The 53625-nt window shown below is 70.9% G+C and carries 55 protein-coding genes and 6 pseudogenes (1 of these 61 only partly in view); 26 read left to right on the forward strand and 35 right to left on the reverse strand.

Annotated elements, in window-relative coordinates:
- Positions 1 to 91: 91 nt before the first annotated feature.
- The gene (locus tag ABZ656_RS08010; RefSeq protein WP_360265663.1) at positions 92 to 1687 is read right to left on the reverse strand and encodes an alpha-amylase family glycosyl hydrolase; all 1596 of its coding nucleotides are present in this window, start codon (positions 1685 to 1687) and stop codon (positions 92 to 94) included.
- A 54-nt stretch (positions 1688 to 1741) separates the two neighbouring features.
- Here ABZ656_RS08010 and ABZ656_RS08015 point away from each other — a divergent pair, with 54 nt between their 5' ends.
- Positions 1742 to 2584 (forward strand): class I SAM-dependent methyltransferase, encoded by an 843-nt coding sequence (locus ABZ656_RS08015; RefSeq protein WP_101407440.1) that lies wholly within the window; start codon positions 1742 to 1744, stop codon positions 2582 to 2584.
- A gap of 349 nt (positions 2585 to 2933) precedes the next feature.
- Here the strand turns inward: ABZ656_RS08015 and ABZ656_RS08020 are convergent, their stop codons facing one another.
- The 3 genes from ABZ656_RS08020 to ABZ656_RS08030 form a co-directional block, all read right to left on the reverse strand.
- Positions 2934 to 3131, reverse strand: coding sequence for a hypothetical protein (locus ABZ656_RS08020; protein ID WP_360265667.1), 198 nt, complete (start codon positions 3129 to 3131; stop codon positions 2934 to 2936).
- A 23-nt stretch (positions 3132 to 3154) separates the two neighbouring features.
- Positions 3155 to 3895 (reverse strand): GntR family transcriptional regulator, encoded by a 741-nt coding sequence (locus ABZ656_RS08025; RefSeq protein WP_101407439.1) that lies wholly within the window; start codon positions 3893 to 3895, stop codon positions 3155 to 3157.
- Between the two features lie 180 nt (positions 3896 to 4075).
- A complete protein-coding gene (locus ABZ656_RS08030; protein ID WP_101407438.1) occupies positions 4076 to 5242 on the reverse strand; it encodes a serine hydrolase domain-containing protein in 1167 nt (388 codons plus the stop codon).
- A 197-nt stretch (positions 5243 to 5439) separates the two neighbouring features.
- Between ABZ656_RS08030 and ABZ656_RS08035 the strand changes: the two genes are divergently transcribed.
- A complete protein-coding gene (locus tag ABZ656_RS08035; protein WP_180362701.1) occupies positions 5440 to 6489 on the forward strand; it encodes a phosphatidylinositol-specific phospholipase C domain-containing protein in 1050 nt (349 codons plus the stop codon).
- Between the two features lie 28 nt (positions 6490 to 6517).
- Here ABZ656_RS08035 and ABZ656_RS08040 read toward each other — a convergent pair whose 3' ends face one another.
- From ABZ656_RS08040 to ABZ656_RS08050, 3 genes are all read right to left on the reverse strand, one after another.
- Entirely contained in the window at positions 6518 to 7483 is a 966-nt protein-coding gene (locus ABZ656_RS08040; RefSeq protein ID WP_101408429.1) for an acetylxylan esterase, read from the reverse strand.
- A 382-nt stretch (positions 7484 to 7865) separates the two neighbouring features.
- Complete coding sequence (locus ABZ656_RS08045; protein WP_101407436.1) at positions 7866 to 9767, reverse strand: helix-turn-helix domain-containing protein; 1902 nt, start codon at positions 9765 to 9767, stop codon at positions 7866 to 7868.
- A 142-nt stretch (positions 9768 to 9909) separates the two neighbouring features.
- Positions 9910 to 10494, reverse strand: coding sequence for a hypothetical protein (locus tag ABZ656_RS08050; RefSeq protein ID WP_360265673.1), 585 nt, complete (start codon positions 10492 to 10494; stop codon positions 9910 to 9912).
- Between the two features lie 245 nt (positions 10495 to 10739).
- On the opposite strand from ABZ656_RS08050, the gene ABZ656_RS08055 reads away from it, so the two are divergent.
- A complete protein-coding gene (locus ABZ656_RS08055) occupies positions 10740 to 11555 on the forward strand; it encodes a universal stress protein (RefSeq protein ID WP_360265676.1) in 816 nt (271 codons plus the stop codon).
- Between the two features lie 88 nt (positions 11556 to 11643).
- Here the strand turns inward: ABZ656_RS08055 and ABZ656_RS08060 are convergent, their stop codons facing one another.
- Both ABZ656_RS08060 and ABZ656_RS08065 read right to left on the reverse strand, forming a co-directional pair.
- On the reverse strand, positions 11644 to 12399 hold the full coding sequence (locus ABZ656_RS08060) for a ferredoxin reductase (protein ID WP_360265679.1): 756 nt from the start codon (positions 12397 to 12399) through the stop codon (positions 11644 to 11646).
- A gap of 4 nt (positions 12400 to 12403) precedes the next feature.
- Complete coding sequence (locus ABZ656_RS08065) at positions 12404 to 13009, reverse strand: sulfite oxidase-like oxidoreductase (RefSeq protein ID WP_101407433.1); 606 nt, start codon at positions 13007 to 13009, stop codon at positions 12404 to 12406.
- A 243-nt stretch (positions 13010 to 13252) separates the two neighbouring features.
- Between ABZ656_RS08065 and ABZ656_RS08070 the strand changes: the two genes are divergently transcribed.
- Positions 13253 to 14173, forward strand: coding sequence for an NADP-dependent oxidoreductase (locus tag ABZ656_RS08070; protein WP_360265682.1), 921 nt, complete (start codon positions 13253 to 13255; stop codon positions 14171 to 14173).
- A complete protein-coding gene (locus ABZ656_RS08075) occupies positions 14170 to 14922 on the forward strand; it encodes a GNAT family N-acetyltransferase (RefSeq protein WP_101407431.1) in 753 nt (250 codons plus the stop codon). Before ABZ656_RS08070 ends, ABZ656_RS08075 begins: the two co-directional genes overlap by 4 nt.
- 31 nt (positions 14923 to 14953) lie before the next feature.
- On the opposite strand, the gene ABZ656_RS08080 is transcribed toward ABZ656_RS08075, so the two are convergent.
- The gene (locus tag ABZ656_RS08080) at positions 14954 to 15412 is read right to left on the reverse strand and encodes a MarR family winged helix-turn-helix transcriptional regulator (protein WP_101407430.1); all 459 of its coding nucleotides are present in this window, start codon (positions 15410 to 15412) and stop codon (positions 14954 to 14956) included.
- 287 nt (positions 15413 to 15699) lie between these two features.
- Between ABZ656_RS08080 and ABZ656_RS08085 the strand changes: the two genes are divergently transcribed.
- Positions 15700 to 16482, forward strand: coding sequence for a putative protein N(5)-glutamine methyltransferase (locus ABZ656_RS08085; protein WP_360265686.1), 783 nt, complete (start codon positions 15700 to 15702; stop codon positions 16480 to 16482).
- An 86-nt stretch (positions 16483 to 16568) separates the two neighbouring features.
- Complete coding sequence (locus ABZ656_RS08090) at positions 16569 to 16895, forward strand: hypothetical protein (protein WP_101407429.1); 327 nt, start codon at positions 16569 to 16571, stop codon at positions 16893 to 16895.
- 1 nt (position 16896) lies between these two features.
- Here the strand turns inward: ABZ656_RS08090 and ABZ656_RS08095 are convergent, their stop codons facing one another.
- The 3 genes from ABZ656_RS08095 to ABZ656_RS08105 form a co-directional block, all read right to left on the reverse strand.
- Complete coding sequence (locus ABZ656_RS08095) at positions 16897 to 17094, reverse strand: hypothetical protein (protein ID WP_101407428.1); 198 nt, start codon at positions 17092 to 17094, stop codon at positions 16897 to 16899.
- 158 nt (positions 17095 to 17252) lie between these two features.
- Positions 17253 to 18152, reverse strand: coding sequence for a LysR substrate-binding domain-containing protein (locus ABZ656_RS08100; protein WP_360265690.1), 900 nt, complete (start codon positions 18150 to 18152; stop codon positions 17253 to 17255).
- A 47-nt stretch (positions 18153 to 18199) separates the two neighbouring features.
- A complete protein-coding gene (locus ABZ656_RS08105) occupies positions 18200 to 18634 on the reverse strand; it encodes an Rrf2 family transcriptional regulator (protein ID WP_075032814.1) in 435 nt (144 codons plus the stop codon).
- A gap of 128 nt (positions 18635 to 18762) precedes the next feature.
- On the opposite strand from ABZ656_RS08105, the gene ABZ656_RS08110 reads away from it, so the two are divergent.
- The 4 genes and pseudogenes from ABZ656_RS08110 to ABZ656_RS08125 all read left to right on the forward strand — a co-directional run bounded on the left by ABZ656_RS08110 (position 18763) and on the right by ABZ656_RS08125 (position 23675).
- Positions 18763 to 19518 carry an SDR family oxidoreductase gene (locus tag ABZ656_RS08110; RefSeq protein ID WP_101407425.1) on the forward strand — a complete coding sequence of 252 codons (756 nt, stop codon included), beginning with the start codon at positions 18763 to 18765 and terminating at the stop codon, positions 19516 to 19518.
- Positions 19519 to 19965: 447 nt separating this feature from the next.
- Positions 19966 to 20376: pseudogene (locus ABZ656_RS08115) on the forward strand (IS110 family transposase); the annotation flags it as partial.
- Positions 20377 to 20976: 600 nt separating this feature from the next.
- Entirely contained in the window at positions 20977 to 22992 is a 2016-nt protein-coding gene (locus ABZ656_RS08120; protein WP_360265694.1) for an NADPH-dependent 2,4-dienoyl-CoA reductase, read from the forward strand.
- Positions 22993 to 23057: 65 nt separating this feature from the next.
- Positions 23058 to 23675: a PadR family transcriptional regulator gene (locus ABZ656_RS08125; protein ID WP_360265697.1), complete on the forward strand. Its 618-nt coding sequence runs from the start codon at positions 23058 to 23060 to the stop codon at positions 23673 to 23675.
- A gap of 108 nt (positions 23676 to 23783) precedes the next feature.
- Here the strand turns inward: ABZ656_RS08125 and ABZ656_RS08130 are convergent, their stop codons facing one another.
- The 3 genes from ABZ656_RS08130 to ABZ656_RS08140 form a co-directional block, all read right to left on the reverse strand.
- The gene (locus ABZ656_RS08130) at positions 23784 to 24350 is read right to left on the reverse strand and encodes a hypothetical protein (protein ID WP_101407422.1); all 567 of its coding nucleotides are present in this window, start codon (positions 24348 to 24350) and stop codon (positions 23784 to 23786) included.
- A gap of 277 nt (positions 24351 to 24627) precedes the next feature.
- A complete protein-coding gene (locus ABZ656_RS08135; RefSeq protein ID WP_101407421.1) occupies positions 24628 to 25560 on the reverse strand; it encodes a LysR family transcriptional regulator in 933 nt (310 codons plus the stop codon).
- A 21-nt stretch (positions 25561 to 25581) separates the two neighbouring features.
- The gene (locus tag ABZ656_RS08140) at positions 25582 to 26559 is read right to left on the reverse strand and encodes a fibronectin type III domain-containing protein (RefSeq protein ID WP_101408427.1); all 978 of its coding nucleotides are present in this window, start codon (positions 26557 to 26559) and stop codon (positions 25582 to 25584) included.
- 445 nt (positions 26560 to 27004) lie between these two features.
- Here ABZ656_RS08140 and ABZ656_RS08145 point away from each other — a divergent pair, with 445 nt between their 5' ends.
- The gene (locus ABZ656_RS08145) at positions 27005 to 27691 is read left to right on the forward strand and encodes a glycoside hydrolase family 75 protein (RefSeq protein WP_101407420.1); all 687 of its coding nucleotides are present in this window, start codon (positions 27005 to 27007) and stop codon (positions 27689 to 27691) included.
- A gap of 37 nt (positions 27692 to 27728) precedes the next feature.
- Here the strand turns inward: ABZ656_RS08145 and ABZ656_RS08150 are convergent, their stop codons facing one another.
- Positions 27729 to 28493 (reverse strand): SDR family NAD(P)-dependent oxidoreductase, encoded by a 765-nt coding sequence (locus ABZ656_RS08150; RefSeq protein ID WP_101408426.1) that lies wholly within the window; start codon positions 28491 to 28493, stop codon positions 27729 to 27731.
- 161 nt (positions 28494 to 28654) lie between these two features.
- Between ABZ656_RS08150 and ABZ656_RS08155 the strand changes: the two genes are divergently transcribed.
- On the forward strand, positions 28655 to 29320 hold the full coding sequence (locus tag ABZ656_RS08155; protein WP_360265703.1) for a TetR family transcriptional regulator: 666 nt from the start codon (positions 28655 to 28657) through the stop codon (positions 29318 to 29320).
- A 157-nt stretch (positions 29321 to 29477) separates the two neighbouring features.
- Here ABZ656_RS08155 and ABZ656_RS08160 read toward each other — a convergent pair whose 3' ends face one another.
- From ABZ656_RS08160 to dhaK, 3 genes are all read right to left on the reverse strand, one after another.
- Entirely contained in the window at positions 29478 to 29903 is a 426-nt protein-coding gene (locus ABZ656_RS08160; RefSeq protein ID WP_101407418.1) for a PTS fructose transporter subunit IIA, read from the reverse strand.
- Positions 29896 to 30495 carry a dihydroxyacetone kinase subunit DhaL gene (gene dhaL / locus ABZ656_RS08165; RefSeq protein WP_101407417.1) on the reverse strand — a complete coding sequence of 200 codons (600 nt, stop codon included), beginning with the start codon at positions 30493 to 30495 and terminating at the stop codon, positions 29896 to 29898. Before dhaL ends, ABZ656_RS08160 begins: the two co-directional genes overlap by 8 nt.
- A 94-nt stretch (positions 30496 to 30589) precedes the next feature.
- A complete protein-coding gene (gene dhaK, locus ABZ656_RS08170) occupies positions 30590 to 31582 on the reverse strand; it encodes a dihydroxyacetone kinase subunit DhaK (protein WP_101407416.1) in 993 nt (330 codons plus the stop codon).
- A gap of 549 nt (positions 31583 to 32131) precedes the next feature.
- Here dhaK and ABZ656_RS08175 point away from each other — a divergent pair.
- A pseudogene (locus ABZ656_RS08175) lies at positions 32132 to 32299 on the forward strand (pirin family protein); the annotation flags it as partial.
- Positions 32300 to 33071: 772 nt separating this feature from the next.
- Here the strand turns inward: ABZ656_RS08175 and ABZ656_RS08180 are convergent.
- From ABZ656_RS08180 to ABZ656_RS08190, 3 genes are all read right to left on the reverse strand, one after another.
- On the reverse strand, positions 33072 to 33788 hold the full coding sequence (locus ABZ656_RS08180; RefSeq protein WP_101407415.1) for a cation transporter: 717 nt from the start codon (positions 33786 to 33788) through the stop codon (positions 33072 to 33074).
- The gene (locus ABZ656_RS08185) at positions 33788 to 34123 is read right to left on the reverse strand and encodes a metalloregulator ArsR/SmtB family transcription factor (protein ID WP_101407414.1); all 336 of its coding nucleotides are present in this window, start codon (positions 34121 to 34123) and stop codon (positions 33788 to 33790) included. The genes ABZ656_RS08180 and ABZ656_RS08185 overlap by 1 nt, the downstream gene beginning before the upstream one ends.
- Before the next feature lie 105 nt (positions 34124 to 34228).
- Positions 34229 to 35257, reverse strand: coding sequence for a cation diffusion facilitator family transporter (locus ABZ656_RS08190; RefSeq protein WP_360265709.1), 1029 nt, complete (start codon positions 35255 to 35257; stop codon positions 34229 to 34231).
- Between the two features lie 491 nt (positions 35258 to 35748).
- Here ABZ656_RS08190 and ABZ656_RS08195 point away from each other — a divergent pair.
- The 4 genes and pseudogenes from ABZ656_RS08195 to ABZ656_RS08210 form a co-directional block, all read left to right on the forward strand.
- Positions 35749 to 36068 (forward strand): annotated as a pseudogene (locus ABZ656_RS08195) (DUF3093 domain-containing protein); the annotation flags it as partial.
- 33 nt (positions 36069 to 36101) lie between these two features.
- On the forward strand, positions 36102 to 36782 hold the full coding sequence (locus ABZ656_RS08200; protein WP_360265712.1) for a hypothetical protein: 681 nt from the start codon (positions 36102 to 36104) through the stop codon (positions 36780 to 36782).
- A gap of 70 nt (positions 36783 to 36852) precedes the next feature.
- The gene (locus ABZ656_RS08205; RefSeq protein WP_360265715.1) at positions 36853 to 37590 is read left to right on the forward strand and encodes a DUF1775 domain-containing protein; all 738 of its coding nucleotides are present in this window, start codon (positions 36853 to 36855) and stop codon (positions 37588 to 37590) included.
- Positions 37591 to 37704: 114 nt separating this feature from the next.
- Positions 37705 to 38103 (forward strand): annotated as a pseudogene (locus ABZ656_RS08210) (DUF6174 domain-containing protein); the annotation flags it as partial.
- A gap of 51 nt (positions 38104 to 38154) precedes the next feature.
- Here the strand turns inward: ABZ656_RS08210 and ABZ656_RS08215 are convergent.
- From ABZ656_RS08215 to ABZ656_RS08235, 5 genes are all read right to left on the reverse strand, one after another.
- Entirely contained in the window at positions 38155 to 38442 is a 288-nt protein-coding gene (locus ABZ656_RS08215) for a copper resistance protein CopC (RefSeq protein ID WP_360265718.1), read from the reverse strand.
- Between the two features lie 54 nt (positions 38443 to 38496).
- On the reverse strand, positions 38497 to 38967 hold the full coding sequence (locus tag ABZ656_RS08220; protein WP_101407410.1) for a hypothetical protein: 471 nt from the start codon (positions 38965 to 38967) through the stop codon (positions 38497 to 38499).
- A 190-nt stretch (positions 38968 to 39157) separates the two neighbouring features.
- Positions 39158 to 40630, reverse strand: coding sequence for a SulP family inorganic anion transporter (locus ABZ656_RS08225; RefSeq protein ID WP_360265722.1), 1473 nt, complete (start codon positions 40628 to 40630; stop codon positions 39158 to 39160).
- A 77-nt stretch (positions 40631 to 40707) separates the two neighbouring features.
- A complete protein-coding gene (locus tag ABZ656_RS08230; protein ID WP_101407408.1) occupies positions 40708 to 41316 on the reverse strand; it encodes a carbonic anhydrase in 609 nt (202 codons plus the stop codon).
- A gap of 153 nt (positions 41317 to 41469) precedes the next feature.
- Positions 41470 to 41865 (reverse strand): hypothetical protein, encoded by a 396-nt coding sequence (locus ABZ656_RS08235; protein WP_129592394.1) that lies wholly within the window; start codon positions 41863 to 41865, stop codon positions 41470 to 41472.
- 764 nt (positions 41866 to 42629) lie between these two features.
- On the opposite strand from ABZ656_RS08235, the gene ABZ656_RS08240 reads away from it, so the two are divergent.
- The 3 genes from ABZ656_RS08240 to ABZ656_RS08250 all read left to right on the forward strand — a co-directional run bounded on the left by ABZ656_RS08240 (position 42630) and on the right by ABZ656_RS08250 (position 45301).
- Positions 42630 to 42908 carry a hypothetical protein gene (locus tag ABZ656_RS08240; RefSeq protein WP_101408425.1) on the forward strand — a complete coding sequence of 93 codons (279 nt, stop codon included), beginning with the start codon at positions 42630 to 42632 and terminating at the stop codon, positions 42906 to 42908.
- Positions 42905 to 43516, forward strand: coding sequence for a sulfocyanin-like copper-binding protein (locus tag ABZ656_RS08245; protein WP_360265727.1), 612 nt, complete (start codon positions 42905 to 42907; stop codon positions 43514 to 43516). Before ABZ656_RS08240 ends, ABZ656_RS08245 begins: the two co-directional genes overlap by 4 nt.
- 261 nt (positions 43517 to 43777) lie before the next feature.
- Positions 43778 to 45301, forward strand: a complete 1524-nt coding sequence (locus tag ABZ656_RS08250) for an FAD-dependent monooxygenase (RefSeq protein WP_360265730.1) — start codon at positions 43778 to 43780, stop codon at positions 45299 to 45301.
- Positions 45302 to 45308: 7 nt separating this feature from the next.
- Here ABZ656_RS08250 and ABZ656_RS08255 read toward each other — a convergent pair whose 3' ends face one another.
- The 5 genes and pseudogenes from ABZ656_RS08255 to ABZ656_RS08275 all read right to left on the reverse strand — a co-directional run bounded on the left by ABZ656_RS08255 (position 45309) and on the right by ABZ656_RS08275 (position 47980).
- Positions 45309 to 45593 carry an NAD-binding protein gene (locus tag ABZ656_RS08255; protein ID WP_218978398.1) on the reverse strand — a complete coding sequence of 95 codons (285 nt, stop codon included), beginning with the start codon at positions 45591 to 45593 and terminating at the stop codon, positions 45309 to 45311.
- Positions 45594 to 45690: 97 nt separating this feature from the next.
- A pseudogene (locus ABZ656_RS08260) lies at positions 45691 to 46485 on the reverse strand (FAD-dependent oxidoreductase); the annotation flags it as partial.
- Between the two features lie 48 nt (positions 46486 to 46533).
- On the reverse strand, positions 46534 to 46872 hold the full coding sequence (locus tag ABZ656_RS08265) for an FAD-dependent oxidoreductase (RefSeq protein WP_360265733.1): 339 nt from the start codon (positions 46870 to 46872) through the stop codon (positions 46534 to 46536).
- Entirely contained in the window at positions 46869 to 47288 is a 420-nt protein-coding gene (locus ABZ656_RS08270; RefSeq protein ID WP_101407406.1) for an arsenate reductase ArsC, read from the reverse strand. Before ABZ656_RS08270 ends, ABZ656_RS08265 begins: the two co-directional genes overlap by 4 nt.
- An 11-nt stretch (positions 47289 to 47299) precedes the next feature.
- Positions 47300 to 47980: a three-helix bundle dimerization domain-containing protein gene (locus tag ABZ656_RS08275; RefSeq protein WP_360265736.1), complete on the reverse strand. Its 681-nt coding sequence runs from the start codon at positions 47978 to 47980 to the stop codon at positions 47300 to 47302.
- Between the two features lie 82 nt (positions 47981 to 48062).
- Here ABZ656_RS08275 and ABZ656_RS08280 point away from each other — a divergent pair, with 82 nt between their 5' ends.
- The 3 genes and pseudogenes from ABZ656_RS08280 to ABZ656_RS08290 all read left to right on the forward strand — a co-directional run.
- Complete coding sequence (locus ABZ656_RS08280; protein WP_101407405.1) at positions 48063 to 48377, forward strand: metalloregulator ArsR/SmtB family transcription factor; 315 nt, start codon at positions 48063 to 48065, stop codon at positions 48375 to 48377.
- Between the two features lie 67 nt (positions 48378 to 48444).
- Positions 48445 to 49227, forward strand: coding sequence for an MIP/aquaporin family protein (locus tag ABZ656_RS08285; RefSeq protein WP_101407404.1), 783 nt, complete (start codon positions 48445 to 48447; stop codon positions 49225 to 49227).
- Positions 49224 to 50011, forward strand: a pseudogene (locus ABZ656_RS08290) (NAD(P)-binding domain-containing protein); the annotation flags it as partial. The gene ABZ656_RS08285 and the pseudogene ABZ656_RS08290, both read left to right, overlap by 4 nt.
- 278 nt (positions 50012 to 50289) lie before the next feature.
- On the opposite strand, the gene ABZ656_RS08295 reads toward ABZ656_RS08290, so the two are convergent.
- A complete protein-coding gene (locus ABZ656_RS08295; protein WP_101407403.1) occupies positions 50290 to 50655 on the reverse strand; it encodes a metalloregulator ArsR/SmtB family transcription factor in 366 nt (121 codons plus the stop codon).
- A 387-nt stretch (positions 50656 to 51042) separates the two neighbouring features.
- Here ABZ656_RS08295 and ABZ656_RS08300 point away from each other — a divergent pair, with 387 nt between their 5' ends.
- Entirely contained in the window at positions 51043 to 52452 is a 1410-nt protein-coding gene (locus tag ABZ656_RS08300) for an NAD(P)-binding domain-containing protein (RefSeq protein ID WP_360265740.1), read from the forward strand.
- Positions 52453 to 52519: 67 nt separating this feature from the next.
- On the forward strand, positions 52520 to 52996 hold the full coding sequence (locus tag ABZ656_RS08305; RefSeq protein WP_101407401.1) for an ArsI/CadI family heavy metal resistance metalloenzyme: 477 nt from the start codon (positions 52520 to 52522) through the stop codon (positions 52994 to 52996).
- On the opposite strand, the gene ABZ656_RS08310 is transcribed toward ABZ656_RS08305, so the two are convergent.
- A protein-coding gene (locus ABZ656_RS08310) for a MerR family transcriptional regulator (protein WP_360265743.1) crosses the window boundary here: on the reverse strand, positions 52997 to 53625 show its 3' portion. The gene runs 121 nt beyond the window's last position; the window shows 629 of its 750 coding nt (coding positions 122-750); its start codon lies beyond the right edge, outside the window; the stop codon is at positions 52997 to 52999.

The following is a 53625-nucleotide window of genomic DNA, read 5'->3' on the forward strand; positions in this document are numbered from 1 at the left end:
GCCCTCGTACTGGACGTACTTGGGTCTGTGCCTGGTGCGGTGAGAGTGCGTGCATGGCGTCGCGGGGCAGACGGGAATTTGACGACAGGGCCTAGCGGCCGGGGCCCAGGTCGAAGATCCCGTACGCGAAACCCTCGGCGGTGATCGTGGAGCCGTTCACCGTGACCCCGTCGGCTTCTACCGGCGTCCCGGCGCGAGCACTGTCGTAGGCGCAACTCGCCTTCTGTTCCTGTGGGTTGATGATCACGAGGTACCTTCCGCCGCGCAGGTACACGAACGGATGGCCGGCGTGCACCACCTCCACCGAGCCCCGGGAGCCGAGCTGCGGGGTGTGGGTGCGCAGGGTGACGAGGCGGCGTACGAGGTGGAGGAGCGAGGTCTCGTCGGCGCGCTGGGCGGCGACGGTCGGGCGGGTGGGCGACGGGTCCACGGGGAGGTAGAGGCGGTCCGGCGCGGCGGTGGAGAAACCGGTGTTCGGGCCCTCGTCCCACTGCATCGGTGTGCGGGAGCCCGCGCGGTTGTAGCGGGGACCGAGAACGCTGCCCTCCTGGTCGGGCAGGCCCGGAAGGTAGCGCATGCCGATCTCGTCGCCGTAGTAGATCGCCGGGAGCGTCGGCCAGGTGAGCTGGAACGCGAAGGCGGCGGGCAGTTGCTCGGGTGTGCGCGGGCCGCAGTTGAGGCGGGAGAAGTCGTGGTTGGCGGTGGGCAGGGAGATGAAGCCGCTCGCACCGAGCGCGGTGGACGCCTTCTCCCAGGCTTCGAGGAAGGGGCGCGGTGAACCCCGGCCGCTGCGGTCGAAGAAGCAGTCGAGCGGGTCCCAGCTCTCGTTGACCGTCCCCTCGCCATTGCTCCACAGCGAGCGCAGGGCGAGGCCGTCGGTAGGGCCGCCGAACTGGAGGAAGAAGTCCGCGTGGAAGCCCGCCGGGACGGACACCTCCGGCTCGCCCCACTCCGAGAGCAGCACCGCGTCCGGATGCGCGTCGTCCAGCCAGTGCCGCAACTCGGCCCAGACCTTGGCGGTTTCCGTTTTGTTCGGGTCGTCCTTGACGAGCGAGGCGGCCATGTCGACACGGAAGCCGGACAGGCCGAGCCCCAGCCAGTGGTCCATGATCGTGCGCAGCGCCGCCCGGTTGGCGCGCGGTCCCTCGGCGTCGACCGGCAGGCGCCAGGGTTCGGCCGGATTCGCCCGCGCGTAGCCGAAGTTGAGGGCGGGCTGGAAGGCGAAGAAGTTCGGCAGGTACGCGCCCGGACGGGTGCCGGGGGAGGGGACGAAGCCGCCGGGACGGCCCTCGGACGACCAGATGTACCGGTCGTCGGCCGGATCGTTCGCGGCGGCCTCGAACCACGGGTGCTCGTCGGAGGTGTGCCCTGCCACGAGATCCAGCAGGACCCGGATGCCGCGCCGGCCCGCCTCGTCGACCAGCTTGGCCAGGTCGTCAAGGGAGCCGTAGCGGGGTGCGACGGCCAGGTAGTCGCTGACGTCGTACCCGGCGTCGCGGAACGGTGAGACGAAGCACGGGTTCAGCCACACGGTGTTCACGCCCAGCCACGCGAGGTGGTCGAGGCGCTCGGCGATCCCGTTGAAGTCGCCGATGCCGTCGCCGTCGGAGTCGGCGAAGGACTGTGGATAGATCTGGTAGAAGACGGCGTCGGCCAGCCAGGCGGGGGCGGGACGGAACGAAGTCATGAACGGGACCCTAGACCGGCGCCCGGGGCGCGCGCTGCCCCTAAGCTGAGGGCGATGTTCACCCCGCAAGGTCCCACCCTCCGCGAACTGGCCGCGCAGGCCCTGTCCTCCGTCGAGCACGGCTATGACCTGCTCGCGCCCAAGTTCGACCACACGCCGTTCCGGACTCCGGAAGCGATCCTCGACGCCGTGGCCCGTGCACTGGGCCCCATCGGCCCGTTCGACCACGGTCTCGACCTGTGCTGCGGCACGGGCGCGGGCATGGAGGTGCTGAGCGCACTGTGCCGGGAGAGGGTCACCGGGGTCGACATCAGCGCGGGGATGCTGGCCGTGGGGCGGGAGCGGGCGGGTACGGGAGAACTGAAGCGTACGGATGCGGACGCGCCGGGGGTCGCGCGCCCCGGATCGTACGAGGGCGTGTACCAGGGGGCGTCGCCGCGCCTCGCGTGGGTACGGGGTGACGCGCGCGCTCTGCCCTTCGGCGCCGTCTTCGATCTCGTCGTCAGCTTCGGCGCGTTCGGGCACTTCCTGCCGCGCGAGCTGCCGGGTCTGTTCGGCCAGGTCCACTCCGTACTGCGACCGGGCGGGCGTTTCGCGTTCCCGGTCACGGCCCCGCCGCGTCCGAGTTCGCCCTGGTACTGGGCCCTGTTGGGCTTTGACGCGGCGATGCGGGTGCGCAACGCCGTCTGGCGGCCGCCGTTCGTCATGTACTACCGGGCGTTCCGGCTCGGCGACGTACAGCGGGAGCTGAGGCGGGCGGGGTTCGAGGTGGACCTCCTGGCGCTGCCCGAGTTCGGGTGGCGGCGTGACGGCAGTCCGCGATGCCGGATGGTGGTGGCCACCCGAAGCGGCGGCGCCTCCTCCGCCGCTTCGGATGCCGCTTCCGGTTCCGGCTGACGCGCGCTGTCCCGGGAGGTCAGGCGAAGCGGCGGACGAAATCAGCGCGGTGTCGGCGACCTCCTGCCAGCCGTGGCCGATGGTCAGCGCGTGGCCACGGTTCGGGATCTCCGTGATCTCGGTGACGCCCGGGTTGTGCTGCCGCTTCTTGTACGAGGCGTTCGCTGTCGCCCAAGGCACGGTGTGGCCCTTCTCGCCCGAGATGATCAGCAGCGGGCCGCGGTCGGGGTTCTCGGCGTCGGCCTTGGTCTCGGTCCACGGGTTGAAGTCCGCCGTGGCGGCCTGGAAGAGCGGGGCGCCCGGCGCGGTACGGCGAACGTGTCGTACAGCTCCTTGGCCTCCTCCTCGCTCACCGCGTTGGCGAAAGCCGTAGCGGAACTGGTCGAAGGTGAGCGGCCCGCCGGTCCCCGCTGCTCGGCAGCAGCCACAGGCCGTGGACGAAGACGACCGGGACGCGGCCCGTGGCGTTGGCCCGCTCGATCTGCTGTGCGTCGTTGGTGGTCGTGTCTCGAAGCCAGTCGCGCACGGCGCTCCCGGGATCTGTCACATGACTGCATCCTCGGACCGGGGTCACCCCGCCGCCGGCAGTGTGAACTCGTAGACGAGGGCGTCCTGTTGGGCCTCTACCACCAGTTCGGTGATCTCCAGGGGCCGGTCGTACTGGTCGTGCACGCGCCGGGTGACCCGCACGGACTGCGGGAGCCGTGTGATCGCGTCCCGGTGGTGCAGGGTCAGTCCGGCCTTGCGCATCCAGTCGTACGCCCGCCGCAGCTGCGCCGACGCGGCGCCGTCCGCGCGGTCGCGGTAGCGGGCGAGTTCCTCGACCTCGGTCACGGCGACGGCGGAGAAGGAGGTGACGGCCGTACGCAGTCCGCTGCCGTCCGCCGCGGCCGACTCGTAGCGATGAACGAGGGTCGGCCGGGCCGGCGCGAGCCCCAGTGCCTCGGCGTGCTCGGGCGGAGGAGCCTCCCAGGTGACGCTGGCGCGGTGGACGGCGCACGGCTCGGCGGTGTGCGCGCCGACGGGGAAGTCGAGCGAGGGGATGTGCTCTGCGGTGGTGCCGGTCAGGGTTGCGTGGCTGCCGCGCCGGTCGGTGGAGACGAGGCCGTCTCGCCGCAGCCGCTGCAGCGCCTGCCGTACCGTCTCGCGGCTGACGCCGAAGCGCGTGGCCAACTCTCTTTCCCCCGGGAGTCGTTCACCGGGCGGAACGGTCCCGTCGCGCAGCTCGCCGAGCAGTTGTGCGGCGATCCGCGCGTAACGGGGCTCCTGGTCGGACGGGTGGGTGCTGGATGGACTGGTGGTGCGGGCCATGTCCGCGCCTCCTGCGAGGTGACCGTGGTGAGCGGGGTGATCGTGCTGATCGTGGTGACAAGACGTAGCCGTGCGGGCTCTGTGCGCCACCAGATCTAGCATTGGTCTAAACCACGAGGGAAGAGCGGTCGGACGGTTCGGCCGGTTTCGGCCCGCACCCACCGGGCGTCGCGGGCGCCCTCAGAGCGCGCTGTACAGGGCGTCCACAAGCGCCATCTTCCTTGGGTCGTCGGCGATGTGGGGGCCCATCCGGTTCATGACGTACCCCAGGGAGAGGCCCGACTCCGGGTCGGCGAGACCGCAGGAGCCGCCGAAGCCGTCGTGTCCGAAAGCCCTCGGGTTGGGGCCGTACGAGCCATTGGGGCCACTCAGCCACAGCCCGAGGCCGGCTTCCGTCTCGTGCTCGAACCCGGCGCCGAGCACCAGGTCCCGGCAGCTGCCCTGCCCCTCGCGCACCCGTTCCGCGGCCTCCGGGGAGAGCACCTGCCGGGAGCCGTACGCACCGCGCCCGGCGAAGATCCCGTACAGCGCCGCGACCGCGCGGGCCGTGCCGTGGCCGTTGGCCGCCGGTATCTCGGCAGCCCGCCACCCGGCCGTGTTGGCCTCGGTGGCGCCGACCAGCGGGTTGGTGAGGGCGGCCACCGCCGCGGGCGCCAACTGGGCGAAGATCGCCGCCTGTTCACTGCTCGACGCGACCGGCGGATGCACCAGCTCGGCCGCCCGGTCGGCCTCCTTCTCCGGCAGCCCGATGGTGAAGTCGATTCCGAGGGGCCCGGTCACCTCCCGCTCAAGGAACGCGCCAGGGCGCAGCCCGGAGACGTGCCGCACCACCTCTCCCACCAGATGGCCGAAGGTGAGCGCGTGATACCCGGACCGGGTCCCCGGCTCCCACCACGGCTCCTGCGCCGCCAGCCGCTCCACGGTCAGCTCCCAGTCGCAGAGCTGGGCCAGATCGTGCGGCTCGCGCAGCCCGGCCAGCCCCGCGCGGTGCGACAGCAGATGCCGTACGAGCACGGACTCCTTGCCCGCCGCCGCGAACTGGGGCCAGTACGCGGCCACCGGGGCGTCGAAGTCGAGCAGCCCGCGATCGGCCAGGATGTGCGCGCACAGCGAGGTCGGCCCCTTGGACGTCGACCAGACGTTGACCAGGGTGTCGCGCTCCCAGGGCCGGGTGCGTGCCGCGTCGGCCCAACCGCCCCACAGGTCGACCACCGTCTCGCCGTCGAGCGTGACGGTCACGGCCGCGCCGAGCTCGTCGCGGCCTTGGAAGTTCTCCTCGAACGCGGTGCGCACCGCCGCGAAGCGGGCGTCGCAGTGGCCGTGAACATGCGGCGCGGGCTGGGTCATGGGACCTCCGTCATCCATCGGGACTCCGGCCCTGAACGTACCGACTGGTCGGACTGGTGGGAAGCGGTGTGACGGCATCCGTCTTCCGTACGTGTCGCGTCGCCCGTCGTCCCTTCATCGCGGCATCTTCCGAATGTCACCCAACGCCCCTACGCTGCACGTCGGTTGACCACCGAGACACAGGAGGCAGGGGGAACATGCGCAGACATGTGAGGGTGTTGACGCGTACCGGGATCGCGGTGGCGACGGCGGGAGCCCTCGCCCTGACCACGGCCCCCGGCGCCACCGCCGCGGACCTCTCGTACTCCGCCAGCACCTCGGTCGGCGTCCACAATTCCTACGACAAGGCCAAGTACACGTACTTCGCCGACGCGCTGGACTCCGGCGCCGGAATGCTCGAACTCGACGTGTGGACCAATGTGTTCGGCGCCTCCTGGCGCGTCTCGCACAGCAATCCGATCGGCAACGACAACAACTGCGAGAACGCGGCGAACGCCTCCGAGCTGCGCACCAAGTCCCGCAACCGCGACCTCGCCGGCTGCCTCTCCGACATCAAGGCCTGGCACGACGCACACCCGGGCCACCGGCCGATCCAGCTGAAGATCGAGATGAAGGACGGCTTCCAGGCCAACAACGGCCGCGGCCCCGCCCAGCTGGACGCCCTGCTCACCGCGAAGCTCGGCGACGCCCTGCTGCGCCCCGCCGACGTCGTCGGCTCCCACGGCGACCTCGACTCGGCCGTACGCGCCGACGGCTGGCCCGCCCGCTCGGCCCTCGCGGGCAAGTTCATGGTCGAGCTGATCCCCGGAACCGTCGAGGAGGGCAACCCCCTCGACTCGCTCTGGACCGACCGCGAGTACGCCACCCACCTCCGCGACCTCGCCGCGGCCGGGCGGCTGCGCGAGGCGGCCGCCTTCCCCGCCGTCCACAACGCGGCCACGGGCGACCCGCGCACCCGCTACACGGACCCGACCATCCGCCCCTGGTTCGTGATCTTCGACGGCGACGCCGCCACCTACGCGAACGGCACCATCGACACCGCCTGGTACGACGACCGCCACTACCTCGTCGTCATGACCGACGGCCAGAACGTGCCCCCGGCCATCGATGCCACCAACCCCACCCAGGCCCAGGCCCTGGACCGCGTCGCCCTCCTCGCCCGGCAGCACGCCAGCGTGGTCTCGGCGGACTGGTACCCCCTGCCCGCCGTCCTGTCGACGGTCGTACCGCGCGGGACGGCGGGCTGAACACCGGCCGTCGCCTCTCCACGGCGTGTCAGAGGTACGCGGGCAGCCAGGCCAGCTTGGCCGCCTCCTGGTAGGGGCCGCCGCCCTCGTGGTCGTTGAAGTCGTAGACCTCGATCTTCTTGTCCTCGTGGTCCCAGGCGTTGAAGGCCGCGAAGATCGTGGAGGGCGGGCAGGTCTGGTCCTCCAGCGCGACCGAGAAGAGGGCAGGCGCCCGCCCGCGCGCCGCGAAGTGCACCCCGTCGAAGTAGGACAGCGTGCGCAGGACGTCCTCGGTGCGGCCGCGGTGGGTCTTGAGGTAGCTGCCGATCTCCCGGTACGGGTGCCGGTCCGTCAGCGTCGTCGCACGCGGGAAGTCGCACAGGAACGGCACGTCGGGCGCGATCGCGGCCAGGTCGGGGACCAGACCACCCACCGCGATGGTGATCCCGCCGCCCTGGCTGCCGCCGACGGCCGCCACGCGCTCCGCGTCGACCAGCGGATGCGAGCGGGCCGCCTCCACCGCGCGCACACCGTCCGTGAACACCCGGCGGTAGTAGTAGTTCTCGGGGGCGTCGATGCCACGGGTCATGTAGCCGGGGTACGCGGGCGCGCTGCCCACCGGGTCCGGGGTCTCGCCGCCGCCCCAGGCGCTGCCCTGGCCACGGGTGTCCATCACGAGGTGGGCGAAGCCGGCCGAGGCCCACAGCAGATGCGTGTGCGAGAGGCCGCGACCGCCGCCGTATCCGACGAACTCGACGACCGTGGGCAGGGGGGAGTTCGCCCAGGCGGGCAGCGTGAGCCAGCCCTTGACCGGGTGCCCGCCGAACCCGGCGAACGTCACGTCGTACACCTTGACCGTCTTGAGCGGCGTCTCGACGGGTTCGAAGCGGGCGTCGAGGTCGTGCTCACGCGCCTCTTGGAGGGTCTTGGCCCAGAAGGTGTCGAAGTCCTCGGGCTCGGCGGACGCGCTGCGGTATTCGCGAAGTTCGTCGAGGGGGAGGTCGAACTGGGCCATGAAGGACCACCTTTTGACGTCACGGGTGCGGATGATCACACCGTACGTGTGACGCCGGAGTGCCGCCAGACCTCCCTTCGGTCAGGCACCGGGGCCGTGGACGCGGGCCACGGACCAACCGCAGTCCCGGCGCCCGGCCCGGTCGTCCTCACTCTTGCGCGACCAGCGGTTGGCGTTCACGGCGACCTCCTTCGCACCGGCCCCGACGCGGCGTCGGGCGGGCGAGCGCCACGTTAGGAAGCGTCGACCCGCCGTGCCACGTCACGCGTGCACAGTCGGGCCGCCGGACGCGCCGCCGGTGCGGACGGGAGCCGTTGCGGTGCACAAGAGGGCGGGCGCGCCCCCTCACCGGTGCACAGTCCGCCGCCGGTGAGAAGCGGGCTCAGGCGAGCGGCAGGAAGGGGCGGCCGGTGCCGGCGTGCAGCGCGAACGCCAACGGGCGTACGCCGCTGAGCGCCTGCTCGTGCTCGTTCCCGTCGAGCGCCTCCGACTCGTCCGGGCCCACCGGCAGGTCGCGCTGGATCAGCGGTGCGGCGGCCCGCAGGTGACTGCGGACCGTCACCGGCGCCAGGCCCAGCGCGGCGGCCGTCCGCCCGGTGTGGGTGTCGTTCTCCAGCCAGACCCGGAGCGTGCGCAGCAGATCACGGCGGTCGGCCCGCAGCGGCTCGAGGAACGAGTCGGCCCAGGCGCGGACCTCCGGAGCGGACACCATCGCGCTGAAGTCGGCCCCCGGGTCCGCCGAATGCGCGTCATGACCGTACTTCACGACGACCTGGAGCGCCGTCGAGACCACCACCCGGTTCAGGACCTGGCCGCGGTCGAGGCCTAGCAGTCCGAAGCCCTTGCTGATGCGGTGCGTCACCGTGTTGCGGTGGATGCCGAGCAGCCGGCCGACGGCCGTGTGCGGGAACTCGAGCCCCAACTCCAGTGTCCGTACGATCTGTTCGCGCTGTCCGGCCGGCAGGGTGAGCACCGGGCGCAGCAGTGTGCCCGCCCACCGCCGGGCCGCGGCCGGCGGCAGGACGTCCATCAGGTCGGCACGCTGTTCGGCCAGCGCGACCCGGCCGGGCGACCGGCGCGCCGTCAGGAGGGTGCCGGCCGCCTGCGTGTAGGCGTCCGCCACACCGCTCAGCGCGTACACCCGGCTGCCGCCCATGCAGTGCCCGGGCAGTGCGGCGACGACCGACTCCAGCGCGCGGCGCACACCGCCCGGAGCGTCCTCGTCCGTCTGGAGCGGATCGACCACGATCAGGTGATTGAACACCGGGCACCGCGCCAGCAGCGCGCGTCCGGCGAGCGCGTCCTCCGCCCGCCGGAGTGCCACCTCACGGTCCTCCCGCGCGCAGTCGATCACATGGACGCGCACCGACTCGGTCGCCAGCAGCCCCGGCGCGAGGCCGGCCAGCACACGCTGGGCCGCCACCTCCTCACCCACCATCAGCAGTTGCAGGACGCTCAGCTGCACCTCACGCCGGGTCTCGGCCAGTTGGTCCCGCAACCGAGTCCGGTCGATGAGACCCAGCGCCTTCGCCGCGTGCCCCAGCAACTCGGTACGCACGTCGTCGAGCGGACGGCGGGCGGTCACCGACAGCACCGCGCCGGAACCGGCGGCGTTCAGAGGGAGCGACTCCGTGTGCGTCCGGGGGGAGGCGGCGCGAGGGGGCCGCCGAGTGAGGTGGTCGGGCGCCGCGGCCAGTACACCGCGCAGGGGATCACTGACCACCACGTCCGCGTCCACGGCGGCCGCCAGCCAGTCCGCGATCCGCTGCATCGCCTCCGTGTCAGCGTCCGCGTCCGCATCCGTGTCCCTGTTCGCGTCGGCGAGCCGGTCCGGAAGCCGGTTCAGCAGCGCGGTGAGCTGATCGGCGTGCCATTCGGCCTGCCGGTAGCGGTACTCGCGCAGCCGCGGGATCAGTTCGTGCCAGTCGCGCAGCTCCTTCGTCGTGGTCAGCAACGGTACGCCGAGGCGGACGGCCGAGCTGCGGATCACCACCGGAACGGACTGCGCGCCGTGCTGCCCGACCACCACGGCGACTCCGGCGGCCCGCTGCCGCGACAGCTCACGCAGCAACGGCTCGACCCCCTCGTGCACGGCCGTCCGCCCGGAAACCCAGAAGTCACCGATCACCACCAGCGCGTCCCTCACGTCACCGAGCGAGCCGCCCGCGGTCGCGGCCAGGGACAGGACCCGTACGGAATCGACCGCGCGGTCGGCCATCGGACCCCCGTTGACGAACCGAAGACAGAAGTCGGGCTCCTCGCACAGGTTGATCAGCGTGGGCATGGTGTCCTTCCCGTGTCGATGGCGCACCGGCCGCTGTCGACACCGTAGGCGCGTCCACCTCCGGACCGCAGTACGGGGTGCGCGAAAAAGACGCAGGACGGCTGGTACCCCTCCGCCATCAAGACGGGTGGCACCCCCGCCATCAAGCCGTGTGCCGTCGCCACTTGGGCCCCGTACACGCCCAGTCCCGCTCCCACTCGGCCAGCCGGCGACGCGCGGCGATCCGCCGTACGGCGAAATGCCAGGCGAGTACGACGGCCACGACCCCCGCGGCGGTCGACGCGCCCGTCGTCAGCGCGTGTTGCCAGACCGAGCCGGCGCTCACCGGCGGACCGACGTTCCGGCCGCGCGCATCTAGCCAGACGGCGACGCGGTCGCCCCGCTGCCCGCCCGCGGGGACCAGGGCCTCGCCGGTCCGCGGCCCCTTGCCCGGCTCGGTCCAGCGCACCTTCACCCGGAAGGTGGGCAGCCTGGCACCCTGCGGCGAGGGCACGGCTGCGGGCGCGGTCTCGACGAGTACGGCGCTGACCCGGTGCCGCTCGGCCCGCTGCGCCGCCGCCCGTGCCTGCGCGCTGTCGTACCGCCACCACCCCACAGCGGCTCCGGCCAGTGGCGCACCGACGAACAACAGCACGGCGACGGCCAGGACCGTCCACGCCTCGACGACGTCCGAGCGGCGGCGCAGCGGATTGCGACGCCAGCGCCAACCGCGTACCCGGGTACGCATCTTCACCTCCTCGCCTCCACGGCCTTGCCCGCGGAGGGCCGAACGAGCCCCCGCACCGGGACGATTCGGCTCACCCGGCGTGACTGATCCGTGCCTCCTGTGGAACCCGCGAACCACTCCGCGCAGCGAACAGGAGCCACCATGACCTGTGCCCATCCAGCAGCACTCGACGCGCACTGGCGCGTAACCGACCCCCGTACGAACGGCAGTTGCCCGAGGTCGCGCCCCCAAGGAAGGCGGGAGCCATGAGCACCGGCACGCGGACGATCACCGTGGGCATCGACGGCTTGCGGCCCAGCCTGGACGCGGCCGACTGGGCCGCCCGCGAGGCGCAGCGCCGCCGGCTCCCCCTGCGGCTGCTGCACGCGGGGACCGAACCGGCCGTCCTCGGCCGCGTCTGCGACGCCGACGTTCCCGCCGGGCGCACCCGCGCCGCACTCGACCGGGCCGCCATCGAACTCTCCTACGCCCACCCGGCGTTGGACATCATCGCCCGCCGCACCGCGACACCGGCGGTCCCGGCGCTGCTGGCCGCGGCCGTCGAGGCGGAGACGCTGGTTCTCGGCTCGCGCGGCCGTACGGGGAGCGGGGGGTTCCCGGTCGGCTCGGTCGCCCTCGGCGTCGCGGCCCGCGCCGACCGCCCGGTCGTGCTGGTGCGCGCGGGCGAACTCCCCGAGGACGAACGGATGCCCGTCGCCGACGGCTCATCGCCGAGTACGGCGCCCTGCCTGCCGGTCGTCCTCGGACTCGATCCGGACGCCTCGGCCGACGACCTGATCGGCTACGCCTTCGACACGGCCGCCGTCCGCTCGGCGCCGCTGCACGTGGTGCACCCGTGGACCGTGCCGACCAGCACGCTGCGGCCGTGGCGCCACAGGTTCCCCGGGACCGCGGTCAGCGAGCACCGCGTCGACGGGGATCCCGGCCCCCGTCTGCTGGAGGCGTCCGCTCGGGCCGGTCTGCTGGTCGTCGGGCGCCGCACGGGCCGGGGTCCGGGCCGCGCCGCGCGGTCGCTGATCCGGCACGCCGGCTGCCCGGTAGCGGTCGTGTCGCACGACTGACCGGGTTCGACGGGCGAGGACGTTCCAGTTGACCGGGCTCGACGGATGGGGACGTCTCAGCCGACCGGGTTCGAGGGAAGAGGGCGTCTCAGCCGAAGCGTTCGATACGAATGCGGTCCACCGGCTGCCCGGCCTCCACCAGCAGCCGCGAGGCGTGCTCCGCGAACCCGTTGGAGCCGCACACATAGGCCTCCCAGCCACCGGGCGGCCGCTCGGCCAGCAGTGGCGCCAGATGCTCCGCCGCGAGCCGTCCCACGGCCGTCCCCTCGGGGGCGGTGCGCGTGAAGACGGGCGTGGTCTCGGCGCCGTACTCCCGCGCGTAGATGAGCTCTTCGGGGCCGCGGGCGGAGACGAGCAGCCGCAGCGGCACGTCCAGCGCGCGGGCGCGATGGTGGCGCAGCATCGACATCAGCGGTACGACACCGGAGCCCGCGCCCACGAGCAGCGCGGGCCGGTCGCCGGGCCAGGCGAAGAACCCGCTGAGCGGGCCGCGCACCTCGACCGAGTCACCGGGCTTCGCCACCGTGTGGAACCAGCCGGAGACCTCGCCGCCCTCGACGTGGTCGAGGGTGAGTTCGATGTGCCCGGCGTCGTCGGGCGGCGACGCGAGAGAGTAGTGACGCTGCGCCACATAACCGTCCTGGGCGGTCAGCCGCAGCATCAGGTGCTGCCCGGGCAGATGCCCCGCCCACTCCGGCGCCGCGAAGCGGAACGTGGCGGCGCCCGGCGTCTCCCGGCGGATCTCGGTGAGCGTGGCGGTCTGCCAGATGGCGGCGGCCCGGTTGCTCACCGCGATCCGCCCGGGCACGGCGAACCGGGTGGGGGGTACGAACGTGTCGGTCATCGTCTCAGTCACCGGAGTAGCGCTGCTCTTCCCAGGGGTTGCCGCGTGCGTGGTAGCCGTTCTGCTCCCAGAAGCCCGGCTCGTCGTGGTCCAGGAGCCTGAGGCCCGCGATCCACTTGGCGCTCTTCCAGAAGTACAGGTGTGGCACGATCAGCCGCGCCGGGCCGCCGTGTTCGGCGGGCAGCGGCCTCCCCTCGTACTCCCAGACGATCCAGGCACGACCGCCGGTGATGTCGGCGAGCGGAAGGTTCGTGGTGTACCCGGTGTGCGAGTAGGCGACCACGTGGGTGGCGGACGCGTCCGGGCACACGGTGTCCAGGAACGCGTCCAGGGAGACACCCCCGAAGCGCACCCCGAACTTCGACCAGCTCGTCACACAGTGGATGTCGCCCTCGTACGCCGAGGCGGGCAGCGCGTGCGCCTGCTCCCAGGTCCAGGTACGCGGCTCGGCCACCAGCCCGTCGACCCGGAAGGTCCAGTCGGCGGCTGCCAGGTCGGGGGTGACCTCGGCGGACAGGACGGGCCAGTCGTCGCCCGCGTCGTACTGGCCGGGCGGCAGCCCGGCGTTGTCGACGCGGGGGCGCCCGGTGAAGGCTCGGGTGACGTTCATGGCGGTGGTGCCTCCAGGCCGTCGGGTGCGGCGGCCCGCGGCCGAGCGTGATCGGTGCGTACGCAGTCAACCGTACGTGGCGGTACAACCGTACGTGACCGCGGGCCGTGCTCCGGGCCCGGGTGCGGTCCCGATCATTGCGGCCGTATGAACTCTCCCGGGAGCCGGGAATAGCCGCGCCGTGATCTTCCTTGCCGATAGTGCCGCCCGTGGTGGTGACGGCGGAGGAGAGTGAGGAAGCAGATGCCCAAGGCGTACGTCTTCACCCGGTACGGCGGACCGGAGACCGAGGCCCTGGTGGAGCAGGACCGGCCGAGCCCGGGCCCCGGCCAGGTACTCGTGGCGGTTCGCGCGGCGGGCGTGAACCCCGTCGACTGGAAGCAGCGGACCGGATACGCCCGCCCCGGCGCCGGGCCCCGCGAGCTCCCCGCCGTCCTCGGCAACGAGGTCGCGGGCGTCGTCGAGGAGCTCGGTCCCGACGTGACCGGGTTCACCGTGGGGGACGAGGTCTTCGGTAACCCGGTGGCCGGCGGATACGCCGAGTACGCCCTGCTGCCGACCGCGGTCACCGCCCACAAGCCAGCCGCGCTCTCCTTCACGGACGCGGCGGCCCTGCCCGTCGCCGCGGCGACGGCGTACGACGGGATCCACCAGCTCGGCCTGCCCTCCGGCGCCACCGTGCTGATCACCGGTGCGGGCGGTGGCGTCGGCGTCGTGGCCACGCAGATCGCGCGCTCTCTCGGGCTCACCGTGGTCGGCGTCGCGAGCGAGGGCAAGAAGGACTTCGTCGAGGAGCTCGGGGCCGTACACGTCCCGTCGGGGCCGGATCTCGCCGAGCGGGTGCGGGCCGCCGCGCCGGACGGGGTGGACGCCGTCTTCGACCTGGTCGGGGGCGAGGTGCTGGAAGCCGCGGCGACCTTGCTGGACGACCGTACGAAGCTGATCACCGGTGCCGACCGGGAGACGGCCGCCCGGCTCGGGGGCGGACCCGTCGAACGCGCCCGCACCGCCGCCGTCCTCGACGAGGTGGCGCGCCTGGCGGTCGACGGCCGGCTGAGGCCCTTCGTGACGCGGACCTTCCCCCTCGACCGGGCCGCCGAGGCGCTGCGCACGGTCGAGGACGGCCACGCCCGCGGCAAGATCGTGATCGAGGTCGCCCGATGAGCGACCGTCGCCTCACGAGCCCCCGTCCGCCGGCCGGCGCCACGCACCCGCTGGACAACCCCGCCCTCGCCTCGCTGACCGGCCCGCACGCCCACTTCGCCGAACGCCGGGGCAGCGCCCTGCGCTATCCCGCGGACGTGTCGCCGTGGCTGGCCCTGCCCGACCACCCGACCGACGACGACTGGGCGGACCTCGCCGCCCTCGTCGGCCCCGGCGGTGAGGCCCCGCTGGCCGGCTTCAACGGGCCGACCCCGGAAGGCTGGGAGGTGATCTTCAGCCTGGACGGCGTCCAGCTCGTCGACGACGGACTCGCCGCGGCGCCGGACGCCGAAGCGGTGCGGCTCGGCTCCGCGGACGTACCCGAGATGCTGGACCTGGTGGAGCGCACCAGGCCCGGTCCCTTTCTGCCGCGCACCGTCGAGCTCGGCACCTATCTCGGCATCCGGCGCGGCGGCGCGCTGATCGCCATGGCGGGGGAACGGCTGCACCCGCCGGGCTGGACCGAGATCAGCGCGGTCTGCACCGACCCGGACTTCCGCGGCGAGGGGCTCGCCTCCCGCCTGATCCTGGCCGTGGCGCACGGCATCCGCGAACGCGGCGAGACCCCCTTCCTGCACACCGCCGCGAGCAACATCAACGCCATCCGGCTCTACGAGTCCCTGGGCTTCAAGCTGCGGCGCAGCACCCGGTTCATGGCGGCACGGGTTCCGGAGCACCTGACGGACGGCCGGGCCGTGGGGGTCCGTTGACGGCTCCCGAATGGCCTCCGGTGGTGAAGCATCAGCTCTCGGAGGCCTTCGCGGCGGGCGGCGCCCCGGCCGCCGCAGTGTTGTACCGCACCAGATAGGCGGCGAACCGCTCCAGGTCCGCCGCCGGCCAGTCCGCGAGCCGCTCACGGAACGCGATCCGGCGGCTGTCGGTCACCTGGGCGAGGATGCGGGTGCCCGCCTCCGTCAGCTGGAGCACCTGCACCCGGTGGTCCTCGGGGTCGACTCGGCGTTCGATGAGCCCGGCCCGCTCCAGGGCCGCCACCTGCCGGCTCACCGTGGACTTGTCCAAGGCATAGTGCGCGGCGAGGTCGGTGGCACGACAGCCGCCGCTTTCCTCCAGATGACCCAGCAGGGTGTACGAGACCAGCGACAGCTCCGGATGCATCCGCCCCGCCGAGGCCCGGGCGCGGCGGGCGAAGGCCGTCATCTCGCGCTGGATGGTCTCGACGGACGCGTCGGCTGCATGCACGGGAGCTCCTTCTCTCTAGTTGCATTGTACAACTTGGTGGCCCATGGCAGGCGGAGGCTTGGCGGTCCGCGACCGGCGGAGGCGAGAGAGGGCTTCCGCCGCCGTCCGGCCCTTCCTGTAAGGTGACCGTCCTGGCTGCGGACCACCCCAGCCCGGGAGTTGCCGAGGAGGTGAGACCCATTACCGCTGTGTCAGGTCGGGTGCTCTCACCTCAGGACCCTGCGGATCGCCGCCTGTAGGTGACTGCGAGAGCGCCCTTCGGCTCACCGAAAGGCTTCTCGGCTCTCATGTCCCCTCTTTCCGATTCCGTTGTCGCCGCGCTCCGCTCCGCGGGCTGTGTCTTCGCCGAGGACGAGGCGGAGTTGATCCTCTCCACCGCCCGCACCCCGGACGAGGTCACCACCATGGTGGACCGGCGTGTCTCGGGACTTCCCCTCGAACACGTCCTCGGCTGGGCCGGGTTCCACGGCCTGCGCATCTTCGTCGAGCCGGGCGTCTTCGTACCCCGCCGCCGCACCGAGTTCCTCGTCGACCAGGCCGTGGCTCGCGCGCGCGGCGCCTCCCTCGTCGTGGACCTGTGCTGCGGCTCCGGCGCGGTGGGCGCCGCACTGGCCGCCGCCCTCGGCGGCCCCGAACTGCACGCCGCGGACATCGACCCGGCCGCCGTGCGCTGCGCGCGCCGCAACGTCGCACCCTTCGGCGGGCACGTCCACCAGGGTGACCTGTTCGAGGCGCTGCCGGACACCCTGCGCGGCCGTGTCGACGTCCTCACCGCCAACGTGCCGTACGTTCCGACGCGCGAGGTCGGCCTCCTGCCCCCGGAAGCCCGCGACCATGAGCCGCTCGTCGCCCTGGACGGCGGCGCGGACGGCCTCGACGTCCTGCGCCGCGTCACTGCCGAGGCGCCCCGCTGGCTGGCCCCGGGCGGCTGCCTCCTGGTCGAGACCAGCGAGCGCCAGGCACCCACGGCCGTCGAGGCCTTCGCCCACGGCGGCCTGACCGCCACGCTGGCCGTCTCCGACGAGTTGTACGCGAACGTGGTGATCGGCACCAGGTCCCGGGCGGCCTGACCCGCGAGGCGGGCTCGGCGAGCGCCCGGGCCCGCCCGTCGCCATGGAAGGGGTACCGCCGAGGTGAGCCCAAAAGGGGCCAGTTGTTGCCGCTGGGCTCCCAGATCCTGCCACTGGGCGGGGCGGATCCCGCGCAGTGTCAGCCGCTCGTGGACGAGGATGAGCAGCCGTTCGATCGCGCCCATCACACCCCGGTCGTATACGACGTCGCGTCGGGCCTTCAGCGACAGGCGGCCCTCGGTCAGGCTTTCGAGATCCATGGTCCGGTTGAAGTGCTGGATCTCGTGCCGTACGACTGCCTGTGCAGCCAACTCACGCTCGTCGTCGGAGAGTTCAGCGGGGAGGCGGTCGAACTCGGTGAGCGCGTCGAGGATCCGCACCAGTTCGTCCGGCCCTGTACCGAGGGCGAGTGACTCATGTAACTTCTCGGACCCGGTTCCAGGCGCGATGAGTTCCGCGGCGACGTTCAAGGCGCTTGATCAGGTCGGCGACGTGCTCGATCCGTGTCGCGGGCGATATCTCCGCGAGCGCGCTCTCGTCCACCAGGTTGAACTTCTGCAACAGGTGGCTGGCGAGATCTTCGTCGATTTCCCAGTTCTTTTTCTCGTACACAGCGGGGGAGGCCTCGAACGCCAGCAGGTCCGGGTGTATCGCGCGGTGTGATACCGGGCTCCCTCTTGTGGTTCATGGACTTCAAGCACTCACGAACGTGGCGGGAAGGGGCCCCTCAGGATCACCCAGGTTGCGGAACTCGCAGGTGACCGGCCATCTCAGCGTTCCTTCAGAAGAGCCGCACCCGAATCATAGTTCCCACATTCTGCCGTGATCTCGGCCGTCGCTTGCGCCGCGGTGAAGAAGTCGTCGGCCAGCGGCGAGGTGCGCGATGCCGCCATCGCGAGGCACACCTGGTCGGGCGCGAGTTCCGGGATCGGTACGTAGCTGATGTCCGGACGTGAGTAGAACACTGTCTCCGAACGCCCCACGAACGAGATGCCCCGGCCGGCCGCGACGTGCTCGAGCTTCTCCTCCACGCCGCGCACCCGGAGCCCGGAGTCGGGGTGCGGGCGCCTGGTGGGCTGCGTGCTCGGGTCGGCATGCCAGACCAGCGGCTCACCGGCTAGGTCGGCCTCGGTGACCTCCTCCTTGCCGGCCAACCGGTGGCCTGCGGGCAGCACCACCATGAGTGGCTCGGTGTAAAGCGGGGTCACGCGCAGGCCGGTCTCGTCGATGGGCAGCCGCACATAGCCGACGTCGATGCGGCCGTCGAGCAGCATCGGGGCCTGGTCGTCCCATTCGATCCGCTGCACGTCCACGACCACGTCCGGATGCCGGGCCTCGAACGCCCTGGCCGCCGGGATGACCGGGATGCCGGTCCGGAAGCCGACCGCCAGCCGCCGGCTGCCGCGGGCGGCCACGGTCACCCGGCGGCGGACCGCGTCCGCGGAGGCGAGCAGCGGACCGGCGTCGGCCAGCAGTTGTCGGCCGGCGTCGGTCAGCACCACGCCGTGGCGATCCCTGGTGAACAGCGAGGCGCCGAGATCCTGTTCCAGCGCGCGGATCTGCCGACTGAGCGCCGGCTGCGCGATATGCAGCTCTTCAGCGGCGCGGCCGAAGTGCAGCCTGTCGGCGACGGCGAGGAAGTAGCGCAGTTTGCGCAGGTCCAGATCCATGGGGGCATGGATGGGGATCTTGGTGATGTCAGGGCGTGACGGGGAGGCTAGCGAGGTGCCGCGAGTACGTCCCGGAGTACGTTCTCGAGCGTGACGCGGGCCAGCTCGTGTCTCAGGGTCTCCTCGATGCCCTCGTAGACGCCCTGCATCGCCGGCTGGATGCCGTAACCCACCACGCATCCCTGGTCCGGGGTGGTGCGGTGCATCGCGAACAGCGGGCCGGGTTCCACTGCCTCGTACACGTCGAGCAGGGTCATCGAGCCCAGCTCGCGCGCCAGCGACCAGCCCGCGCCCACACCCCGCCGGGACTCCACGAGCCCGGCCCTGCGCAGCTCGCCGAGCAGCCGCCTGATCACCACGGGGTTGGTGTTCGCGCTCGTCGCGATCTGCTCGGAGGTGGCGACCTCATGGCCCTGGCGCTGGTAGAGACCGATCCAGGCCAGCGCGTGGGCGGCAAGGGTCAACCTGCTGTTGGCGCTCATGAACCCCTCCTCTCGGCCGCAACACTTTATGTTACGACAGCACAGTCGTAACAGTTATGGTTGCAACCAGGTGTCGTAACAATTAGTGTTACGACTATCGGGAATGGTCAATCAACGAGGTGAGAAGAATGAGCAAGCCACTCACGGGCAAGGTCGCCCTGGTCACCGGGGGGTCGCGCGGACTGGGAGCCGCGACCGTACGACTGCTGGCCGAGCAGGGCGCCGATGTCGCCTTCACCTATGTCAGCTCCGAGAAGCAGGCGCAGGCCGTCGTCGACGATGTGCGCCTCAAGGGAGCGAAGGCCATCGCCTTCAAGTCCGACCAGGCAGACATGAGTCAGGCGCCGGCGCTGATCGACGACGTGGTCGCGCACTTCGGCGGCCTGGACATCCTCGTCAACAACGCGGCGATCTCGGTGGAGCAGGGCCGCACGGTGGACGACCCGGACGCCGACACCGCCGCACTGGACCGGATGCACGCCACCAACTACCTCGGCGTGATCGCCGTCATCCGGGCCGCCTCCCGAGTGCTGCGCGCGGGCGGCCGCATCATTACGGTGAGTTCCGGCCTGGGCTCCCGGGTCGGTGTCCCGGGCCTTGCCGACTACTCGGCGACCAAGTCAGGGATCGAGAGGTACACCATGGGGGTCGCACGGGACCTCGGGCCCCGGGACATCACGGCCAACGTCGTGGAAGCCGGACTGATGGAGGGCGGCATGGAAGGGCCGGACGCCGAGACCGTCAAGGCCCTGGTCAGCTCGCTGTCCCTGCAACGCATGGGTCACCCCGAAGAAATCGCAGCGGCGATCGCCTTTCTGGCGAGCCCCGCCGCGTCGTACGTCACGGGCGCGGTGCTGGACGCCCACGGTGGCTACAACGCCTGAACCGGAACCCCTGCCGCGCCCCGAAGGAAATCCCGTCTTCGGGGCGCGCACCGCCAACGACCCGCGCGTGCGTGGGCACGCCTCAGGAAGCCCGGATCGTGATCGTGTTACGAGCTCTAAGGGCTCACAGAAGAACAACATGCGGGCGCGCGACGTGGTGATCTGCCAAGTCACCTGCAAAACCCACAAGTTATTTCTCTGCGAGCCCTAAGGGCTGTCCTGCCTTTCACGCGTGGGTCTGAGCCGATCGTTCGTAGGATCGGAGGGCCCGGGGGCTCCGGGTATGGCTGTAAAGGCTGAGCCGCTTGATGGCTTACGGGACTTGGCCGCCCGGAGCCCCGCGACGACTCGACCCCCAATTGGGGGACGCGCCTCGATCGCTGCCGTAAGACAACGTCGGCGAGGTCGTCTGCGGGATCGGTGTACGACGAGCTGGCGGAGGTGACCGTGGCCGAGATCTGGGCCGGGGTGGACATCGGCAAGACGCATCATCGCACCGTGGTGATCAACGCGGAGGGCGAACGACTCCTGTCGCGCCGGATCCTCAACGACGGGACGGAGCTGTTGGCGCTGATCGGCGAGGTGCTGGCGTTGTCCGACGATGTGCTGTGGGCCGTCGATCTCAACCATGGCGGTGCCGCCCTGTTGATCGGCCTGCTCATCGCCCGTGATCAGCCCGTCGCCTACCTCACTGGCCTGGCGGTCCACCGAGCGGCGGCCACCTACCGGGGCGAGGGAAAAACCGACGCGGAGGACGCCTTCGTCATCGCCGACCAAGCCCGCGTCCGCCGGGATGTGGGGCTGCTCAGGCCCGGCGACGAGATCGCCGTCGACTTGCGCACCCTGACCACCCGGCGCCTGAGAGCGAGCCGGATCGCTCCGTAGACGCCGCCGGGGATAGCGCCCACTCTCTGCTGCTCCTTCACGTTCGGGTACGGCGTCCGCTCTGCACGGGAAAGCCGTCCCGGTGGCACGGGGGAGGCCACCGGGACGGCTTTGCCCAGCGTACGCCCGCAGGCCGTCAGCACCCGGCCTTTCCAGCAGGTCGGCCGCCGTGCGCAGGGCGGCGGCAAGGCCCTGCTGGGCCCACGTGCCGCACCCGGAGATCCGCAGGATCTCGACGCTGCCGAAATCCCAGTATCCGCAGACGACCCGTCAGCGCTTCAAGATCATCCCACCCTTTTGGGCCTACCTCGGCGGTACCCCTGGAACGGGCCCGCCGGTCGCCATGGAACGGGGCCGGCCGTCGCCACGGAGCGGGGCCGGCCGTCGCCACGGAGCGGGGGCGCCCGTCGACGACAAGGAGCGGGGCGCCCGTCGACGACAAGGAGCGGGGTCGCCCATCGCCACGGAGCACGGTCGGCCCTCGTCGAGTGACCTCCGTCATTGTGCAACTAGTTGCATAAGGCGTTGTCCGTCGTCTACAACAGACACACGACACCGCGCACGGAGGGCCCGATGAGCCGTTACCCGCACCTGATGAACCCGCTCGACCTTGGCTTCACCACGCTGCCCAACCGCGTACTCATGGGCAGCATGCACGTGGGCCTGGAGGAGGCCGAGCGCGGATTCGAGCGCATGGCGGAGTTCTACGCGACCCGGGCCCGCGGCGGCGTCGGTCTCATCGTCACCGGCGGCATCGCGCCCAACGACGCGGGACGGCCGTACGAGGGCGGCGCCAAGCTGACCACCGAGGCGGAGGCCGAGCAGCACACCGAGATCACCGCCGCGGTGCACCGCGAGGGCGGGAAGATCGCGATGCAGATCCTGCACTTCGGGCGCTACGCCTACCACCAGGACCTGGTCGCCCCGAGCGCCCTACAGGCCCCGATCAGCCCCTTCCCGCCGCACGCGCTCACCGACGCCGAGGTCGAGCGGACCATCGACGACTACGCCCGTGCCGCCGGGCTCGCACAGCGGGCCGGGTACGACGGCGTCGAGATCATGGGCTCCGAGGGCTATCTGATCAACGAGTTCATCGCCGCCCAGACCAACAAGCGCGAGGACCGCTGGGGCGGCTCGTACGAGAACCGCATGCGCTTCCCGGTCGAGATCGTGCGGCGCGTGCGCGAGGCCGTCGGCGAGAACTTCATCATCATCTACCGGCTCTCCATGCTGGACCTGGTGCCGGGCGGCTCCACCCTGGACGAGGTGATCACGCTCGCCCGGGCCGTCGAGGCGGCCGGAGCGACGATCATCAACACCGGCATCGGCTGGCACGAGGCCCGTATCCCCACCATCGCGACCTCCGTGCCGCGCGGCGCCTACACCTGGGTGACCAAGAAGGTCATGGGCGCGGTCTCCATCCCCCTGGTCACCACCAACCGCATCAACACCCCCGAACTCGCCGAGCAGTTGCTCGCCGAAGGTCACGCGGACATGGTGTCGCTGGCCCGACCGATGCTCGCCGACCCCGACTTCGTGGCCAAGGCGGCGGCCGGGCGGCCGGAGGCCATCAACACCTGCATCGGCTGCAACCAGGCCTGCCTCGACCACACCTTCAGCGGGAAGATCACCTCCTGCCTGGTCAACCCGCGCGCCTGCCACGAGACGGAACTCGTCCTCGCACCGACCCGGCTGCGCAAGCGCGTCGCCGTGGTCGGCGCCGGGCCCGCCGGCCTGGCCTGCGCGGTCTCCGCGGCCGAACGCGGCCACGACGTCACCCTCTACGACGCCGCGAGCGAGATCGGCGGCCAGCTCAACGTGGCCCGCAAGGTTCCCGGCAAGCAGGAGTTCGACGAGACGATCCGCTACTTCCGCACCCAGCTCGAACTGCACGGCGTGGACGTCCGGTTGAACACCCGCGTTGCCGCCGAGGACGTCTCCGCCTACGACGAGGTCGTGGTCGCCACCGGCGTCAGCCCGCGCACCCCCGAGATCCCCGGCGTCGACCACCCCAGCGTCGTCGGCTACCTCGACGTCCTGCGCGACGGCGCCCCCGTCGGCGACCGGGTCGCGATCCTCGGCGCCGGCGGCATCGGCTTCGACGTCGCCGAGTATCTGACCGACGGCGGCGACAAGGCGAGCGAGGACCCGGCGACGTACTTCCGCCACTGGGGCGTCGACATGGACTACCAGGCACCCGGCGGCCTCGCCGCACCCGAGCGCCCTGCCCCGCCGCGCACGGTCCACCTCCTTCAGCGCAAGGCCTCCAAGGTCGGCGCCGGACTCGGCAAGACCACCGGGTGGATCCACCGCACCGAACTCAAGCACCGGGGCGTCACCATGGTTCCGGGCGTCCAGTACGACCGGATCGACGACGCCGGACTGCATGTCACCGTCGAGGGCCACAGCCAGGTCCTGGAGGTCGACACCGTCGTGCTGTGCACCGGCCAGGAGCCGCGCCGTGACCTGTACGAGCAACTGTCCGCGGCGGGGCGCAGCGTGCACCTCATCGGCGGCGCCGACGTGGCCGCCGAGCTGGACGCCAAGCGCGCCATCAAGCAGGGTACGGAGCTGGCGGCAGCGCTGTGACCGGGCGAGCCGCGGCCGGGGCGGTCGCGCCCGGGGCCTCGGTCCGGCGTCCCTAGGATGACCCCATGTCACTCCCGCACGCGATCCTCACCGCCCTGCTCGAGAAGCCGTCGTCGGGCCTCGAACTGACCCGGAGGTTCGACAAGTCGATCGGCTACTTCTGGTCGGCGACGCATCAGCAGATCTATCGCGAGCTGGGAAGACTGGAGTCCGAGGGCTACATCCGCGCCCTGCCGTCGGAACAGCCGGCCCGGGGGCAGAAGAAGAGCTACGAGGTGCTGCCGGCGGGCCGCGACGAACTGGCCCGCTGGACCTCGGCATCCCAGGATCCGAAGCCCATGCGGGACACGATGCTGCTGCGGCTGCGCGCCTCGGCCGTCGTCGGCACCGCGGGCGTCGAGACGGATCTGCGCCGCCATCTCGACCTGCACGAAAGGCAGTTGGCCGAGTACGAGCAGATCCAGAAGCGCGACTTCCCGCCCGGCAAGGACGCCCCCCAGGACCGGCTGCGGCATCTGGTGCTGCGGGCCGGAATCGACCTGGAGACCTTCTGGACCCAATGGCTGACCCATGCGCTGGACGAGTTCGAGCACCTCGACGAGCAGTCACCCGCACCCGAAGCCGTGCTGGAAACCGCACCCGAAGCCGTGCCTGATGCCGTGGCTGAAGACGTACGCGAATAGGGGCCGTCCTCTCGGCCGGAATCGGCCGTCCAACGGACCGGAGTCGGCCGTCCAACGGACCGGAGTCGGACGGACGGCCGCCGGTGCGACGAACCCCGGGATCGGAGCTCAGAGTCGGTGGGGCTTGGCCCGGCGGCGCAGGTACCAGGCCGTCGCCACGACGCCCGACGCCACCAGCGCGCCGCCGCCCACCAGCGTGGCGGTCCTGTAGTCCTTGGTGGCCCCGCCGAGACCGCCCATCACGCCGCGCGACGGCGAGGAGGGCAAGGTGGTCGAGGAGATTCTGGGGGGAGTGGTGACTCTGGGGACCGCGTTGGTCGAGACGATGATCGACTGCGTACCGGCCGTCGTCCCGTCCTGGCAGACCACGATGACGGTATAGGTGCCGGCGCTGACGTTGGACCAGACCGCCGACTGAGTGGTGCTCGTTCCGGACAACGGCATCTGGCGGCCTTGGGAGAAGTTTATCTGCCCACTGGCGAGCAGCGAGGCGCCGCCGAAACTACTGCCTTTGCTCGGGCAGGAATTGGTGGTGACCGAGACGCTGGACCCGCTGGTGCTCACCGAGATCCCTGAACCGAAGGCGGTGGCCGACGGAGCGGTCAGGGTGAGCGGAAGCGCAGCGACGGCGGCCACGGTCAGGCCGGAGCGGAGAGATATCTGAGAAGTACGCATAGGACTGCCCTCCAGCGGCACGGTTGGCGGTACATCCCATGCGCCGCCGAGGATTGGAAAGGCCCGTGCTGCCTCAGGGAGAGCCAAAGCGCCCTGGGCTCGCGGCGCACGCGGACGGGGACCGGGCAGGTGACGAATTCGTTCGTCCGGCGGATGAATCCCGCGTTTCGCGGGTGATTCTCTCTGTGGTTATGACAGCTGACAGGTGACAGCTGACGGATGACGATATCTGTCATCTGCCACCTGCTACCCGTCAGCTGCTATCTGCTATCCGTCATCACCACGCGCGGCCCGCCTGCAGCAGCCGCTCCCGGACGACCGCCACGTGCGGGTTGTCCGACGTGCCCGGCCGCTGGGTGAGGTATCCGGTGTTGATGGGCGGTTCCTCGGGGGACAGCAGGGGCACCAGGGCACCGGAGGCCAGTGCGTCGAGGCACAGATAGCGGGGGAGCACGGTGATCCCGGCGCCAGCGACCACCGCGGCCAGCACGCCCCGCAGGTCGGGCACCGTGATCGAGGCCTGGCCGGTCAGCCGTACGCCGAACACGTGCCGCCAGTAGCGCCGGGCGATGGGCAGATCCTCGGCGTATGTCACCAGGGGTGCCCCGTGCAGCGCGGCGGGCCCCTCAGCCGCCACCCGGGCCGGGTCGACGCGCTCGGCCCACGACGGGGCGGCGACGAGCACGAACTCCTCGTCCATCAGCGGCACTGCGGTCAGGGTGCGGCCGCGCGGCCGGGTCGTGGCGATGACCAGGTCGAAGCGGCCGCCGCGCAGCCCGGCCAGCAGCTCGTCGGTGAGGCCGGGAGTGACGCGCAGACGTACGCCCTGCGCGGTCAGCGGCGCCAGCGCGGGCAGGACGCGCGTGCACAGCAGCTCGGCCGGGCCTGCCAGGTGCACCGGGTCCGGTGGCTGGCCGGCGCCGGCCCCGCGGCGGTCCGCGACCGCCGCGAGCGCGTCCAGGGGCGCCGCGACTTCCGCGGCGAGTTCGTCCGCCACCGACGTGGGCACCACACCCCGTGGCTGCCGTTCGAACAGCTCCCGTCCCAGTTGCTCCTCCAGTGACCGCATCTGCGTCGTCACCGTCGGCTGGGACAGACCGAGCAGCCGCGCGGCCGCCGTGAACGACCCCGCGCGGTGCACGGCGAGGAAGGTGCGCAGCAGGGAGATGTCCAGGGGGGCCGTCGAGGTATCGGGTTCGCTATGGGGCACAGGGGTGAGCCTACGGTTCGCCTATTTCGGGGTGTCCGGATTCCCGCCCGTGGCGGAGCCCGTCGTCACCGTCCGTTCCACGGAGAACCCGCCCCAGGTGCCGTCCGGCAGCTTCGCCCTGATCCGCACCCGGTACGCGACCCCGGCCTCCCGTCCCACGTAGAAGCTGTAGGTGGCCCTGCCGCTGGGCGGTGTGCCGCCCCAGACGAGCGAGGTCGCCTGTCGGCCGTCCAGGTCGATCCGGTACTCGGTGATCATCCCGTCCGTCCGCGGTGGCAGCCAGGACAGGTCGAGGTAGTACGCCCCGTCCTTGCGGTGGGAGGTCGCGCGGAACCCTGTCGGCGCGGTGCCGCGGCCGTCGTCCGCGCCCGGTGCGGTGGTGAGCCGGACGGCGGCGCTCGCGGGGGAGAGGTTGTCCGCCGCGTCGCGGGCTCGCACGGTGAAGGCGTACGCGGTGCCGGGCCTCAGCCCGGTGACGACGGTCGCCGTCTGTCCGCCGCCCACGCTGTGGATCTTCGATCCGCCCTGGTAGACGTCGTACGAGACCACGCCCCGGGAGTCCGTCGACGCCGACCACTCCAGCTGGGCCGCCCGGTTCCCGAGCGCCCTGCCGTGCGGATGTCCGGGGCGGGTCGGGGGTGTGCGGTCGGCGGCGACCTCGACCGGTGTGGTGGCGCGCACCGGCTCGCTGGGCGGTCCGGGGTTCCCGTCGGCGTTCAGCGCTCGGACCGTGAAGACGTACTTCGTGGACGGGACCAGTCTGGTGACGTCCACCATGTGTTCGTCGCCGGGCACCCGCTCGACCCGTGTGGTGCCGCGGTACACCTCGTAACCGGTGACCTTCGTGTCCCCCGAGACGCGGTTCCACATCACGTGCACGCTGGTCGCGCTGCCCGCCGTCGCGGTGACCCCCATCGGGGCAGGGGGCAGTCGCTCGCCCCCGGCGTCGGCTCCCGCACCACCTCCGCACGAAGTGAGGGCGAGTAGTGAGCCGCAGATCAACCCAAGGGAAACGCGTCGCACAGGCCTGCCTTCCCTCGACGGGATTGGTCTGTACCTATAAGACACGGATGACGCGGCCACATCAAGGGGGCGGTGGCCGTTCGTCGGACCGTCTCCGGGCTACGTATGCTGATGCCTGACGCGGTGTGAACTCACCCTCTCGACAGGGGAGTTCGTACCCACGGCGCGGACCGCTGTCGTCGCTGATGCCGCGCCGGCGAGGGCGGTCGAGAGGTCCGGGTCGACCACGGCTCGGGCCCTCGGCCGCAATGCCCCGCCGAGTCCGCAATGCCCCGCCGAGTCCGCCGTGCCCCGGCCGAGTCGGCCGCGCCCCGCCGGGCCCGCTGTGCACCGTCCGGCCCCTTTCCGGTGGACGCACCGCCAGAAACGCGCCAATTTTGCTGAATGACCGTCAATGTCCCCCAGGAGAGGGTTTCTTATCGTGCGTGTTCAGTCGCTGACGCTGGCCGCGGCCGGCGTGGCCCTGCTCGCTCCCGCTCCGTTTCCCGCCGCCCGTCCGAGCCCGCCCGTGGCGGTGCGGGAGGGGAAGGTGCGCGCCGCCGATCTGCTCGCCAAGGTCCGTGACTGCGTGCCCGTCTCGAAGGGGCGCTATCGCTCCGACGGCGGCGCCCGCGCCGAGATTCCCGTCTGCGGCGCGCGGGGTGCGGTGTTCTGGAAGGCCGACATGGACATCGACTGCGACGGTCGCCCCGGTCTCCTGTGCAACGGGCGGACCGACCCTCACTTCTCCGGGACCACCGCGTATCAGCAGTCCGACGGGCGGTACCTGAGCGCCGAGACCCTCCCGTACGTCGTCGTGCCCACACCCAGTGGCATCTGGGACCACCGCGCCCACGGCATCAGCGGCGGCTCGGTGGTAGCGGTGATCTACCAGGACCGGGTCCAGTACGCCGTGGTCGGCGACACCGGACCGCACGAAATCATCGGCGAGGCCTCGTACGCCACTGCCAAGGCGCTAGGCATTCGCCCCGACCCGCACGGCGGCGGGGCGAGCTCCGGCGTCACCTACATCGCCTTCAAGAACTCCCGGGTGTCGCCCATCGAGGATCACGAGGCAGCCGTGACAGCGGGTGAACGGCTGGCCCAGGAGTTCGTGCGCAGCGACTGAGCGGCCATGGTGGCGGTTCGCTCAGGACTCACGGCCGTCAGACCGCCGCCCAGCCGTTGTCGACGGGCAGGATCGCGCCGTTGATGTTGCTCGCCGCGTCCGAGGCGAGGAACAGGATGGCGGCGGCCTGCTCCTCGGCCTCGGCCGCCGTGCCCACGTTGCCCATGTACGAGGCGAGGACCTGCGGGCCGAGGGCGTCGCGGTCGGCGTCCACGGTGATGGCGGTCTTCGTGCCGCCGGGGGCGATGGCGTTGGCCCGGATGCCCTTGTCGCGGTATGTCACGGCGAGGGACTTGGTGAGACCCGCGATGCCGTGCTTCGAGGCGGTGTACGCGGCGCCCGCGGCGCTGCCGCGCAGGCTCGCCTCGGAAGCGGTGTTCACGATGGCGCCCTTGCCGGCCTCCAGCATGTGCGGCAGCACCGCCCGGGTGAGCAGGAAGGGAGCGGTGAGGTTGACCCGGATGACCCGCTCCCACTCCGCGTCGCCGACCTCACCGACCGCCGACATGCGGTCCATGATCCCGGCGTTGTTGACCAGCACGTCCACCCCGCCGAACTGCTCCACGGCGGTCGCGCTCACCCGGTCGACCACGGCCTGCTCGCTCAGGTCGCCCGTCACGGCCACGGCGGTGCCGCCGGCCGCCGCTATCTCCTTGACGACCTTCTCGGCGCCCTCGGCGTTGAGGTCGGCCACGAGGACCCGGGCACCCTCCGCGGCGAAGGCCAGGGCGGTGGCCCGTCCGATTCCGGAGCCCGCTCCGGTGACGATGACGCTGCGGCCGGCCAGTCCAGTGGTGCTCATGACGTGCTCCCAGAAGTGCGTGCGAAGGGCGACGAGGTCGTCGCGCACACAGTATGACTTAATGTCTCTCAATGACATAAAGTCTGGGACCGTTTTCGAGATCGTTAGAATCGCGGCAGCCCCGGGCGGCAGCCGCCCGTAGTCGAGTCGAGGAGTCGTCAGTGCCGGACGGCGCGAACACCGAACCACCCGGCCGGGGCGGCGGCCGTACGGGCCGGCCGCCGCTGACCGAGCAACGCAGGGCCGAGATCCGGCTGGAGATCGCCCGCGCCGCGGTGGAACTGTTCGTCACCCAAGGGGTGGCCGCGACCACCGGGGAGCAGATCGGGCGGGCCGTCGGGGTCTCCGCGCGGACTGTGTGGCGTTACTTTCCGAGCAAGGAAAGCTGCGTGAGCCCGCTGTTCGCCGCCGGGATCGACGCGATAGCCGCCTCGCTGCGGGAATGGCGCTCCGGTCGGCCGCTCGAGGATGCCCTGGAACGGGCGGCCACGACCGGCGACCCCGCGATGCCCCGACCACATCTTCCCAAGATCCGGGCGCTGATGAGACTGACCCGGACCGAGCCGGGCCTGCGTGCCGTCTGGCTCCAGGCGCACGACGAGGCCGAGCCTGCCTTCGCCCGTGCCCTTGCCGACCGGGCCGGCCTGCCCGCCGTCGACCTGCGCTCGGAGATCCAGGCCGCCATGCTCAACAGCGCCCTGCGCACGGCGGTCGAGCACTACGCGTGGCGCACGGACGAGGAGCAGCCCGACCCCGCGGTGGCGGAGGCCGAACTGGTGTCGACCGTGCGCTCGGCCCTCGCCATCGTCGCGGAAGGGCTCGCCTGAGGGCTGGTTAGGGCGCCGCTCGACCGCGGTCGGCGCCCGGCCGACGAGGCCTTCGTGCGCCTGCACTCAGACATTCGTGTCCCTGCACTGAGACCTTCCGGCCCTTGCACCCGCACCTTCCGGAACCCCGCACTCACACCTTCTGGCGCCTGCTCTCTCACGCCTTCCGGTAGGTGTACGCCTCCGTGGCCGCCGCCTCGACCGCCGCGAGGTCGGCTCCCGTCGAGGCGGTGACGACCGCGGCCACCGCGCCCTCGACGAAGGGCGCGTCCACCAGACGGCTGTTGTCGGGGAGCTCGTCCCCCTCCGCCAGCAGGGCTTTCACGGTGAGGACCGCGCTGCCCAGGTCGGTGAGCACGGCGACCCCCGCGCCGCGGTCCACCGAGGCGGCCGCCGCGGAGATCAGCTCGGCGCTGGTGCCGAGACCGCCGTCCACCGTGCCGCCGGCCGCGGCGACGGGAGCGGTCGTGTCGCCACCCGCGAGTCGCGTCGCCAGCTCGGCTACCGAGACGGCGACGGCGGCGCTGTGGGAGACCAGCACGATGCCGACGAGGTTGTCCGTGCTGCCCGGGGATTCATTCATCGGAGGCCTCCACGAGCGCGCCGATCAACAGGAACGAGGACGTGGCACCCGGATCCTGGTGCCCGATGCTGCGCTCGCCCAGATAGCTGGCCCGGCCCTTGCGGGCCTGGAGCGGTGTCGTCGCGACGGCGCCCTCCTCGGCGGCCGTCTTCGCCGCGGCGAAGGACTCGGCGAGCGCGTCCACCGCGGGCACCAGCGCGTCGATCATGGTCTTGTCGCCGGGCGCGGCTCCGCCCAGCGCCATCACCGCGTCCACACCCGCGCGCAGCGCGTCCGCGAACTGTTCCTCGGTGACCTCCGCGGCGTCCCCCAGAGCCTTGCCCGTACGGCGGAGCAGAGTGCCGTACAAGGGCCCCGACGCGCCGCCGACCGTGGAGATCAGCCGGCGTCCGGCGAGGGTGAGAACGGCACCAGGGGTGTCCGGCGCCTCCTTCTCCAGTGAGACCACCACGGCGGTGAACCCGCGCTGCAGATTGCTGCCGTGGTCGGCGTCGCCGATCGGCGAGTCCAGAGCGGTGAGCCACTCCGCCTCGCGGTCCACGGTCGCGGCGGTCGCCGTCATCCAACGGCGGAAGAACTCGGCGTCGAGCACAGAATCTCCTTGCGTGGGTCGAGCACAGAATCTCCTTGCGTGGTACGAACGTTGACCGGGCGGGGCGGCGACATCGTGCCGATGCCGCCGGGGGTCACACGCCCCAGCGCAACGCGGGCGTCTTCACCGGCGCGTCCCACAGCCGCAGCAGCTCCTCGTCCACCTGGCACAGCGTCACCGAGGCGCCCGCCATGTCCAGCGAGGTGACGTAGTTCCCGACCAGAGTGCGTGCCACGGGTACCCCGCGCTCGGCGAGCACCCGCTGCACCTCCGCGTGGAACCCGTACAGCTCCAGGAGGGGCGTCGCGCCCATGCCGTTGACCAGCAACAGGACGGGATTGCGCGGGTTCAGGTCCTCCAGGATCGCGTGCACCGAGAAGTCGGCGATCTCGTGCGAGGTCATCATCGCGCGCCGCTCCCGGCCCGGCTCGCCGTGGATACCGACGCCGAGCTCCAGCTCCCCGGGCGGGAGGTCGAAGGTGGGGCTGCCCTTGGCCGGCGTGGTGCAGGCGCTCAGTGCGACACCGAAGCTGCGGGAGTTCTCGTTGACCTGCCGGGCCAGCGCCTGCACCCGCTCCAGCGGGGCGCCCTCCTCGGCCGCGGCGCCCGCGATCTTCTCCACGAACAGGGTCGCGCCGGTGCCGCGCCGCCCGGCGGTGTACAGACTGTCGGTGACGGCGACGTCGTCATTGACGAGGACCTTCGCCACCTGGATGCCCTCGTCCTCGGCGAGCTCGGCCGCCATGTCGAAGTTGAGCACGTCCCCCGTGTAGTTCTTCACGATGAACAGCACGCCCGCGCCGCTGTTCACGGCCGCCGCCGCGCGCAGCATCTGGTCCGGCACCGGTGACGTGAAGACCTCGCCCGGACAGGCCGCCGACAGCATCCCGGGGCCCACGAAACCGCCGTGCAGCGGTTCGTGCCCCGACCCGCCGCCGGAGACGAGTCCCACCCTGCCGGGCACCGGCGCGTCCCGCCGTACGATCACCCGGTTGTCCACATCCACCGTCAGCTCGGGATGCGCGGCGGCCATACCCCGCAGCGCGTCCGCGACCACCGTCTCCGCCACGTTGATGAGCATCTTCACGGGTACCTCCTGGTGAGACTAACGGACGGATGAGCCTCTGACCCCTATTTTTGCAGGTCAGACCGCGTTGGGTTAGCTAATGATCTCGGCGGTTCGTGTCGGTCGGAAGCGGGTTGCGGCGGTACTGATACTGACCTGTTCCTGGCTCTGGTGACAGGGTGTCCGACGTGGCCGGCATGCATACGGACCGACCCGAGAACCGCTCCGGGAAGTGTCGGCGCCGGGGATGCGGTGATCGCCTGTGCGGATGCGAACGGAAACGTCTGCGGCTGTCCGGCTGCCGGGCGAACCCCGCCCTCGGGGCGGACTGTGGAGACACTGTCCGACGGAGTGTTCGTCGGAGACGCGGAGGGCTCCGGCGCGAGTGTAGTAAGCACTTCGTGTCTCGATCCCAGGCTCGGCGTGTTCCCCATTCCATGCAGGCCTGGTGGTGGAGCAGTCTGCTGCGGCCCGCTGAACCGAGCATCCCCGAAATTCTGGCTGGCTGCCAGATGTCGTGAAGGGGGTCGGAGGGCAGGGTGGCTGCAGCCCTGGGGGGTGCATTCGGTGGAGGGGGTCGTCGTGCGGTGGAACTTCATCGGGCGCTCCCGGCAGGGCATCGAACAGGGCCGGAAGGACTGGATGGAGGGCACTCGCTTCGGCGAGGTCCACGGCTACGGGGGCGCCCCACCACCCGCTCCGGAAGTCCCACCGCTGTCGCGGGGTCGGGGGCGTTGACCTGCGGTCATGCTTTGGAGCGGGCATCCGGGAGTCCTGGGTGGCGTCCCCTGGGCAGGAGTGATCCAGAGGGAGAGGCGCGTCTCGTGGTGGTCGACCGGCGTCCGGCAGGTCGCGGCACTGATGCTTGTCTGACCTGCACGGATGCGCCAGACATGTAGTTGGTGCGAGCTGTGGCAGGTGGGCGCGCGGCGACGAAGCCGTGATTCTGGGGACATTGGTCCCCGGAAAGGGTCTGCGAGGAGCTGCGCTCAGATGTCGTGTCTGCTCCGGGTCGAGGAGTCCGCTGTCGCCAACGCCTGGGTTTCTGGCTGTAGGTGGGCAGCTGAGAGCGGGTCCGGCGAAGGCCGGTGGGCGCCAAGGAAACGGCCCTGAGGGGTTGCTCGGTCCTCTCGCACAGTGCCCCACGAGGAGCTGCGCTCAGATGTCGTGTCTGCTCCGGGTCGAGGAGTCCGCTGTCGCCAACGCCTGGGTCTCTGGCTGTAGGTGGGCAGCTGAGAGCGGGTCCGGCGAAGGCCGGTGGGCGCCAAGGAAACGGCCCCAAGAGGAAACGGCCCTGAGGGGTCGCTCGGTCCTCTCGCACAGTGCCCCACGTTTGGTTGTTCACATCGGCGGGGCGGTCGTCTGCGGACCTCGTCCGGCTGATCCGGCCAAGGGCCGCCGGCAGCTGCCCGGTGTTCCAACGCGCGGTCACTGCCGGCCTCGCCGCCCTTGCCATCCGCGATGGCGCAAAGGGGAGGGGAGTCGGGCGCGGCCGCAGGTCGTGGTCAGCTCAGTTGCAGCACGAGCACCCGGGGGCGCAACCGCAGGGATCTGTCGTGCCGTTGGTCTCCTTGAGCGTCGTAAGGCCGGTGGGAGCGCAGCAGTCGTCGCCGTGCCAGGCCTCGCGACCTTCCTTGACGGCGACGACGGCGATCACGAGCGCGGCGATGGGGTCGGCCCAGGTCCAGCCGAGGAGGGAGTTGGCGAGGAGGCCGACCAGGAGGACGGCCGAGAGGTAGGTGCAGAGCAGGGTCTGCTTGGAGTCGGCGACGGCGGAGGCGGAGCCGAGTTCGCGTCCGGCGCGGCGCTGGGCGGCGGACAGGAACGGCATGATCGCGAGGGAGAGGGCTGCCAGCACGATCCCTGGCGTGGAGTGCTGTGCCTCGCCGGTTCCCGTCAGGGCGCGGACGGAGTCGACCGCGACGTACGCGGCGAGCGCGAAGAAGGAGAACGCGATGATGCGTAGCGCGTTCTTCTCCCGGGCCTCGCGTACGTCGTGCTCGGCGGCGGAGAACTGCCAGGCGACGGCGGCGGCGGAGGAGACCTCGATGACCGAGTCCAGGCCGAAGCCGACCAGTGCGGTGGAGGAGGCGAGGGTGCCCGCCGTGATCGCGACGATCGCCTCGATGACGTTGTAGGTGATGGTGGCGGCGACCAGTAGGCGGATGCGCCGGGTCAGTTGGGCGCGGCGGTCCGGTGCCGGGCCGAGGGAGACCGATGTCGCCATCAGCAGCAGCCCTTCTCGTCGGCGTCGACGCAGGTGCGGTCGGCCTCGACGGCGAGGACGACACCGCGCAGGTCGTCCAGGGCGTGGCCGAGGCGGGTGTCGGCCAACTCGTATCGCACGCGCCGCCCTTCCGGGACGGCGACGACGATGCCGCAGTCGCGCAGGCAGGCGAGGTGGTTCGACAGGCGGGTGCGGGAGATCTCCAGCTGGTCGGCGAGTGCCGCCGGGTGCGCGGGTGCCTCCCGCAGCGCGAGAAGGATGCGGCACCGGATCGGGTCGGCGAGCGCACGGCCGAAGCGGGACAGGGCGTCGATGTCGGAAGCGGTGGTCAGCACACGCGCAACGATACACAGATTCCTGAATTCAGGTAATCGTGGATCGTTCGTCCTGGTGGTGCGGTGACCGCATCCCCTCGCGGAGCCCGGGAGACCCACTGGACCTCAGTGCTCGTGCGGCTCGTCCCGGTGTACCGGGCCGTGCGCGTCCTCGCAGTGCGAGGCGTCGCCAAGGAGGTCGCGGTCGCCGGGGAGGGCCACCTGAAGGACCTGCTGCGAGGTGTGGTCGACCTGGAGCGTGGTGTGGGTGATGCCGTAGTCGTGGCGCAGAAGTTCTTCCAGGTCGCGGCGGACGGCGTGACAGTCGCCGCTGGGCTCGACGAGCACGTGGGCGGACAGGGCGGACTGCCCGGAGGTGATCTGCCAGACGTGCAGGTCGTGCACCTCGACGACGGCCGGCTGGGCGACGAGCTTGTCGCCCAGCGCGTCCGGGTCGACGTCCGCGGGCGCCGCCTCCAGGAAGATCCGGCCCGACTCACGCAGCAGCCCGTATCCGGCCTTGAACATCAGGGCCACCACCACGAGCGTGGCGATGGCGTCTGCGCGGGCGAAGCCCGTCGTGACGATGATCAGGGCGGCGATCGCGGTGCCGATGAAGGCGAACAGGTCGTTGAGAATGTGCTGGTAGGCGCCCTCCACGTTGAGCGAGGTGCGGTTGGCCTTGGAGATGCACCAGGCGGCGACCACGTTCACGACGATGCCGACGAGCGCGGTGGCCAGCATCAGGCCGCCCTCGACCTCGGGCGGATTGAACAGCCTGCCGATCCCCTCGTACGCGAGCCACGCGCCCAGAAGCAGCAGGGTGAGGCCGTTGGCCTGGGCGGAGAGGATCTCGGCTCGCTTGAGGCCGTAGGTGAAGCCGCCGCGGGCCGGGCGTGCGGCAAGGCGCATCGCGATGAGCGCGAGCACGATCGAGGCGGCGTCGGTGAGCATGTGTGCCGCGTCCGAGATCAGGGCCAGGGAGCCGGCGATGATACCGACGACGACCTCGACCGCCATGAACGCGGTGATCAGTCCGAGTGCGATCCCCAGCCAGCGCCGGTCGGCGTCCGCCGACACGCCGTGGGAGTGCCCGGCGTGCCCTCCCGAGCCGTGATCGTGCCCTGAACCGTGCTCATGGCCGTGATCGCTCATGCTGTGCGCCTTCCCCCTCGCGACGGATGCCTCGTCCGCAGTGAAACGCATGGGCGAGCACATCTGCAAAGGCTGCATCGGTGACCGTTGTCATGTCCGTTAGCACGCCACTGACCTGCGGAAACTTTTCGGACAGCGGGTGCGCCAGAGAGAGCGGCGTCACGCGCTCTACCCTGTTGTAAACCTGTGGGCGAGGCGGTGGGTACGCTGCCAGGACGTACGTGCCCCGCTACCCCGTAGCGCGTTCCTGTCACCCGTCCGATCTCGCGACGGATTCCCGAAGGCCCCGTGACCTGATGCGAACGCACTGTCCACGAGGGCTCGGCTCGCCGGCATCCGGCGTGCTGCGCGGGCTGCGGGCCGGGGTTCTCGCGGTGTTGTGCGTGCTGCTGCCGCTGGCCGGTCATGCAGTGTCGCAGGGGCACACGCCCCGGTGGATCATCGTGGCCGCGATGGCGGCCGTCGCCGTGCCGGGTGCGGCGGTCGTCGCCCTCGTCGCGGGTACCTGTCTGGCCGGCCTCTTCGTCAGTTCACAGGGATCGCTGCGGACCCCGGGTCACCGGCGAGCTGCTCGTCGCCGGTGACCCGGATCCCGCTGAACGCGCTGGGTGAAACGCAGGTGCTCGATGGAGATGAGGCGCGGGCCTGGCGCACGTACAAGGCGGACATGCGGGCCTTCATGCTGACCCGCAGCTACATCACCACGGCGGTACGCGTCGAGGTCATCGACCCCGACGACCCCATGCCCCACGTCTACCTTTCAACCCGCACGCCCGACCGGCTCGCCGAAGCGATCCACGCTTCGGCCTGACCGACGGAGTCCGACAGGGAATGATGGGCGACCGTGCCAGATGATCGCGTGACCGCGCTCGCCGGCCGGATCGCGGACCAGCGGCCGGGCCGGGCGGGAGCATGCGTCCGGGCGGGCGTGTTCGCGCTCGTCGGCAGCGTGCTCGCGGCCTTCGGCCATCACGCGGTCGTCGAGGGCCCGGTGCCGTGGCCGCTCGTGACTGCCTTCACCGCCGCGCAGTTCGCCGCGGTCTGGCCGCTCGCCCGACGCCGTTCCACGCTGCCCGCGACCGTGGTGTGCACCCTCGCGGCGCAAGGCGTGCTGCACGTCGCGTTCACCGCGGCTGGGAGTGCCCATCACGCAGCGAGCGGCCACGCGGCCCATGCCGCGAGCGGCCGGCACCACTCCGTGCCCGTCGGGGACGGGCACGCCTGGCACGACGCCGGCTCGGCCATGACGATCGTCCATGTCGTCGCCGCGCTGGCGGTCGCCTGGCTGCTTCACCGGGCCGATGTGGCCGTTACGGCGGCGCTGACCACTCTCCGTATGGTGCACCGGGCGACTCAGGCGCTCGTGCACTGGGTGCTGCCGCCTGTCACAACTGTCGTGGACGGCCTGCTCCTTCGCCAACCGGCAACGGGTCGCCCAGTCGGCTTCTTCGAACTCCCAGCATCGGAAGGGACTCAGGTCCTGATGTACGCGGTGGTGCGCAGGGGACCGCCGCGCGATCAGTGATCCCGCTCGTCCTTTCATCCGGGTCTCGGCCACTTCGGCGTGACCGGCTTCCCCAGCAAGGAGTTCGTCCATGTCCCTGCGTCACCATGCCCGTGCACCGCGCCGTATCGCGCTCGTCGGCGCCGCCGCTCTCACGGCCACCCTCGCCATGACCGCAACGGCCTTCGCCCACGCGGAGGTCGAGGCGGACAAGCCTCAGGCCCGGGCCGAGAACGTCACGCTCAGCTTCGTCTCCGAGGCCGAGTCCAACGCCGCCGGATTCAGCCGGCTGCGCATCGTGCTTCCCGAAGGCATCGCCCCTGGTGACGTGACGCTCGGCGAGGCCCCCAAGGGGTGGAAGCTCAAGGCCACCGCCGACGGATACACCGTCGGCGGCCCCGCGCTGAAGGCCGGGGTCGACGCCGAGCACAAGATCAAGATCCGGCAGTTGCCGGAAGCGAAGGAGATCGCGTTCAAGACAGTCGAGACGTACAGCGACGGCAAGATCTCCCGCTGGATCGAAATGCCCACCGGCGGCAAGGAACCCGAGCAGCCTGCGCCGGTCCTGAAGCTGGAAGCGGCGGCCCCGGGTGCCGACGCGGTCAGCCCGAGCCCGACCGATAGCGCGACGCCCGGCGCAGCCACCTCTACGCCCTCAGCCGCCGCGACCGAGACGGATGCATCAGAGGCCGCCGGTGACACGGCCGCCGACAAAGAGGACGGCATGTCCTCCGGCGCCGTGACCGGTGTGGTCGTCGTCGTCCTGCTCGTCCTCGGCGGCGGCGCGTGGTGGCTGGTCAAGCGGCGGGCTTCCTCGTCCGAGAGCTGACGTTCACTGCCGTTGTCCTGGGGCGGAAACGCCCCAGGACAACGCCCCGCACGCTGCCGTGAACGCTCTTGTGCCGGCCGGCGTCACAGTGGTGACCGACACCGAGGAGTCACCATGACCACCGGACGTTCCCGTCCTCGTCAAGTGTCCGCCGCCGCGCTGGCCGGGGTACCGCTGTGCGCCGCCACCGCCTGCGGCTCCTCGACGTCCTCAGGATCCGCCGAGGCGAACGAGCCGACGACCACCTGGGAGGAGCCCGCCTCGTACGCCTACACGCTGACGTCGACCACCCAGGTCCTGGCGGGGACCTTCAGGGTGAAGGTCCGGGCCGGCGGAGTGACGGAGGCGGTCGGGGCCGACGTGGACAGCCGGCGTCAGGCGCAGGAGCTGCCTGCCGAAGTGCCTACCATCGGCGAGCTGTTGAGGAGACTCAAGAAGGCCCGAAGCGAAGACGCGGACACAGCGGAAGCGGATTTCGCGGCCGGCGGGCACCCGGTACGGATCTCTCTGGACCGGGACAAGAACGCGAAGGCCATCGACGACGAAGCCCTGTACGTCATCAGCTCATACGAACCGCCCCGGCGCCGGCCCGGACGGTGGCTCTCTGCGCGTGCTGTCCCCGAAGAACGAGCGCGTCGACCGCGAACCGTCGGAGAGGCTGACGGATTCGGTGAAGGCGAGTGTGACTTGGCTCGGAGCTGTCTTGAGGACGGAGGTGTCGGCCGGTTCGGACCGGGTGACGCTGGCGTGGGCGGAGGCGGGTCCCGAACCGCCGAGGAGGAACGTGAGCACCGTGCCGACCAGGAGCAGGACGGTCAGTGGTGTCCTGGCGCGGCGCGGTGCCGTGGGCATGAAGCGAGACTCCGGATCGGTGGGGGTAGGCGGGGGGTGGCGGCCGGGCCGCCGCTATGACGCGCTCGGGGCAGGGGTGGGGCCCATGCCGTGCAGTTGCTGGATGGTCCCGCCCAGCTTGTCGCGGAACCCTTCCAGCATCTCCGGCTGCGCGACGCTGACGATCCACCGTGAGCCCACGAGGTACTTGCCCCCGTACATGGCGGCGCTGTCGAGCCAGGTCTGCTTGTACTCCTCCTGGGGGAAGGTGGTGATGAGGTAGTCGACCTTCTTCGTGTGGCACAGGCCCTGACGCAGTTCCTCCGCCTCGATGCGGATCTTGGGCTTGCAGCCGGTCAGGTCGGCGATCACCTCGACCTTCGCGGGTGCCACAACACCGGCTGCGGGGGCGGCAGTCACGGAGGGCCTCGCCTGCTTGCGCTCCGCGGCGTCGTCGTCCTCGCCTCCGCTGCACGCCGTGGCCAGTGGGAGGAGGGCCAGGCTGCCGGCCAGTGCGGCGCCGCGCACCAGGCGGCCAGTGATCAAAGTGCGTCCGGTGCGCCCTCGTGGTGGCTGCTGAAGCACGTGCCTCTCCGTCTCCGCGTATCCGCGCTGTTCTGCCCGCATGAGCGGCCAGGCGTACGACAAGGGGTACGGGTGAACACTGGTGGTCGTTCACTCCGTATGTCACTGTGAGTCCGCGGGGCGGCAGGGACGCCGCCCCACGGACTCACACTCATGCCGAGGCGCGGGTGCGCTCGGGCTGGACGGTGTGAGCGTTGTGCTGGTCCGCCCAGTTCTGCAGGGCGCTCATGCAGGCGTGGTCGAGATGCCGCAGGCCGGCGAGGTTGAGCTCGATGGGCCGTTGGGCGGGCAGTTGTTCCAGGGTGTCGAGGATGTGCGGCAGGCGCAGGAAGGTCGCATGCCCGCGGATCCGCACGCGTACCGCGCCGGTTCCGTTGTCGTCGACGTCGATGTGGACGTGCGAGGTCTCCCAGGCCGTCTTCACGACGGCGAGGAGCAGGCCGATGAGGACGCCCTCGAACATGTTGGTGACGAGGATCGCGCCAGCGGTGATCACCAGCACCACGGCCTCTCCGCGGTGTTCGCGCCACAGCGGCCCCAGTTCCCTGACGGGAAGCAGCTTGAAGCCCGCATGGATGAGGACACCGGCCAGCGCGGCGGTCGGGATCACACCGAGGGCGCCGGGAAGCAGCGCCGCGAACAGCAGCAGCCACACGCCGTGCAGTACGCGGGAGACCTTGGTGCGGGCACCCGCCTGGACATTGGCGGCGCTGCGGACGATCACCGCGGTCATCGGCAGCGCGCCGAGCAGCCCGCACACGGTGTTGCCCGCGCCCTGGGCCATCAACTCCTTGTCGTAGTCGGTCTTCGGGCCGTCGTGCAGCCGGTCGACCGCAGCCGCGCTGAACAAGGACTCGGCAGACGCGATCAGCGTGAACGCGACGACGGTGGTCACCAGCCCGACATCGGTCAGCTTCCCGAAGTCACCAAGAGCGGGCGGCTGTATGGCCTGCACCAGGCCGCTGACCTCGACGCGGACGACCGGCAGGTCGAAGGCCACCGTGGCCAGGGTGGCCGCGCCCACAGCGACGAGCGGGCCGGGCAGCAGTTGCGCCTTGCCCGGCAGCCGCTTCCACAGCGCCATGATCACGATGGTTCCGGCGCCGATGCCGACCGCGGTGAGCGCCGGGCCGGAGCCGAGTACGTCGGCCGCCAGACCAGGCAGCCCCGCCACGTTGGACGTGCCGCTGCCCGGTGCCTTGCGGTCGGCGAGCGTGTACAGCTGCCCGGCGATCAGCACCAGGCCGATTCCGGCGAGCATGCCGTGCACCACGGACAGGGAGGTCGCCCGGAAGAGGCGGCCCAACCTCATGGCACCCAGGGCGAGTTGGATGAGGCCTGTGGCGAGGACGATGACGCCGAGAGCGGGCAGGCCGTACTCCTGCACGGCTGTGAGGACGAGCACGGTCAGACCCGCGGCGGGGCCGCTGACCTGGAGGCTGCTCCCGGGCAGGAACCCGGTGACCAGGCCGCCGACGATGCCGGTGATCAGGCCGAGTTCGGCCGGCACGCCGGAGGCGACGGCGACGCCCACACACAGGGGCAGGGCGACGAGGAAGACGACGACGGAAGAGGTGAAATCAGTGCGCAGGGCGCGCCTGAGGGAGGAGATCTGCGAAGTCATGGCGTTCTCTCGGGTGGGGGAAGGAACGTCGCGCGGATCGCGACCGGAGCGTACGGGTGTGGGGTTGTCCGCTGCGGTCACAGGGGCTTGAAGGCCCGGCTGCCCGGCGCACAGGCCAGGACCTCGCCGGTCTCGACGGTGTAGAACCAGGCATGCAGCCGCAGCCGCCCGGAGGCGATGCGACGGGCCACGCCCGGGTAGCTGCGCAGGTGTTCCAGCTGGGTCAGGACGTGCTGCTGGGTGACGGCGGTGGGGTCCTCGCCGAGGCCCTGGGTCTGCCACGGCTGGTTCGCGGCAGGGCGGTGCTCGGCTGAGGACAGCCAGCGGCGCAGCAGCGGCATCAGCTGGACGGTCTGCTCGCGCATCAGTCCCTGGACGGCTCCGCAGTGGGAGTGTCCGCAGACGATGATGTCGGGCACCTGCAGGGACTGGAGGGCGAATTCGAGGGATCCGGCGACGCCGCAGGCCGCGTGCGGCCGGTAGCGGGGGACGATGTTGCCCGCGGTGCGCAGTTCGAAGATGTCCCCGGGGCGGGCGCCGGTGAACAGCGAGGGGATCACCCGGGAGTCGGAGCAGGAGATGAACAGGGCCTGGGGCTTCTGCCCCCGGGCCAGCCGCTCGAACTCCTCCTGCTGGTCGGCGATCGTCTTGGGGAACGTACGGGCGTGCTCGATGAGCGATTGCATGGTCGACCTCGTGCTCTTCGTAGAACCGGAAAGGGCGCGAAGGGTGCGTGCTGGCCAGCCGGGCATGACGCGCCGGGCCGCGTCGAGCGGCCGCCGGGTTCAGAGTGGAGCCGTGTCTGCCGGCGTGTCAGAGGGCGTGCAGCACGCGGCCGATCAGCAGCGGAATGTCTGCAGGGTGCTGGGTGTGGGCGCGATGCCGGCGCTCGGGTTCCAGGAGTCTCTCGCCGTACGCGGCTGTGCGCTGCCTGGAGCGGCGGAGGCGTCGACCGGTCCGTCGCCCGTCGCGTCGTCGAGGACCGGCGGCTCGGCGAGGGGCTGGGCCGCGCGGGGCGGTCGGGCGAGGGCGTCGGCCGCCGACTCGTGGTGCTCCGTGCCTGCACCCGCGCGAGACAGCGCGGACGCCGGTCCGTGCAGCTTCCTGCCCTCCGACTCGACTGCTGGTGCCATCACGGACACCGCGCTGGGAGAGGTGGGGGAGTGGTGCGGCGTGGCGAAGTGCAGTAGCACGGCCGCAGCCAGCAGCACGATGGCCGCTGCCGCTCGCCGCATCACCACTGGACTCCCCATACTTTGCTGTCGCCGACGCCAAAACGCTACCGGCCGAAGCCCTCTGTCCAGGGTGAACTCCCGGGTAGAAAAGGTGAGATGGCCAACACCGCGCCCTGCATTGCATGAGCAATCACCTGGTTGGTTTGGGCTTGCCCCATGTAGGGCGTGGATGAGGCCGGGGCGCGCGGGGTGCTGACCGAAGGGCGTGGCGCGACGGCGAGAGGCTTCCGTGATCGCTGCGCGGCTTCGGTGGGCGATGGCGCGGACGCGGACGGAGCGACCTGATCGGTGTGCGTCGTGGCCTTGGGGGCGGATGCGTCCGTAGATGGGGCGTGGGCTCGGGTGATCAGGGCCCGTGCGCTCGGACACCAGGGAGCAATCAATCCGTCGACAGGTTCCGGGGATCACCGATGGCGGCCGGCGGCCGGGTCGCGCTCGGCGACATGGCTGGGCGACTGCGCCACCGCCGGGCCGTGCGTAGCGTTCCAGGGACCGCACGGAAGCGTGGCGGGATCGGGCCGGCCGCATCGGGGTGGACGTGGCGTCCTGTGCGTCGCGTGTCAGCGCATGGTGCCGGAGCCGGTGCGACCTGTATCCCGACCGCGGTCAAAGATTGTGGACCGGTCGGCGGCGGGTGCGGCCCGAACGGCCCTTTCTCCGGCCCTCTGCCCTGCGGGAGGGTGGTGAGCAGGCAAGGCGTGGCGGCCTCCGGTGACGCACTCTGGAGGTGAGGCTTTGCCCACCAGTCGAAGAAGGTGATCGGCATGATGTGGTACGACGGCGGCTGGGGCTGGGGAGGCTGGTTCTTCATGGCTGTCTTCATGGTGCTGTTCTGGGCACTGGTGATCGCCGGTATCGTCGCGCTCGTCCGCTACCTCACGGGCAGCCATCACGGCCACCAGAGCGGCCCGCTCTCCTCCTCCGGGGAGCCCGGCTGGGGAGGCAGGCGAGCAGAGGACCTGGTCGCCGAGCGGTTCGCCCGCGGGGAGATCGACGAGGACGAGTACAAACGCCGCCTTGCGCTGTTGCGGGAGCACCGGTGACCGCCAAGCGCCTCCGCAGGGTGTGGCTGACCATCGCCGCGGCGCTGGCAGCCCTGGTCCTGGGTATGGTGACGACGGCAACGCTCGCCGCCACAGACGCCTTCCGCCACACCGCACCAGCGGGCTGGACGACATCGGGCGCACGGTGCAGCCCGCCCGCACTGTCAGGGCATGTGGTGGACGTGGCCGTCGGCGACATGATGGGCGCAATGATGGGCGGTCCCCACGGTCACACCCCGAGCGCCGGCCCTGGCCGGCACGGTATGGGCATGATGTGGCTGCGCACCACCCCGAGCACGGTCCCTGCCGGTACGGTGTCGCTGCGCGTGTTCAACGCCGGAGCGCTCATGCATGAGGTCGTCGTGCTCCCGCTGCCGGCCGGCCAAGCCGTCGGAGAGCGGCCCATCGGTGCCCAGGGGCGCATCGCCGAAACCGGAAGCCTGGGCGAAGCCTCGCGCACCTGCGCCGCCGGGGACGGCAAAGGCATCACCTCCGGCGCCATGGCCTGGACCACACTGACGCTCCAGCCCGGCCGCTACGAACTGGTGTGCAACCTCCCCGGCCATTACGCCGCCGGGATGTACACCGAACTGGACGTCACACGGTGACACTCAAACCGCCTGGGTTTGTGGCTGAAGGTGACCGCTGAGAGCGGGTCCGGCGACGGCCCGGAGATGCCAAGGGAAACGGCCCCAAGAGGAAACGGCCCCAAGTGGAAACGGCCCCGGGGAGCGACTCGGCCCTCTCGTACAGTGCCCCACAGTTTCGTCGGCCAGATGGGAGGGGCGGTCGTCGGTGGGCCCCGCCCGGCTGATCCGGCCAAGGGCCGCCGGCAGCCGGTGATGACCTCCCAGTACTACCGTGGCCTCATGACGGCACCGCTGGACGTGTTGGTGGTGGGTGCGGGTCCAACGGGGCTTGCGCTCGCCACGCAATTGCGTGCCTGTGCGACCCGGTTCCGGATCCTCGACCGCTCCCTGGACCGGGCGCACGAGTCGAGGGCCCTGGCCATCCAGCCCCGCACACTGGAGGCGCTGGCTGGGTTCGGGGTGACGGACGACCTCGTCGACCGTGGCAACCCCACGATGCGGTTGCGGATTCACCTACCGCGGCGCGTGGTGCAGATGCCGCTGTTCGACATCGGGCTGGCCGACACCGCGTACCCCTTCCTGCTGTTCCTGTCGCAGGCCGAGACCGAGGACGTCCTGTCGAGGCACGTCGCCGCGCAGGGTGTGGTGATCGAGCGCGGCACCGAGCTGGTCCAACTGGAGCCCAAGGGCTCGTACGTCTCTTGTCGGCTGCGGCACAGGGGTGGCGAAGAGGAGACCGTGGACGCGCGGTACGTCGTGGGCTGCGACGGCGCCCACAGCACCGTGCGCACCCAAGCGGGCATCGATTTCGAGGGCTCCGCATATCCACAGGTGTTCCTGCTCGCCGATCTCGAGGTCGACGGGCTGGAGCCAGGAGCCGTACACGCGTACATGACCGGGACCGGGATACTGCTCTTCTTCCCGCTCGGCTCGCCCGCGACCTGGCGGATGCTCGCGATGCGGCCACCCGGCACCCCGGACACCGAGGTGAAGGTCGGGCTGCTGCAGGAGATCGTCGACGTATACACCACGGACCGGCTGGTGTTGCGGGACCCCGCCTGGATGACTGACTTCCGGCTCCACAACCGCGGTGCGACCCGGTATCGTGCGGGACCCTTCTTCCTGGCCGGGGACGCGGCGCACATCCACAGCCCGGCCGGCGCGCAGGGCATGAACACCGGCATCCAGGACGCGCTGAACCTGGGCTGGAAGCTCGCCCTCGTCTGCCAGGGCGCCGCGCCCGAGGAACTGCTGGAGACCTACGAAGCCGAGCGCGCCCCGGTCGGCCGCAGCGTCCTGCGCTTCACCGACCGCGCCTTCACCATCGCCACCAGCCGCAACCCGGCCATCCGGCTGGCCCGCACACAACTCGCCCCGCGACTGCTCCCGTTGGCGCTACGCGCTACCGGAATGCGTGGTCGTGTCTTCCGTACAGTCTCCGAACTCGGCATCCACTACCGCCACAGCCCTGCATCGAGCACTGGACCACGCTCGTCCAAGAGAGGTCCCCGGGCCGGGGACCGGCTGCCCGACTCGCCGCGCGGACTCCAGGCAAGGACCGCAGGGCGGGGGTATCACCTGCTCCTGTCCGGAGCGCCTGACCTCTGGCCCGACGAACGGCTTGCCCCAGTCCTGCGCGGGCGAGCCGACTTGGTCAGCGTGCACCGGCTCAACGAGGAGAGCCCTTGGCCGGACGTCGCACAGGCCCTGGTGCGCCCTGACGGCTACGTCGGCTACGTGGCGCGCGGCACGCATCTGGAAGGTCTGCGCGCCTACCTGGACTGCTGGCTGCCCACGGGCTGACCGATCGTCATCCGACCGGGTCGGCCCGTGGCTGGCAGGTGACGCTCCCGGTCCCAGGCTTGCGCGCTTTGGCCTCCAGGCCGTGCTCGACGAGCTCGGTGCACACCGGCGAACCCGGTTCGGGGTCGACGGTCGGCAACACCTCGGGCAGGGCCTCGATCTGTGTGACCTGGATGCCGCGGGTGGTGAGTGCTTCGGCCGTCTCCGGGCCGATGCAGCCCGCGCCGATCACCACCGCCTTGGCGGGCTGGCGCTCCTCGATGCTCCGCATCACCTCGAAGGTGTCACCCATGCTGTGCAGCAGGTGGACACCGTCCTGCGGTCCGAGGCGTCCGGGCCGGTCAGCCCCTGGACCGGCGGCCGGACGCTGCCCGCGCCGGTGTCGACGATCAGCGCATCGTAGCGGAGGTCCTCGACGTGGCCGTCCTCGTCGCGGACGGAGAGGGTCTTGCCGGCACGTCGATCGTGGTGGCCAACGCGTTCGTACGCACATGCATGCCCGTGGCCTTGTGGTCCTCGGCCGTGCGGTGGGCGAGGTTGCTCCAGCGGGTTACTTCACCGGAGACGTAGTACGGGATGCCGCAGATGGAGCAGATGGAAAAGTTCGGGTAGACGTCGGCCACGACGACCATGAACTCGCTGTCCGGATCGAGCTCGCGGGCCCGCAGCGCGGCGCTGATTCCGGCATCGCGGCCGCCGACCGCGATGATGCGCTTGCCGGACACGATGGACCTCCAGTAACAGTGCGCGCCGCCCGAGACAACAGGACAACGTTCCAACTCCGGTCGGCCTTTGAACAGTTCGGTGCGCGGGTCGTGGCCGATCGCGATGAACAGGCCCGTCATGTGGAGGTCGCGGGTCTGGCCGGTGACGACGTCTCGGAGCACGACCCCGGCGAGCTTGCCGTCCGCTTCCTTGATCTCGGCGATCTCGGCGATCTCGCTGTCGAAGGCGAAGGAGACCTTGTCATCGGCAAAGGTGCGGTTCTGCATGACCTGGGATGCGCGCAGGGTCGAGCGGCGGTGCACGACGGTCACCGAGCGGGTGAAGCGGGTGAGGAAGGTGGCCTCCTCCATGGCGGTGTCCCCGCCGCCGAGCACGACGATGTCGCGGTCGCGGAAGAGGAACCCGTCGCAGGTCGCGGCAGGTCGCGCACCAGGACACCCCGTGGCCGGACAGTTCGTCCTCCTTGGGCAGGCCGAGCTTGCGGTAGCCGGACCCGGTGGCGACGATCACAGCCTGGCCCGGTGCACCCTGCCCGCGGTGTCGGTGACGGTCTTGATGCCGCCGGTCAGGTCGACCTCGCCGATGTAGTCGTCGACCATCTCGGCGCCGGACCGCTCGGCCTGAGCCCGCGTGTTCTCCATGAGCACCGGGCCGTCGACGCCCTCGGGAAAGCCGGGGAAGTTCTCGACCTCGGTCGTCGTGGTCAGCGCGCCGCCGACGAAGATGGCGCCGCCGAAGACAAGGGGCTTGAGTTCGGCGCGGGCGGTGTAGAGGGCGGCGGTGTATCCGGCGGGGCCGGAGCCGATGACCTCGCGTACGTCATCTCTCGCGGTCACCGTGGTCACGCCTCCTGCTTGGCGTCGATCTCGGCGATCAGGGCCTCGACGCGGGTCTTGATCTCGTCGCGGATCGGGCGGACGGACTCGACGCCCTTGCCCGCCGGGTCCTCCAGCGCCCAGTCGAGGTACTTCTTGCCGGGGAAGACCGGGCAGGCGTCGCCGCAGCCCATGGTGATGACGTAGTCCGACGCCTGGACGGCCTCGGTGGTGAGGATCTTCGGCTCGGCGTCGGCGATGTCGACGCCGACTTCCTGCATGGCCTCGACCGCGGCCGGGTTGACCTGGTCACCGGGGATGGATCCGGCGGAGCGTACCTCGATCCGGTCGCCCGCGAGGTGGTTGAGGAATCCTGCGGCCATCTGCGAGCGCCCGGCGTTGTGGACGCAGACGAACAGCACGGAGGCGAGCGGGCTGGAGGACATCGGTTCTTCCTTCATGGTGTGGATCGGGTGGTGCGCCCGGTGGTGCGGGACAGGGGCCGGCGGCTCGGCAGGGAGTCGAGCAGTTCGGTGATGTGGGCGTCGATCTCGTCGCGGATGACGCGGACGACGCCGATCGGTGCGCCCTCGGGGTCGGCGACGGGCGAGTCCAGGTAGCGGCGGCCGGGCACTACCGGGCAGGCGTCGCCGCAGCCCCTGGTGATGACGATGTCGGCGGCCTGGACGACCTCGTCGGTCAGCGGTTCGGGGAAGGCGTTCGCGATGTGCGCGCCGGCCTCGGTGATGGGCTGCGCGACCACCGGTTCCACGGTGGCGGCCGGGTGCGTGCCACCCGAGAAACGACCACATGATCTTGTGCGCGGGGGGGCCAGGAGCGCGGCGCCCATCTGCGAGCGTCCCGCGTTGTGGCTGGGGAGGAACAGCACCCGCGGCAGCCCGACGCCGGATGCTGCCTCGACGTGGGCGAGCGCGTCCAGCCGCTCGGCCGCGAAGCGTTCCGCCGGGACGAACAGGTGGGTACGTACGTGGGCGTGCTCGGCGAGTTCGGCGTACGAGTCGGCGACGAGGCGCTGCACGGTCTCGGACGAGAAGCGGCCCCGGTAGCGGACGGCGAGCCGGACGGCTCCGGCCGCGAGGCGTTCATCGGGCAGGACGGGGGGTGGGGACGAAGTCATGAGAAACCCCTTCGACGGGCTGCGGATCCCAGGGTTCAGCACAAACTGATATCAGCTCCGAATGATGTGAAAGTATCAGTCCATGATGGCATCAGTCGACAGTGATCTGATCCGGGTTCTGGCCGACCCGCTCCGGCTCCAGATAGTCACCCTGCTCGCCCAGGAGACGCTCTGCAGCACGCACCTGATCGAGGAGACGGGCGTCAAGCAGACCAACCTCTCCAACCATCTGAAGGTGCTGCGCGAAGCCGGGGTCGTGGAGACCGAGCCGTGCGGCCGGTTCACCTACTACCGGCTCAAGCCCGACGTCATCGCATCCCTCGCCGGCCAGTTCACCGACCTCGCGGAGACCGCGCGTGTCACCGCCGAGAACAACGTCAAACGGTCCTGCCCCTGATCACCGGCCCCTGACCCCCTGTCGCCCGAGTACCCGTCGCCCGAGGCGACCGCACCGAGGAGTCCTGTTGACCGCCACCCACGAGCCCGCTGCGGGGACCGTCATACCCGTTGGCGAACCGCAGCCCGCCCCGGGGGCCACCCCGTCCCGCACCCCGCTGGTCGCCAAGGCCGCCGCCGAACTGGTCGGCACGGCGGCCCTGGTAACGGTCGTGGTCGGCTCCGGCATCCAGGCCACCGAGCTGACCCACGACGTCGGCCTCCAGCTGCTGGCCAACTCGCTGGCCACCGTCTTCGGGCTCGGCGTCCTGATCGCCCTGCTCGGTCCGGTCTCCGGCGCGCACTTCAACCCCGCCGTCACGCTGGCCGAGTGGTGGACGGCACGGCGGGGCGGCGCCGGAGTCACGCTTCGGGAAGCGGTTGTGTACGTCCCCGCGCAGATCGTCGGCGCGATCGCGGGCGCCGTCCTGGCCGACGCGATGTTCGGCGAGCAGCTGGTGAAGTGGTCCACGCACGACCGCTCGGCAGGGCACCTGTTGCTCGGTGAGGTCGTCGCCACTGCCGGGCTGATCTTGCTGATCTTCGGCCTGGCCCGTACCGACCGGCTGCGCTTCGCCCCGGTGGCCGTCGCCTCGTACATCGGCGCCGCCTACTGGTTCACCTCCTCCACGTCCTTCGCCAACCCGGCGGTGACCATCGGCCGCGCCTTCACCGACACCTTCGCGGGCATCGCGCCGGGCTCGGTCGCGGGCTTCATCGGCATGCAACTCCTCGGCGCGGTGGTCGGACTGGCGTTGGTGGCGCTCATCTTCATGCCCGGCCGACCCGAGGCCGAGCAGCCCGCCGCATGACACAGACGACGCAGGCTGTGGTGATCGGCGGTGGCCAGGCCGGACTCACCGCCGGATACCACCTGCACCGATGGGCATCGAGTTCGTCATCCTCGATGCCCAGCCCACGCCGGGTGGTGCCTGGCAGCGCACCTGGGAGTCGCTGCATGCGGGTGGCGGCCGACTTGGGGACCTGGAGCGCACGGACGGTGATCAGCGCGACCGGTACCTGGTGGCGGCCCTTCCTCCCGGCGGTGCCCGGGCGAGGGGACTTCGGCGGCGCGCAGCCGCACACCGTCGAATACCGCACGCCGCAGGAGGTCGCGGGTCGCCGCGTGATCGTGGCCGGGGCGGCAACTCCGCCGCGCAGATCGCCGCCGACCTCGCCTACGACACCGAGCTGACCCGGGTCACCCGCCGGCCGCCCCGCTTCCTGGCCGACGACATCGACGGCCGCGCTCTGTTCGACGCCGCCACCGCCCGCCGCCGCACCCTCGACGAGGGCCGTACGGACACTGGTGGCGTCACCTCGCCCGGCGACATCGTCGCCGTCCCGCCCGTACGCGCGGCATGCGACCGCGGCCTGCTCAAGGCCACGCCCATGTTCACCCGCCTCCTCCCAGGAGGCGTCGAATGGGCCGACGGGACACGGGCCGAGGCCGACATGATTATCTGGTGTACAGGCTTCCGCCCGGCACTCTCCCACCTCGCCCCACTCAAGCTGCGGGACACGCGTGGCCACATCCTCACCGCCGGTACCCGGGCCGTGGCCGAACCACGCCTGCACCTGCTCGGCTACGGCGACCTCATGGCTGTTGGGGTTGCGGATCGCCGCGTAACACTCTTCAGCAAACGCCATGGCTCCGCGGTGGACACTGCGGAAGGTGTCGCTCCCGTCGTCCTCCATGAGCCGCAGCCGGGGTCGGTCCGCCTTCGGGGACCGGGGAGGGCCGGAGCGGCGCTTCCGGTGCATGGCGGTTCTGGGGGTTCGTAGTCAGTCAGATGGAGAAACCGGGCCAACTCGTTGCGCGCCCAGGGGATGTCCATGCCCATGGCCCTCTGGTGGCCGTCCGGTGACGGCTATCAGGCGATCTTCAGCATCTGTGCCATGGCAGCCACCACCGACGGCTCCACCCGGTAGTACACCCAGGTGCCGCGCCGCTCGGAGGCCAGCAGCCCGGCCTCCTTCAGCTTCTTCAGGTGGTGGGAGACAGTCGGCTGGGAGACGCCGACGTCGGAGATGTCGCACACGCACGCCTCGCCGCCCTCGTGCGAGGCGACCAGCGAGAACAGCCGCAGCCGCACCGGGTCGCCGAGCGCCTTGAACATCGCCGCGGTCCGCTCCGCCTCCTCGGCACTCAGCGGACGCTCCGTCAGCGGCGGGCAGCATGGTGGCACCGCTTCAGCAGCATCAGGTTCGAGCAGCGGCAGAACCTTCGTATTCGACATGCGTCTATGTTGACACATGTCGAATCAGAGAGGTGGGGTCGCGCCGGGGTCAGCCCGGCTCCGGCCGGATGGACGGCCGGGCGACGGCGGGCCGCTGGCACCGCGAATCGCGCCGCACAGGGAGATCGACGGCGGACTGGGCTGCCCCGCCGGCCCGGCATGCGTCAGGCGCGGGTGCGTGAGGGGCACGCTTTCGCGACGTAGTGATAGTGGGTGGGCGTGCTCGCCCAGGCTGCCGAAGGAGCTGGCCGTCACCGCTGACGGCAATGTCGGTGACTCCGCAATCGATCTCCAGTTTCGATGAATGTCTATGTTGACGCATGTCGAATCAGGTGCGATGCTGGCCGCGCAAGACATCGACAAACGTCGAAGCAAAGGGGAATCGTCGTGACTGTGGCTTCTGACGAAGGGCTCACCACCGGCCAACTGCCCGTCGCGGTCATCGGAGCCGGCCCCGTCGGCCTGGCTGCCGCCGCCCACCTCGTCGAACGCGGCGTCGAGCCTCTGATCCTGGAAGCCGGGCCGGCCGCGGCGGCCGCGGCGCGTGAGTGGGGCCATGTCCGGCTGTTCTCCACCTGGGGCGAGGTCACTGACCCGGCCGCCGAGAAGCTCCTCGCACCGACCGGCTGGACCAAGCCCGACGCGGCCACGTACCCCTCCGGTGGCGACTGGGCCGAGCAGTATCTGCAGCCGCTGGCCGACGCCCTGGGCGACCGTGTGCGCTACCACACCACGGTGACCGGGGTCTCGCGCGCGGGACGCGACCGTATCGTCGACGCCGACCGCGAAAGCCAGCCCTTCGTCCTGCACCTCACCACCGCCGACGGCGAGGAGGAGCGCATCTTCGCGCGCGCCGTCATTGACGCCTCCGGCACCTGGACCAAACCCGGCCCGGCCGGGGCCAGCGGTCTGCCCGCCCTCGGAGAAAGGGCCGCTGCCGACCGCGTCACCTACCGCGTCCCCGACCTCAAGGACCCGGCCGTCCGCACTCGTTACGCGGGCAAGCGCACCGCCGTCATCGGCTCCGGCGCCTCCGCCTTCACCGCGCTGGCCACCCTCGCGGACGTCGCCAAGGACGAGTCGGGCACGCATGTGGTGTGGTTGCTGCGGCGTGGCATCAGCGGTTCCACGTTCGGCGGCGGCGGAGCCGACCAGCTGCCCGCCCGCGGCGCGCTGGGGCTGGCAGCGAAGGCCGCGGTCGACAACGGATACGCCGACGCGGTCACCGGATTCCGCACCGAGGCCATCGAGCGGGCGGACGACGGACGGCTCATCCTGGTCGGCGAGGACAGCCGACGCCTCGACCCGGTCGACGAGGTCATCGTCCTGACCGGCTTCCGCCCCGACCTCGCCTTCCTCTCCGAGATCCGCCTCGGCCTCGACGAACGCCTCCAGGCGCCCCTCGGCCTGGCGCCGCTCATCGACCCCAACCAGCACTCCTGCGGCACCGTCTACCCGCACGGCCACAAGGAGCTGTCCCACCCCGAACACGGCATCTACCTGGTCGGCATGAAGTCCTACGGCCGCGCCCCCACCTTCCTGGCCATGACCGGCTATGAGCAGGTCCGCTCCGTCACCGCCGCCATCGCCGGAGACCTCGAATCCGCAGACCGCGTCGAACTCACCCTCCCCGAAACAGGAGTGTGCGGAGGAGCCGGCCTCTTCGACGACCCCGCGGCAGGCCAGAGCGACGGCGGAGGCTGCTGCACCCCGGCACCGCAACTCGTACAGCTCGGCATCGGTGCCCCCACCACGGCCGCTGCCACCGAGGACTCATCGTCCGGTGGTTGCTGCTGAGCCTGAACCCCGGCTGCCCCAGCCGCCATGGCCGGGGCACTTCCACTCCTACGGCAGGAGGATCGCCATGTCCCGAGTACAACTCGCCCTGCGCGTCCCCGACCTTCAGGCCTCGATCGCCTTCTACAGCAAGCTGTTCGGCACCAAGCCGGCCAAACTCCGCGACGGCTACGCCAACTTCGCCGTCGCCGAACCCCCGCTGAAGCTCGTCCTTGTCCAGGGCTCGCCGGGCGAGGACACGCGGATGGACCACCTCGGCGTCGAAGTCGAATCCTCCGAAGCCGTCCACGCCGCGACCACCCGTCTCACAGACCAGGGCCTGGCGACCGACGCGGAGGACGACACCACCTGCTGCTACGCCCTGCAGGACAAGGTGTGGGTCCACGGCCCCGGCCAGGAACCATGGGAGGTGTACGTCGTCAAGGCCGACGCCGACACCCTGACCAAGCAGCAGGGCAGCACCTGCTGCGATGCCGCCGGGTCGCGGACTGGGCCGAGGCCGACAACGTCGAGCTCGCCCACACCCCGACCAACCCCTCAATGACTAGGTGGTCGTCGGTTCCCGGGCGGCCGTGACGACGGCTGCCAGGTCTGCGCCCGCTCGAAGTAGCGCCACGGACCGTGTGGCGATCTGGTCAAGACGCTGTCGCAGGATGCGTTCGGTCTCTCCCAGGCCGTCGAGTCGGTGCAGGGAGTCCATGATCTCGCGCACTGCGGGAACGCTGTAACCGGTGCTGCGGAGGGCCGCAACGATTCGGGCCGCTCTGGCGACTGAAAGACCGTAGCGGCGTGCTCGCAGCGACGTCACTCGCTCGGGGGTGACAAGCCCTTCCTGCTCCCAGAACCGCAGGGTGGAGGGACGTACATTGAGCGCTCCGGCGAGCTCTGTGATCGTCATCGCGTCACTCTCTTGCTCGAACTCGGGTGTGTTCGCTTCGGCCTGGATCGTACGCAACGCTTGTTGAGCGCGCAGGGCCTCCTCTCGTTCCCGCGCGAGCCGAACATGGACCGTGTTGATCGCTGAGGCTGCCTCCGCGATCGTCTCTGTTCGCAGTTCCGCGAGCATCTGCCGGGCTGTGACAGGGCCAACAGCACCTGCGAGTCCTCGGTAGGCGCGAAGGGCGTGCACGTGCAGCGGTGTGTAGGAACGGTAACCGTTGCTCGATCGAGCGG

Origin of the sequence: Streptomyces sp. NPDC007095 (assembly GCF_040634475.1) — a bacterium.
GTDB lineage: Bacteria > Actinomycetota > Actinomycetes > Streptomycetales > Streptomycetaceae > Streptomyces.

Excerpts from the sequence above, each read along its gene's own strand:
- ABZ656_RS08055 (WP_360265676.1), top strand. The coding sequence starts at position 10,740 with ATGAGCACCGGCACGCGGACGATCACCGTGGGCATCGACGGCTTGCGG.
- ABZ656_RS08180 (WP_101407415.1), bottom strand. The coding sequence starts at position 33,788 with ATGGCGACATCGGTCTCCCTCGGCCCGGCACCGGACCGCCGCGCCCAA.
- ABZ656_RS08295 (WP_101407403.1), bottom strand. The coding sequence starts at position 50,655 with ATGTCGAATACGAAGGTTCTGCCGCTGCTCGAACCTGATGCTGCTGAA.
- ABZ656_RS08070 (WP_360265682.1), top strand. The coding sequence starts at position 13,253 with ATGCCCAAGGCGTACGTCTTCACCCGGTACGGCGGACCGGAGACCGAG.
- ABZ656_RS08045 (WP_101407436.1), bottom strand. The coding sequence starts at position 9,767 with ATGCCCACGCTGATCAACCTGTGCGAGGAGCCCGACTTCTGTCTTCGG.
- ABZ656_RS08305 (WP_101407401.1), top strand. The coding sequence starts at position 52,520 with ATGTCCCGAGTACAACTCGCCCTGCGCGTCCCCGACCTTCAGGCCTCG.
- ABZ656_RS08050 (WP_360265673.1), bottom strand. The coding sequence starts at position 10,494 with ATGCGTACCCGGGTACGCGGTTGGCGCTGGCGTCGCAATCCGCTGCGC.
- ABZ656_RS08150 (WP_101408426.1), bottom strand. The coding sequence starts at position 28,493 with ATGAGCACCACTGGACTGGCCGGCCGCAGCGTCATCGTCACCGGAGCG.
- ABZ656_RS08125 (WP_360265697.1), top strand. The coding sequence starts at position 23,058 with ATGTCACTCCCGCACGCGATCCTCACCGCCCTGCTCGAGAAGCCGTCG.
- ABZ656_RS08280 (WP_101407405.1), top strand. The coding sequence starts at position 48,063 with ATGATGGCATCAGTCGACAGTGATCTGATCCGGGTTCTGGCCGACCCG.
- ABZ656_RS08205 (WP_360265715.1), top strand. The coding sequence starts at position 36,853 with ATGTCCCTGCGTCACCATGCCCGTGCACCGCGCCGTATCGCGCTCGTC.
- ABZ656_RS08230 (WP_101407408.1), bottom strand. The coding sequence starts at position 41,316 with ATGCAATCGCTCATCGAGCACGCCCGTACGTTCCCCAAGACGATCGCC.
- ABZ656_RS08130 (WP_101407422.1), bottom strand. The coding sequence starts at position 24,350 with ATGCGTACTTCTCAGATATCTCTCCGCTCCGGCCTGACCGTGGCCGCC.
- ABZ656_RS08040 (WP_101408429.1), bottom strand. The coding sequence starts at position 7,483 with ATGGCCCAGTTCGACCTCCCCCTCGACGAACTTCGCGAATACCGCAGC.
- ABZ656_RS08225 (WP_360265722.1), bottom strand. The coding sequence starts at position 40,630 with ATGACTTCGCAGATCTCCTCCCTCAGGCGCGCCCTGCGCACTGATTTC.
- ABZ656_RS08255 (WP_218978398.1), bottom strand. The coding sequence starts at position 45,593 with ATGGGTGACACCTTCGAGGTGATGCGGAGCATCGAGGAGCGCCAGCCC.
- ABZ656_RS08190 (WP_360265709.1), bottom strand. The coding sequence starts at position 35,257 with ATGAGCGATCACGGCCATGAGCACGGTTCAGGGCACGATCACGGCTCG.
- ABZ656_RS08085 (WP_360265686.1), top strand. The coding sequence starts at position 15,700 with ATGTCCCCTCTTTCCGATTCCGTTGTCGCCGCGCTCCGCTCCGCGGGC.
- ABZ656_RS08270 (WP_101407406.1), bottom strand. The coding sequence starts at position 47,288 with ATGTCCTCCAGCCCGCTCGCCTCCGTGCTGTTCGTCTGCGTCCACAAC.
- ABZ656_RS08160 (WP_101407418.1), bottom strand. The coding sequence starts at position 29,903 with ATGAATGAATCCCCGGGCAGCACGGACAACCTCGTCGGCATCGTGCTG.
- ABZ656_RS08240 (WP_101408425.1), top strand. The coding sequence starts at position 42,630 with ATGATGTGGTACGACGGCGGCTGGGGCTGGGGAGGCTGGTTCTTCATG.
- ABZ656_RS08215 (WP_360265718.1), bottom strand. The coding sequence starts at position 38,442 with ATGCCCACGGCACCGCGCCGCGCCAGGACACCACTGACCGTCCTGCTC.
- ABZ656_RS08275 (WP_360265736.1), bottom strand. The coding sequence starts at position 47,980 with ATGACTTCGTCCCCACCCCCCGTCCTGCCCGATGAACGCCTCGCGGCC.
- ABZ656_RS08100 (WP_360265690.1), bottom strand. The coding sequence starts at position 18,152 with ATGGATCTGGACCTGCGCAAACTGCGCTACTTCCTCGCCGTCGCCGAC.
- ABZ656_RS08250 (WP_360265730.1), top strand. The coding sequence starts at position 43,778 with ATGACGGCACCGCTGGACGTGTTGGTGGTGGGTGCGGGTCCAACGGGG.
- ABZ656_RS08010 (WP_360265663.1), bottom strand. The coding sequence starts at position 1,687 with ATGACTTCGTTCCGTCCCGCCCCCGCCTGGCTGGCCGACGCCGTCTTC.
- ABZ656_RS08025 (WP_101407439.1), bottom strand. The coding sequence starts at position 3,895 with ATGGCCCGCACCACCAGTCCATCCAGCACCCACCCGTCCGACCAGGAG.
- ABZ656_RS08030 (WP_101407438.1), bottom strand. The coding sequence starts at position 5,242 with ATGACCCAGCCCGCGCCGCATGTTCACGGCCACTGCGACGCCCGCTTC.
- ABZ656_RS08120 (WP_360265694.1), top strand. The coding sequence starts at position 20,977 with ATGAGCCGTTACCCGCACCTGATGAACCCGCTCGACCTTGGCTTCACC.
- ABZ656_RS08035 (WP_180362701.1), top strand. The coding sequence starts at position 5,440 with ATGCGCAGACATGTGAGGGTGTTGACGCGTACCGGGATCGCGGTGGCG.
- ABZ656_RS08075 (WP_101407431.1), top strand. The coding sequence starts at position 14,170 with ATGAGCGACCGTCGCCTCACGAGCCCCCGTCCGCCGGCCGGCGCCACG.
- ABZ656_RS08015 (WP_101407440.1), top strand. The coding sequence starts at position 1,742 with ATGTTCACCCCGCAAGGTCCCACCCTCCGCGAACTGGCCGCGCAGGCC.
- ABZ656_RS08110 (WP_101407425.1), top strand. The coding sequence starts at position 18,763 with ATGAGCAAGCCACTCACGGGCAAGGTCGCCCTGGTCACCGGGGGGTCG.
- ABZ656_RS08065 (WP_101407433.1), bottom strand. The coding sequence starts at position 13,009 with ATGAACGTCACCCGAGCCTTCACCGGGCGCCCCCGCGTCGACAACGCC.
- ABZ656_RS08060 (WP_360265679.1), bottom strand. The coding sequence starts at position 12,399 with ATGACCGACACGTTCGTACCCCCCACCCGGTTCGCCGTGCCCGGGCGG.
- ABZ656_RS08235 (WP_129592394.1), bottom strand. The coding sequence starts at position 41,865 with ATGCGGCGAGCGGCAGCGGCCATCGTGCTGCTGGCTGCGGCCGTGCTA.
- ABZ656_RS08105 (WP_075032814.1), bottom strand. The coding sequence starts at position 18,634 with ATGAGCGCCAACAGCAGGTTGACCCTTGCCGCCCACGCGCTGGCCTGG.